The following is a 56,404-nucleotide window of genomic DNA, read 5'->3' as shown; positions in this document are numbered from 1 at the left end:
GCCGGGGACGTGGCCGGTCTTGGACAGCAGCAGCAGCGACAGGGGTCCGAGGATCACCGGCCGCAGCTCGATGCCGGCCGCCTTGGCGCGATCGAACTCGTCCAGCAGTGCCTCGGGGTGCAGCGAGAATTCGGTGTCGGGCTCGAGTTCCGGCTGCCGGTAGTGGTACGGCGTGTTCAGCAGCTTCACCAGCTCCAGCGGCGGCAGATCCGGCCGCCCGCGAGCCATCAGGAAGTAGAAGTCCAAGGGGTGCAGGCCTTCTCGTTCGGCCTCGAACCGCTTGGGGACCGCGCCGAAGAGCAGCGCATTGTCGAGAATGTGGTCATAGAAGGAGAAGGTGTTGCCGGGAACCTGCGTCAACCCGGTGGCGGCCAGCTCCAGATACTGGCTCTCCTGAATTTCGCGCCCGACGGCCAGCAGCTCGTCGCGCGACAGCGTGCCGTGCCAATAGGACTCCAAAGCACGCTTGAGTTGCCGGTGCTCGCCGATTCGCGGGTATCCCAGGATGCTGGATCCGAACCCATCGGTGACGTTGACCATGAACGGACACTCCTTCCGAGCTGCCGGTCCCGCTCGACCTGTTTGCAGCTTATGCCCGGTTGAGGTGGACGCCGCCACAAGCCCGGCGACGCGCACCTTGGGTAAAAGACGCACCCCCGCCTCCCCGCGAACTCAGCGGGCGGCCAAGAGCCGTCGACGTTGGGCACCCGTGCCGCCAGTCGAGTGACCTCGCAGATTTTGGACGTACCCGGCGAGTTACCCGAACCGCGCGAGATCAGTTGTCGCGTCGGGACGTGGTGCTCGCCGGGCTGAGTTCGCGATAGGCGGCAGGGAGACCTGTTAGGTACGAGGGGAGGAGGGGGAGCTGTACTGGTAGAAGCCGGCTCCGGCCTTCTTGCCGAGCAGACCCGCCTCGACCATGCGCATCAGCAGCGGCGGCGCGGAGTACAGCGGCTCCTTGAACTCTGTGTACATGGAGTCCGCGATGGACTTCACGGTGTCGAGGCCGACCAGGTCGGTGAGCGCCAGCGGGCCCATCGGGTGGGCACAGCCCAGCACCATCGCCTTGTCCACGTCTTCCTTGGTGGCGAAACCGGATTCGACCATGCGGATGGCGGAGAGCAGGTAGGGCACCAGCAGCGCGTTCACCACGAAGCCGGAGCGGTCGGCGGAGCGCACGACCTGCTTGCCCAGGATGTCGGCGGCGAACTGCTCGGCGCGCTTGGTAACGGTCTCGGTGGTCTTGAGCGTGGTGACCAGCTCGACGAGCGGCAGCACCGGCACCGGGTTGAAGAAGTGCATGCCGACCACCCGCTCCGGGTTGTTGGTCGCCACAGCGATCTTCATGATCGGAATGGAGGAGGTGTTGGAGGCCAGCACCGCGTTCGGATCGGTGACAACCTTGTCGAGTTCGGCGAAGATGGCGGTCTTCACGTCCTCGTTCTCCACAACGGCCTCGACGACCAGCTGACGATCGGCGAAGTCGCCGAGGTCGGAGGTGAAGCGCAGCCGCCAGGCGGCCTGCTCCCGCTCGCGCTCGGTGATCTTGCCGCTGGACACCCCACGGTCCAGCGACCGCAGAATGCGGGCCCGGCCGGCGGCGGCGAGTTCCCGGGTCTGCTCGAACACGAGCACGTCGACGTGCGCCCGCGCGCAGACCTCGGCGATGCCCGCGCCCATCTGTCCGGCGCCGATGATGCCGACGCGCTGAATCTTTTCGCTGCTCACGTCCCGCTCCGTTCCGCCTCCCCGCAACTTTTGCGGGCGGCTAAGTGCCGTTGCCAGTCAGACACCCGTGCCTACGTCAGGTTCAAAACCAATTTTGGTCGTCCCCGGGGAGTTACCCCGACCGTCACGAAATCGGTTGTCGCCTGCCGAACGCTTTCGAAGTCTCTGAAGTCAAGCTGGGTGAAGGCGTCGGACTGATCATGACCCTGCGCCTTCTTAAGGTCCTCGATATCGAACTACTCGATATCGAACTATAGGAAAAATGCCCTCCCCGCCGGGGCTGTCGACGGGAAGGGCGGGTGAACACCGCCGGGAGAGGCTTGCCATCTCTCCCGGCGGAGTTCGAGGTTCCCGGGGCGGCGGAGGTTGTGATGCGACTACCGCCCCGGGTACAGGTCCTCAGAACCTGTTGTGGCTCAGTGGAACTGGCCCTCTTCGGTGGAGCCCTTCAGCGCCGCGGTCGAGGTGTTGGGGTCGACCGTGGTGGCGATGGTGTCGAAGTAGCCGGCGCCGACCTCACGCTGGTGCTTGACGGCGGTGAAGCCACGCTCGGCGGCGGCCTTGAACTCGCGCTCCTGCAGGTCGACGAAGGCGGTCATGCCCTCGCGGGCATAGCCGTAGGCCAGGTCGAACATGCCGTAGTTCAGCGAGTGGAAGCCGGCCAGGGTGATGAACTGGAACTTGAAGCCCATGGCACCCAGCTCACGCTGGAACTTCGCGATGGTCGCGTCGTCCAGGTGCGCCTTCCAGTTGAAGGACGGCGAGCAGTTGTAGGCCAGCAGCTGGTCCGGGAACTCGCTGCGCACCGACTCGGCGAACTTGCGCGCGACCTCGAGGTCCGGCACGCCGGTCTCCATCCAGATGAGGTCGGCGTAGGGGGCGTAGGCCTTGGCACGCGCGATGCAGGGCTCGATGCCGTTCTTGGTACCGAAGAAGCCCTCGGCGGTGCGGGTGCCGTCCAGGAACTCACGGTCGCGCTCGTCCACATCGGAGGTGATGAGGGTGGCGGCCTCGGCGTCGGTACGGGCGATGATCACCGACGGCACGTCGGCGACGTCGGCGGCCAGACGCGCGGAGGTCAGGGTGCGGATGTGCTGCTGGGTGGGGATCAGCACCTTGCCGCCCAGGTGGCCGCACTTCTTCTCGGAGGCCAGCTGGTCCTCCCAGTGCACGCCGGCCGCGCCGGAGGCGATCATGGCCTTCTGCAGCTCGTAGGCGTTCAGCGCGCCACCGAAGCCGGCCTCGGCGTCGGCGACGATCGGGGCCAGCCAGTTGGCGACCGAGGTGTCACCCTCGACCTTGGCGATCTCGTCGGCGCGCAGCAGCGCGTTGTTGATGCGGCGGACCACGGCCGGAACCGAGTTGGCCGGGTACAGCGACTGGTCCGGGTAGGTGTGGCCGGAGAGGTTCGCGTCACCGGCGACCTGCCAACCGGACAGGTAGATGGCCTTCAGACCCGCGCGGACCTGCTGCACGGCCTGGTTACCGGTGAGGGCGCCCAGGGAGTTGATGTAGTCCTCGTTGTTGACGAGATCCCAGAGGATCTCGGCACCGCGGCGGGCGAGGGTGTGCTCCTCGACGACAGTGCCCTGCAGCTTCACAACCTGATCGGCGGTGTAGTTACGGGTGACGCCCTTCCAGCGGGGGTTGGTGTCCCAATCCTGCTGGAGTTCCGCAGCGGTCTTCGGGGTGCCGACCTTCGACATCTCTGACTCCACTTCTTCGTTCGGTCTCGGTAGCCCCGCGGATCGAACCAAGCGCCGGAAGGAGCGAGGATGTTCGACCACTGCTGGAGCGGCAATTTGCAGACTTGCTAGGCCCGCGAGGTGTACTTCCACACGATGGCACAGGAAAAAATGTGCGTCTACCTGTTGCAAGTGTGAATCCCCGCTAGCTTTGACCAGCATTTTGTTAACTCTGCAAAATTTGCTTGCGAATAGCAGCGGTGAAATCTACTTGCCAGTAGCGCTGACGTGCGGTTTTGCATAACGCCCGTACTGTTTGCGTGACGGGGGCCACCGGCGCATGACGCGCCGACGGTCGTCCAGATGTGAGCACCTTCACAGATCATCGCGATCTCGATGGCTGTGAGACGAGCCACCGGGGTGCCCATTTCGGACCATTCGGTCGACTGAAAATCTCAGTATCTAGCACCGCTAGACAAGATAGCTACGCATTGTTATCGTTGCTTCAGTTCCTAGCACCGCTAGATCACGCCGAAAGAGGCCCCCGATGCTCGTCCTGACCGGCCAGTTCCTCGCCGCCCTCGCCGTCCTCGCCAATGCCGTCGTCTACGGCACCGACTGGTGCGCCGCCCTCATCTCCCGGTCCGTCTACCGCCGCCTCGACGACGCTACCGTCACCGTCAGCGCCGGCTGGGGCCACTACTACGGCGACAAGCGCATGCCGATCTTCGGCGCGGGCGGCGTCGTCACCGCCGCTCTCACGCTGATCGTCGCCGCGGTCTCCGGCCACACCGGCGCGGCCGTCGCCGCCGCCATCGCGCTGGTCGCCCTGGTCGCCTGGCTGGCCTTCTACGTGAAGGTGGCCAAGCCGGTGAACACCGCGCAGAAGGCCGCCGCCCAGTCCGGCGTCATCCCCGCGGATGCCCGTGCGCTGCAGGACAAGTGGGACAGCATCATCAACCTTCGGGTGGCCCTGCAGTTCATCGCCCTGTCCGGCCTGCTCGCCGCCCTGGCCCTCTTCTGATCCACCCGCACTCGAAGGCCCCGCACCGAACTCGGTGCGGGGCCTCGTGTTTGCCCGGGCGACAGTCGCCGGGGCGATGTGCCGACGCGCACCCCTCGGCACATCGGCCCCTGGTACCCGTTGCGCCGCCGCCGAGATGGGATCAGCGGCTGGGAAGCGGCCGCCGGGCCCGGCTCGGCGGCATGTGGCATCGCTCGATCGGCCGCCTGAGCTCCTTCCTACCGGCGTCCTCCTCCGGGTCGCTCGCACGCTCGGAACCGTTGTCCCGCAAGGCCAGCAGGCACATGGCGTCGGTGACCGTGAGCCCGATCACGCCGGCGTGCAGGGCCGCGACCTCCCCGTCGAATTCCCCGCCCGGGCGCTGCAATCCGATGAGGATCATCTCCGCGAGCACCAGCCCGGCCAGGGCCTGATCCCGCGTCAACCGCCGGCAGGTCGGCAGATACGACAGCACCCACCGTCCTCGGTGCTCCTCGGGCGCGTCCACCCGGAACGCGACCTCGTGGGCCACATCGCTGGTGATGAGCCATTCGAGTTCAGTGATTGCCATCGATCCGATCCTCCGTTCGATTCGGACCCCGCCCCGACCCGGCACCGCCCGACACCTCCATTGGACCGTCCCGGAGCGGCCGGACCGCTACCCGATCGGCCCGGGATTTGTTCCCCGCCCGATCGGGCCGTGACCTGCGGCGGACGGCCGGAAGACCGCCTTTGTTTCCCCGCGGGCGGACGATTTCTTCGCTACCGTCGGAAGCGAATACAGCTGTCTGCCAACTGAATACGGCCCGGTCACCGATTGCCGAGCGCGGCCGGCCGGGCGAGGAGGTCTCCGATGACACCGGCCGCCATTTCCGCACCCGAGATCGCCCGGCTCGGCCGGTCGCTGCGGGCGGTCGGGCTGAGCGAGCACTGCCTGATCGAGCCGCTGGCCGTCGAGCTCATGCGGCGCGGACTGCGTCCTCGCATCGCCTGGCGCAAGGCCAATGGCCTCAACCAGCGGCAGGCCGCGGATCGCTTCAATCAGATTGCGCCCCTGGTGGATTCGGATGGTCACCGGGAACCGCGGATGAAGAACAGCCGGCTGTGCGAGATCGAGAAGTGGCCCGCCCGCACCGCGGAGGGCAACGGCTATCGGCCGCCGACCCTGCACACGCTGGAGCTGCTCGCGCTGGTCTACAACACGACCTGGGATCGGCTCATCGATATCGACGACCTCGGTCACCTGGCGCACGAGGAGCGGGCGGCGTATCAGTCCCTCCGGGAACGCCTCGGGCGCAACCGAACCGGGATCCGGCAACCCTATGTGACGTCCTTCGACGCCTCGACCTTCATCGGGCGGCGCGGGCCGATGGAGGAGCTGCGCCGCCGCGTCGACCTGCATTTCCTGGGTGATGCTCGGGCGCAACTGATCACCGGGGTCGCCGGGGTCGGCAAGACCGCCTTCGCGCGGCAGCTGGTGGCGAGATTCGCCGATCGCTTTCCCGACGGCATGGTGTGGCTGGAGATGCGCAGCCATGACCGGGACGCGGGATCGAACACCACCGCGCGCCTGCTCGCGGCCGGGCTGAGCCAGCTGGGTGCGCGACCGCGCCCGCACGCCGACCAGGGCGCGTTGCTGCGGCAGTGGCACCACGAGACGACCGGTCGCCGGCTGATCGTCGTGTTCGACGATGTGCTGGAGAGCAAGCAGATTCGGCCACTGCTGCCGAAGTCGGCGAGTTGCTTCGTGGTGATCACCAGCCGGCGGCCGCTCACCGGCATGGTGCGCGTGAATCAGCTGGAGCTGACGCCGTTGGGGCTCGACGAGGCCGAGGAAATGCTGGCCACCCTGGGCAATCTGGGCGCGGGCCACGATTCGGCGGCGGTGCGCCGGATCGTGGAGGTGGCGGGCGGGCTGCCGCTGCCGATCCGGCTGGTGGCGGGGCGGATCAGCCGGACTCCGGGTCTGCTCGACGATCTCCGCGACGAACTCGACACGCTCACCATGCTGCTGACCCTGCCGACGACGGCGCCGCGCGCCGGGCACTGCCCGGCCGAGCTGATCCTCGACAAGTTCTCCGCAGAGGACGAATCCACCCGGGACGCCTTCGCCCTGTCCTACGCGCACCTGCGTGACGAGGAAGCGCGGTGCGCGGTGCGGCTGCTCGGCTGGTTCCCGAGCTCGACCGTGTCCGCCGACGACTTCGCGGCCATGGCGCAGGCCGAGGACTCCGCCGCGAAACGCCTGCTGCAGCGGGTCTTCGAGGACGGCATGATCGATCAGCTCACCAGTCGCCCGGGCCATCAGCGCTATCGGATGCACAATCTGCTGCACCTCTACGCCCGGTGCCGTGCGGATGCCGAGAGCCGGCCCGGCGAGCGCGGCGCGGCCCTGGGCCGGCTGTTGCGGCACTATCTGGAGACGGCGAGCGGAATCGGAAAACCGCGTCCCTTCGACACCGTGCATCACCACCCGGGTCCGGACGAGCGCAATCCGAACATGGCCGTCATGCAGTCCCGGCTGTGGTTCGAGGAGCGGCTCGAGACCATGCTGGCGTGCGCCCGCACCGCCGAACGCACCTCGGACACCGCACGATTCGCGGATCTGCTGGCGAGCCAGCTCGCGACGCTCGGATACTTCGCCGAGAGCCGCAGCATGTTCGAGCTCGCGGGCGGGATCAATCACGCCATCGGGGATCGCGCCGCCGAATGCGACGCCCACTTCGGGCTCGGCCACCTGCTCCGGACCATGCGCGAATATGCCAGGGCAGCATCCTGTTTCGAGTACGCGCACAATCTGGCGGCCGATATCGGGGACAGCGCCCGGACCGCGCGCACCCTGCTGTGGCACGCCGCCGCGCTGCGCCACCAGAACAGCTGCGACGCGGCGCGCGCCGAGGTGCGCCAGGTTCTGCGCATCGCACACTCGCTCGACGATCTGCACCTGGAATGCGATGCCCTGCGCGAACTCGGTCATCTCCACCGGCTCACCGAGCAGTACGCGGCCGGCGATGAGAACTATCGAGAGGCGCACGCCATCGCCCTGCGGATCGGCGACCGCTATTGCGAGGGCTGGTCGGTGTGGGGCCTGGGCGGCATCGCCGGGGTGCGCGGCCGGCTGGACGATTCCTGGGCGCTGTTCGAGCAGGCGTATCGGATCAGCAAGGAGATACCGGATCCGCTGCTGCAGATCGACACCCTGCGCGGTTTCGGCCACATCCACCGGCACCGCGGCGAATTCGACGCCGCCCGGATCAAATACGAGGAGTCCCGCGCCCTGACCCGGGGCATCTCCGACGCCGACGGCGAGGCCGCCGCCTGGTGGGCGCTCGGGGAGCTCGAACGCTGCGCCGACAACCCCGCGCTGGCGCTGGTCTACCTCGAGAAGGCCCGCACCCTCTGTGAGGGCATCGACCCCGCCCGCCTGGTCAAGGTCCAGCAAACCCTGACCGCCCTCGGTAGCTGAGCCGGCGCGCGCTGCCGGTTACCGGCGTCCGGCCGGTCAGGCAATCCCTGATGATCGCTTGGTCAGCGAAGGTGCGCGGGCGGGATTACCCTGCTCGCGTGAGTCCCGAACGCTGCGATGGAATTCTGCTCGCGGCCGGTGCCGGTCGGCGATATGGCATGCCGAAAGTGCTGGCCGAGGACGGTCGCTGGCTGCACGGGGCGGTGGCGGCGCTGCGGGACGGCGGGTGCGCGCGAATCTTCGTGGTACTGGGGGCAACCGGGCCCGCGTACCGCGCGCCGGACCGCGAGTGGCAGGTATCGCAAACCTCGGGCATTGCCCTGCCCGCCGGCGTCCACCCGGTCTGGGCGGCGGACTGGGACCTCGGCCTGAGCGCCTCCACGCGGGCGGGTCTGGCCGCGGCCGCCGTACCGGGCCTCAGCACGCGGGAGACCTCGGAGCAGACCGGAATCCCCGGTGAATCCGCAGGTCCGGGCATGGACGACACCCTTGCCGCGCGGACTTTCGACACCGGGAACGCTGCCGCGGGGAATTCCTATTCGAGGAATTCCGGCACCGAGAGTTCCACGGCGACGCCGGCGAATCACAGCACCGAGCCCGCGGAATTGGTCGCGATCATGCCGGTGGATACGCCGGACGTCGGGCCCGCCGTGGTCGAACGGGTGATCGCGGCGGCGCGGGCGAGCGAGAGCCGGTTGGCGCGGGCGTTCTTCGGGACCACGCCGGGGCATCCGGTGGTGCTGGGGCGGGCGCACTGGGCGGGGGTGTGCGCGAGCGCAGAGGGAAATTCGGGGGCGGGCACTTATTTACGACAACGAGCGGATATGGTGTGCGTCACGTGCGATGACCTCGCAACGGGGATCGATCGGGATTATCCGGCGGACAGCGCACTGTGATCGGGAGCATGTGATGCGGGAAATCGTCGACGATCTTCTTCGAATTTGGCACAGCGGGCGCACCGGGGGGCTGGCCACTCTGGTTCGGACACAAGGCGCTACACCCGTGCCGATCGGGTCGGCCATGGTGGTGGACGCCGACGGGCGGGCCTTCGGATCGATCTCGGCGGGCTGCGCCGAGGCCGCCGCCTACGAGGCCGCCATCGACTCGGCGCACACCGGACGGCGCGGACTGCAGCGATTCGGGCCGGGCAGCGGGCTCGACGCCCAGATGGACTGCGTCGGCACCCTGGACGTGTTCACCGAACCCTTCTCGCGCAGGCACTTTCCCGAATTCCCGGATGTGGCCGCCGATATGGCGGCACAGCGGCAGGTCACCGTCTTCACCGTCGTCTGGCATTCGGACCCGGATGTGATCGGCCAGCACCTCATCACCGACCGCAAGCACGGCACCGAGCTGGTCTCGCTCCCCGACTCCGATGTCTTCGTGTCCTCGTTCGCCCGCCCGCCACATCTGATCCTGGTGGGGGCCAACACTTTCGCGAGCGCGCTGGCCACCCAGGCCCGGCTGCTCGGCTACCGGATCACCATCGTCGACGCCCGCCCCACCTTCGCCAATCCGACCGCCTACCCGGGCTGCGAGGTGGTGGTCGACTGGCCGCACCGCTACCTCAACACCCTCGCCTCGGCCGGTGAGATCGGCACCGACACCGCCATGGTGGTGCTCTCGCACGACCCGAAGTTCGAAATCCCTTTGCTCACCGTGGCTTTGCGACTACCCGAGCTGGGGTACCTGGCCGCCCTGGGCACCCCGGCATCGCACGCACATCGGCTGGAGGCCCTGCAGGCGGGCGGCTTCACCGACGAGATCCTGTCCCGCCTGCACTCCCCCGCCGGTCTCGACGTGGGCGCCCGCACCCCCGCCGAGACCGCCGTGTCGATCGCCGCCGAACTGCTGGCGGTTCGCAACGGCACCTCCGCCGAACCGCTGTCCGCCTCCCCCGGCGCGGGCCGCCGGCACGTGCAGCTGGTGCGCTGACCCGGCCCCGATGCGCTGGGCTACTTCAATTCGGGGTGCTCGGCGAAGACCTCTTTGAGCACCGACAGGTCGAACAGCTTGTCCGCCTTGATATCGATCTTGGCCTTGGCCAGTGCCGCGATGTTCTGTTCGATCAGTGCGTCGGTCATGGTGAACAGCCCGTTGGCCTTGGAGTCGGCCGATTCGACCAGCCCGTTCTGCGCCTGCGCCTCCATGGTCTGCTCGCGCAGCTCCAGACGCTGATCCTTGCCGTACACCTCGACGGCCAGCCGCGCCGCCTCACCCGGGTCGGCGACGGCATCCTTCCAGCCCTTGATCTCCGCCGTCAGGAACGCCTTGAGCTTGTCGCGCTCCTTGTCGATGGTCTGCTGGCTCACCGTCAGCGTCTCCGCGACCAGCGGCAGCCCGAAGTCGGCGAACAGGAAGTTGAAGTTCTGAAACCCCTTGGTGGCCAGTGTGATCGGCTCATTGGTGGCGTAGCTGACCCAGCCGTCCACCTCGCCGTTGGCCAGCGGCGTCGGATCGTATTGCGCGGGCACGATGGTGACGTCGGAGGGCGACATGCCATTGGCGGCGAGCAGCGCATTGAAGATGAGCTGATTGGTGTCCTGCACACCGATCTTGCGCCCCTTCATGGCCTGCGGATTGAGGATCGGGCTCTTGCCGGAGCTCACGATGCAGAAGGGATTCTTCTGATACGTGGTGCCGACGATCTTGGCGGACAGGCCCTCCAGAATCGCGGGCGCGGTGGTCTGCGGCGCGGACATGCCGATCCAGATTTTCCCGGTACCCAGACCCGCCTCCACCGAGGTGCTGGCGGCGCCACCCGCGATCAGATTCACCGACCCGAATCCGGCGTCCTTGTAATAGCCCTTGGAATCGGCGAAGTACTCACCGGCGAATTCGATGTTCTTCAACCAGGACAGCTGCACGGCCACCGTCCCGTACTTGGAGCCGTCGGCGACCGAGCCATTGCCGGAACCCGAGGAGACCTTACCGCACGCGGCCAGCAATCCGGCCCCGCCGACCGCCGCACCGGTCAATCCGGCGTAGCGGAGGAAGGATCGCCGACCCATGGACAACTGCGAGGCCGAATCCGGCCGGAGCACACCACTCATGCGGCGAATGTAAGCCGTTTCGATTTCCGATTTTTTGCTTTTCCGCAGGTATTTGTGTGCGCCGCGTTAACTCGTGTGCTCATTCCCGGCTCCGTTCCGGCGAGAACCGCGCCAGCACCAGGTTTTCCAGCACGCCCACCACCGCGTAGGCGAACACCGACACCACCGTGACCAGCGCGATCGACGCCCACAGCCGGTTGTACTGGAAGGTGGGGATGGCGCGGATCAGCCCCGCGCCCAAACCGGTTCCGCTGCCCAGCCATTCGCCGAGCAGCGCACCGATCAGCGCGCCCGGCACCGAAACCCGGGCGGCCGCGAACACCGCGGGCAGCGCGGCCGGGACCGCCACCATGCGCATAGCCGTCCAGTTCGAACCCCCGTAGGCCAGTACCAGTTCCGTGGCCTGCCGGGGCGCGGACCGCAAGCCGGTCATGATCATCACCAGGGCCGGGAAGAACACCACGATGGCGGCCATGACGGTGACGCCGAGCAGCCCGCGCCCGAACACCAGCACGATGATCGGGGTGATGGCCACCAGCGGTACCGATCGCAGCAGCATCGCCACCGGCATGAACGCCTGCGCCACCGCGGGCACACCGATGAACAACGCCGCCACCACCAGCGCCGCGCCCATCCCCGCGCCGAAACCGATCAACGCGTCCCGAAGGGTGATTCGCATTTCGTCGAAGATCACCTGGCGAGCGCCCGCCGAGGTCGGTCCGGTCACCAGGTACTTCCACACGTCCCCGGGGCTCTTGCCGACCAGCCCGACCTGCGGATACAGCTTCAGGAAGCCGTACCACAGCGCCACCAGCAGAATCAGCGAAACCAGCAGCGGCAGCAGGAATCTCCCGATCGGCCGCAGCAGGTTCAGCACCTGCGCGGCCCGGGCCGACGCCGGGTTCGCGACCTTGTCGGTCATCATGCCTCCGCTCGTGTCCACGGCACGGCCGCCCGCGCCACCAACGCCACGATCGCGTAGCCGAGCCCGGCCAGCGCGGCCGCGGCCAGCGCCATGCCCCAGGTACGCGGGACGTTGTAGGCGGTCTGTGCGGCCGTCAGGGCCACCCCGATGCCACTGTCCACACCGCCCAGGTACTCGCCGATGATCGCGCCCAGTACCGCGGAGGGCGCGGCAATCTTCAAGGCGGCCAGGGTATTCGGCAGGGCGGCGATCAGCTGCACCCGGGTCAGCCGCTGCCACCGGCCGCCGCCGTAGGCACGCACCAGATCCAGGCTGGTGCGGTCCGCGGACCGCAATCCGGATACGGTGCCGACCATGGTGGTGAAGAAGCAGTACATGGCGGCCAGGAACACCGTCGGCGTGCGCCCGCCGAACACCACCAGGATGATCGGCCCCAGCGCCAGCAGCGGCGTGCAGTAGCTCAGGATGGCCAGCTGGGTGACCAGCATTTCGATGGGCGGAATCAGGACCACCAGCACCGCCAACGCGATGGCCAGCGCATTACCCCACAGAAACCCTTGCAGCGCACCCCAGGCCGTGATCCGGAAGTTGGGTCCGTACAGCGCCCAGCCGTCGGTGTACATGGTGTGCAGCACGGTCCACGGGCTCGGAACGGTGCCGCCCGCGACGCGCAGTTCGGCGAGCAGCGTCCACAGCGCCAGCAGCGCGAGAATGCCCGCCAGACCGCCCACCCTGCTTATCCGCAGGCCCTCTCTCATTGCGCCCCAATTCATTCCGATGCCACCCCGCCCCGGCCGGTGCGCCCGAACAGCAGCTCCGACAGATAGTCGTGCAGCTTGTGGAATTCGGGCGTGCGCATCATCTCCGGTGTCCGGGGCCGCGGCAGGTCGATGTTCACGACCTCCACCACCCGGCCGGGTCGCGGGCTCATGACGGCCACCACGTCGGAGAGGAAGACCGCCTCGGCGATGCCGTGCGTGACCATCAGTGTGGTGGCGGGCTTTTGGGTCCAGATACGCAGCAGTTCCAGGTTCAGCCGCTGCCGGGTCATATCGTCGAGCGCACCGAAGGGTTCGTCCAGCAACAGTACCGTCGGCCGGACCACCAGCGCGCGGGCGATCGAAACCCGTTGCCGCATACCGCCGGACAGCTGCGCGGGCTTGGCCTTCTCGAAGCCCTCCAGGCCGACCAGCCGGATCAGATCGGCGACCAGCTCCCGGTCCGCGGGCAACCCCGCCACCTGCAGCGGCAGCTTGATATTGGATTCCACACTGCGCCACGGCAACAGCGCCGAATCCTGGAACGCGATCCCGAACTCGTGCCGCCTGCGCAGCTCGGCCGGGGTCTCACCATTGATCTTCGCGGTCCCCGCCGACGGCGACTCCAGATCCGCGAGAATCCGCAGGATGGTGGACTTCCCGCACCCGGAGGGCCCCAGCAGCGACAGGAACGCCCCCTGCGCGGTATGCAGATCAACCGTGTCCAGGGCCGGCACCACCCGCCGCCCGGAGCGGAAGGTCTTGCTCAGCCCGCTGATATGAATGCCCGTCCCGGCGGTGGCTTCCGAACTCATAGCGCCAACGGTAAGTGCCCGCAATTGCACACAGATTGCGAATGAGCAGACCATATGACCTATTTGTTACGCAGCGAGCCGCGCAATCTGCCGGGGGGTCGGGGCCGAGCCCTCGCGAGTACCGAGGAGTTCGGGGCTGAGCCTCCGAAAATCTCGTGGGGGGTCGGGGCTGAGCCGTCGCGAGTATCGAGGGGTCCGGGGCTGAGCCCCCGAAAATCTCGAGGGGGTTCGGGGGCGAAGCCCCTGAGAGTCCCGAGAGTTGGGTTTCACCACCAGGTCGGGGGTTCGAACCAGTCGCGTGCCTCCCGGCGGAACAGCAGCACGATCACGGCCAGCGAAACCAGCGGACCCAGCGGACCCGGCGGCCGCCCCTCGGTGATCGACGGCACCGTCCACAGCATGTTCATGACCGCCACCAGAATCGCCCCGATGCGCACCGACTGTCCCTCAGAGTTGAACGTCAGCGCGACCAGACCGAGCAGGAACGCCGGGATGAACGGCACCGCGGTTCCGATCGCGGCCTTGGCTCCCAGCAGCCATCCCGAGGAGGCTACGCAGATCGCGCCCAGCCCCGCGATGCCCAGGGCGAGCACCTGCGCCGCGCGCACCGCCCGGGGCATTCGATAACTGTCGTCCACACCCGACCCCCGATCGGGTTGAGTTCCCAGGTCCGACACTCCCCCAACCTAACCCCGGACAACCCCCGGTCCCCCGCCACCACGCCGCCGCCGGGTTCGGTTCACAGCTACCTCACATACGGCGTGTCCCCGGAGTGTCACGGCCGGGCGACGACGGATTCGAGTTCCCGCACCCGCACGGTGGGCAGCAGCCGGTCCCGCAGCACCCGGTCGATCTCCCCCGCGACCGGAATGACCACGGCGGCAGCGGAAGTGGCGACCGCGTCGGCGAGCAGCTCCGGCCAGTCCGGTGTCGTGCCGGCGGCCAGCGCGGCGATGATGGCCGCCACCGCAGCGTCGCCCGCCCCGGTGGGGTTGCCCGCCAGCGGTTTCGGCAGGGCCGCCGTCCAGGCCCGGGTCGGGGTGACCGCGACCATGCCCGCGCCGCCCCGGGTCACCACCACCGTGCCCACCCCGTCGGCGATGAGCGGATCGACGGCCGCGAGGATCTCCGGAATGGTGCCCGCCGGACGGCCGGTGAGGCGTTCCAGCTCCTCGACATTGGGGGTGAGCACGACGCCGGGCACGCGCGCGGCCAATTCCAGCGGCTGGCCGTCGAAGTCGCAGATGGTGGGCACGCCCCGGGCGATGGCGGTGCGCGCCAGCTCGGCGGGCAGACCCGGACTCACCCCGCCGGGCAGCGAACCCGAGATGACCAGGCCGCTCATCGCCGAGAGCAGGCCCGCCACCCGCACCCGCAGCTGATCCACCGCATGCGGTTCGGTGACCCGCGGCCCTGGCTCCCACAGCGCGGTGGCGGTGCCGTCATCGGATTCGCTGATCACCACCGTGCGGCGGACCCACGGCAGCGCGTGCACGAAGTCCACGGGCATCTCGAGTTCCGCGGCGGCCGCGAAGGAATGGTCCGAGAAGCCGGTGGCGCGGGCGTATTTGCCGAGCTGGTTCAGCACCCGCGTGACATTGATGCCGCGCCCGCCCAGCCGCTGATCCACCGACCGCACCCGCTGCGCCCGGCCCCGCTCGAAATGCTCCACCCGGTAGGTCATGTCGTAGGCCGGGTTCAGGGTCACGGTGAGGATCACCCCACCATCTCGGCACGTCACGGCACCGGATGCAACCCCTGTGCGGCAAAGTGGCACCGAATGTCGTTGCCATTCGGAGATATTCGAGGGGCAGGATGTCGGCCGTGCATCCGCTCCCACCGAAACACCTGCTGCTGCAGGCCTGCCGCGGCCTGCCTCCCGACGATCATCCGGTGCTGCGCTGCGCCGGCTTACTCGCGGACCTGCACGAGCGGCGGCTCACGAGAGCGGGCGGCACCGATCGGATCGACCACGACCGGGCGCGACTGGTGCACGATATCGACTGCTGGGTGGCGGCCGAACTCCCCAAGGCCGCCCGCGACGCCCACCTGCACACCGAGACCGTGGGGACGGTGGTGGACCGGCTCGCGCAATTCTCCGCGCTCGCGTACCTGACCCTGGCCATGTCCCCCGACGACGCCGTGCACGATGCCGCCCAGCGGCTCACCGAACTGGCCATCGCCTACGAACACCTGGCGGGTGAGCTGGCCGCGGGCCGCCGCCGGCTGCCGAACCTGACCGGCACACACGACTACGAATCTTGACTGCGGCACGAATCTTGACTGCGGCACGAATCTTGACTGCGGCACGAATCTTGACTGCGGCACGAATCTTGACCGCGGCCGGCGGTGCCCGGCGAGGGGGCGGAGCACCACCGGCCACAAAGGTGGACCATGCGCAATCCACCGTCGAAGTCTTCCGGCCGGCACGAGCTCACAGGGAATCCGCGTGGGAGATGCGGTGGCAGTTCCTGTGTCCCGTCACCTGACAACCGTCCGGTCGAGCGTCGACATATGAATCATGTCGCGCGAAACTCGGAGCGTGCCCTGTTCCAGCTGTGAATCGCCTGTGAGGAGGCCCAACTCTCGGGGGCCCTCAGGGGCTTCGCCCCCGAACCTCCGGGGGCAATTTCGGGGAACTCCGGCCCCCGCGTCCCCATCTACGCCCCCGCACCCCCATCTATCCGGCGCCGGGTAGCAGGGCGCTATTTGGTGCCGGGTAGCAAGGCGCGGATGGTGTCGATGGTGTCGGCTTGGTGGGGTTCTTTGTCGGGGCGGTAGCGGACTACGCGCGCGAAGCGGAGAGCTACGCCGCCGGGGTAGCGGGGACTGGTCTGGACGCCGTCGAGAGCTATTTCGACGACCAGTTCGGGGTAGAGGTAGACGGTGTTGCCGTCGCGTTTGCGTTCGTGGCGCGGGAATTCGGCCGTCTGCCAATGGAGTAGGGCATCGGTGAGGCCCTTGAAGGTTTTGCCGACCATGATCGGGTCGCCGCCCTCGGGGTCGCGGGCGCCCAGGTGGAGGTTGGAGAGGTAGCCGGTGCGGCGGCCGTAGCCCCATTCGGCGCCGAGCACGATGAGGTCGAGGGTGTGGGTGGGTTTGATCTTCTGCCAGGAGCGGCCGCGGCGGCCGGCGGCGTAGGGGGCGTCCAGGGATTTGATCATGATGCCCTCGTGGCCCGCGGCCAGCGCGCCGTCGAAGTATTCGGCGGCGGCTTCCGGGTCGGGGGCGATGAGGGCCGGAATGGTCAGGCCGCCGGCCACTGCGGTGAGGGCCTCGCGGCGCGTACGCAGCGGGGCGTCCAGCAGGTCGGCGCCGTCGAGATGGAGGCAGTCGAAGAAGTAGGGGTGCAGCAGCAGTTCCTGGGAGGTGGTGGCGCCGAAGCGGCTCATGGTCTCCTGGAAGGGCCGCGGGCGTCCGGAGTCGTTGAGCGCCAAGGTTTCTCCGTCGAGGACGACGCTGGCGCAGTCCAGCTGCCGCACCACCTCGACCAGTTCGGGCACGCTCGCGGTGATGTCGCGCAGGGTGCGGGTGAACACCCACACTCGCTCACCATCGCGATGCACCTGGATGCGGGCGCCGTCCATCTTGTGCTCGACGCTGGCCCGCCCCTCGAATTCGGCCATGGCCTCCTCGAGGGTCGCGCCGGGCGAGGCCAGCATGGGCTGGATCGGCCGCCCGACCTCGAGCCGGAACTCGGCCAGGGCCTCGGCGCCGCCGGTACGCGCCGCGACGGCGGTGACCGGCAGCCGCCCGGACAGCATGTGGGCCCGGCGTACCGCCTCGATCGGCACATCGAAGGCGACGGCCACCGCCTCGGCGACGATCGCGGTCAGCGCGCCCTGCCGCATCTCCCCGGTCAGCAGTCGCAGCAGGAACTCGTGCTCGTCCCGGGTCGCGGCCCCGAACAGGGTGCCCAGCAATTTCTGTCGTCGCGCCGCCGACCCGCTGCCCCCGACCTCGGCCAGCTCACCGAAGGATGTGTCGACCTCGTCCACGGACAGGGTGGGCACAGCGGCCGGCTCGACCGCGAGCGTGGTCAGCGTCCGCCACCCCGTTCCGATCCGTCCCTGCGGCAGCTCGCCGGACAACCAGGCCACGACCTGCGCCAACTCTTGCGGTGCGGCATGCTTCAGCAGGTCGGCAAAGATCTTGATCTTGTTCTTTCGCGACGACGTCGCCCGCACACCCTGTGACGCCTCAACCACATCGGACAAGAGCACTTGTCGACGGTAACCCGAGCGACCGACAACGATGTGACACACAGCTCAGCAGCTCTGCTAACTCTGACGTTGGCAACGATGCGAAGACACCAATAAACTCGAGCGCATGGCCAAGACTTACGTCGGTGCGCGGCTGCGACAGCTGCGTACCGAGCGCGGTTTGAGTCAGGTCTCGCTGGCCAAGAAGCTCGAGATCTCCGCGAGCTATCTGAATCAGATCGAACACGACGTGCGCCCGCTCACCGTACCGGTCCTGCTGCGCATCAGTGAAGTCTTCGGCGTCGACGCCGGCTTCTTCTCCTCCCAGGACGACACCCGGCTCATCGCCGAACTCCAGGAGGTCGTGATGGACCAGGAGCTCGGGGTGGAGGCCGACGCCCAGGAGATCGCCGAAATGGTGTCCGCGCACCCGGGTTTGGCGCGCGCCATGGTGAACATGCATCGCCGCTACCGGAATACGACGGCGCAGCTGGCCGCCGCCACCGAGGACCGTTTCTCCGACGGCAGCGGCTCGGGCGCCATCTCCAAACCGCACGAGGAAGTGCGCGACTACTTCTATCAGCGGCAGAACTACATTCACGAATTGGATACCGCCGCCGAGGAACTCACCCATCGTATGCGTTTCCACGGCGGTGATCTCAAGCGCGAGATCCCGCGCCGCCTCAGCGATGCGCACGGTGTGCAGATCGTGGAGCGCATCGATCTGGGCGACGGCGTGCTGCACCGATTCGATTCCGAGCAGCGCCGCCTGGAAATCGCGCCGCATCTCTCGGGTGGGCAGCGGGTGTTCAAGCTGGCCGCCGAATTGGCCTACCTGGAATGCGGCGAGCTCATCGAAAAGCTGGTGGCGGAGGGCAATTTCTCCAGCCACGAGTCGATCGTGCTGGCGAAACTGGGCCTGGCCAACTATTTCGCGGCCGCCACCGTGCTGCCCTACGCCCATTTCCACGAGGTGGCAGAGGACTTCCGCTACGACATCGAGCGGCTGTCGGCGTTCTTCACCCAGAGCTACGAGACCATCTGCCACCGCCTGTCCACCCTGCAGCGTCCCAAACTGCGCGGCGTGCCCTTCTCGTTCGTGCGCGTGGATCGGGCCGGCAATATGTCGAAACGGCAGTCCGCCACGGGTTTCCACTTCTCCTCCAGCGGCGGCACCTGCCCGCTGTGGAATGTCTACGAGACCTTCGCGTATCCCGCGAAGATCATGACTCAGATCGCCCAGATGCCCGACGGCCGTAAATATCTGTGGGTGGCCCGGACCGTGGAGCGGCGCGCCACCCGATATGGCGAGCCCAGCAAAACGTTCGCTATCGGACTCGGCTGTGAATTGCGGCATGCGGGCCGCACCGTTTATGCCGACGGCCTGGATCTGAACGAGCCCAAGGCGACTCCGATCGGCGCGGGTTGTCGAGTATGCGAACGCGCCAACTGCCCGCAGCGCGCATTCCCGCCACTCGGCAAATCTCTCGATATCAGCGAGCACCGAAGTTCTATCTCGCCGTACATCATTCAATGACCGATTCGACGACCTATCCGGACGGTAAGCGGCCGTGAAATCCGGTACGAACATGATCATGTGAAAATCAGAAAGCTTGTCGCCACGGCCGGTCTCGCCATTGCCGCCATGGCGATCACGGGGGGCACTTCCTACGCCGCGCCGACGCCTGATCCGGCTGCGGTGCAGTCGATCAAGCACCCCTCTCAGGACCAGAATGACCTGGGTTACTCCATTGTTCGGTCGGATGCGGACAAGACGGTAACCACGACGCTCATCGGCGGCACTTTCCGGCTCACCGATGCGTCGGTGGACGTGCTCGATGCCTCCGGGGTGGTCGTCTCGCGGATGCCGCTGGCGATGACCACTGCGGGTACGGATCTGGTGGTTTCGATGCATCCGAGCATCGAGGACAACGGGACCAAGCTGGTTGCGCATCCGGAGGCCGGCGAGGTCGCGCAGCCGGCTGCCGCGGACATCGGCCGGTGGATGCCGACCTCGCCCAAGCAGCGCGCGACCGAAACCGGTAGTGCCGTGGGCGCGTTGGGTGGTGCGCTCGGCGGCATCGTCGTCGGCGTCATCATCGCGGTGGCCACCGGGGGCTTCGGCATCATCGCCCTGCCGTTCGCGGCCATGATCGGTGCGTTGATCGGTGGTGGCACCGGTAGCGCAGCGGGCGCCGGCACCACCAACGACGACCGCCAGGACGGCTGGACGTGGCAGCAGGACTGCCAAACCGATTACTACACCCACGAGCAGTACTGCTACTGACCCGATCTCACCATCGGGCCCGAGCCTGTGTCAGCCTTCGCTGACCCCGGCTCGGGCCGCTTCATATCCGTTGACCTGCAATAACGTTTCCTGCACACCGCCCGAACCACGATACGGTGAGCGGAAATTCACGTTGCGGCAATATAGGAAATCGGACATTCATCGAGAGTCATTCCGGCGCAACACTTCCCGTTTACCTTTCGTTCCACGAATACAGCCGCTGTATACGCGGCGGTATTCGCAAGCGGCGCATGCGGCGTCGCCGAACACCGTGAAGTGAAGGATCCGCCCATGCACGACTCTCCCCGCCGGGACAGGGCCGCCCGCCTGATGAAGGCGATCACCATTCCGACCGCGCTGGCGCTGTCCGCCGTTCTGGTCGCCGGCTGTGGTTCGCGCGACAGCGACACCGCGTCGGGCTCCAATGCCAAGTCCTGCGTGGACACGTCGAAGGACACCATCAAGATCGGTTCACTGCACTCGCTGACCGGCACCATGGCCATCAGCGAGGTCACCGTCGCGAATGCCACCAAGCTGGCGGTGGACCAGATCAATGCCGCGGGCGGCGTTCTGGGCAAGAAGCTGGATGTGGTGCTCGAGGACGGCGCCTCGGATCCCAAGACCTTCGCGGAGAAGGCCGAGAAGCTGATCAGCTCCGACTGTGTGGCCGCGGTGTTCGGCGGCTGGACCTCAGCGTCACGCAAGGCCATGAAACCCAAGTTCGAATCGCTGAATTCGCTGCTGTACTACCCGGTTCAGTACGAGGGCCTGGAGGATTCGAAGAACATCTTCTACACCGGCGCCACCACCAACCAGCAGATCATTCCGGCGCTGGACTACCTGAAGCAGAAGGGCATCACCTCCCTCTACCTGGTGGGCTCCGACTACGTCTTCCCGCAGACCGCCAACCGCGAGATCAAGGCGTACGCCAAGGCCAATGGCATCGAGATCAAGGGCGAGGACTACGCCCCGCTGGGCTCCACGGATTTCTCCACCATCGTCAACAAGGTCCGCAATGCGAAGGCGGGCGCGGTTTTCAACACCCTCAACGGCGACTCGAATGTGGCCTTCTTCCGCGAGTACGCCAATGCGGGCCTGAAAGCCGCTGACATGCCGGTGGTCTCGGTGTCCATTGCCGAGGAGGAGGTCGGCGGCGTCGGCGTGCAGAACGTCGCGGGCCAGCTGACCGCCTGGAACTACTACCAGACCGTGGACACCCCGCAGAACAAGGCGTTCGTCGCCGCGTACAAGGCGGCCTACGGCGCGAACAAGCCCACCTCCGACCCGATGGAGGCCGCCTACACCTCGGTCTATCTGTGGAAGGCGACCGTCGAGAAGGCGAAGTCGTTCGCGGTGGCCGACATTCAGAAGGCCGCCGACGGCGTCAGCTTCGACGCGCCGGAGGGCACCGTCACCATCGACGGCTCCAACCACCACATCACCAAGACCGCGCGCATCGGCGAGATCCACCCCGACGGGCTCATCTACACCGTCTGGGATTCCGGCAAGCCGATCCAGCCGGACCCGTACCTGAAGAACTACGACTGGGCCAAGGGCCTGAAGTAATTCGGCGGCCGCCGATGAGGGGCGGCTGGTGCGGCACCTGTGCCACACCAGCCGTACGGCGACCAACCGAGAGCCAATCGATATGAAACAAACAGACAATCGATCCCTGCCTGGAGCGAAGCGGAGGGCACATTGAACACAGCGGCTGTCGGACAGCTCTTCACGGGGCTGAGTCTGGGCTCGATCCTGCTGCTCGCAGCGCTGGGTCTGTCGCTGACCTTCGGTCAGATGGGCGTCATCAATATGGCGCACGGTGAATTCATCATGGCCGGGTGTTACACGACCTACGTTGTGGAACAACTGATCTCGGCGACGGGCGTGGCGCTGATCGTGTCACTGTTCGTCGGCTTCCTGGTCGGCGGCCTGCTGGGCGCGGCCCTGGAAATGGGGCTCATCCGCTGGATGTACGACCGACCCCTGGACACCCTGCTGGTCACCTTCGGTGTCGGATTGATCCTGCAACAGGCGGTGCGGGACATCTTCGGCGCGCCCGCCAAGAACGTGGTCGCGCCGGATTGGCTGACCGGTGGCCTCACCATCGCGGGCACCGTGGTGCCCAAGACCCGCATCTTCATCATGGTGCTGGCCGTGGTGGCGGTGATCGCACTGGCCACCGTGCTCGAGACGACGCCGCTCGGCCGCCGCATCCGGGCGGTGGTGCAGAACCGCAGCCTGGCCGAAACCTCCGGCGTCTCTTCACGTCTCACCGATGTGAGCACCTTCTTCATCGGTTCCGGGCTGGCGGCGGTGGCCGGTGTGGCCCTGACCCTGATCGGCTCCACCAGCCCCACCATCGGGCAGTCGTATCTGGTGGACGCCTTCCTGGTGGTCGTGATCGGCGGCCTCGGGCAGATCAAGGGCACCGTGATCGCGGCCTTCGCCATGGGTCTGCTGAATTCGTTCGTCGAATACTCGACCACCGCGACGGTTGCCAAGGTGATCGTCTTCGTTGTGGTCGTGATCTTCCTGCAGGTGCGCCCGCAGGGCCTGTTCACCGTCCGGACGAGGAGTCTGGCATGACCACCATCCAGCGGCTGGGTGCCAACTCTTCCCTGAAAGCCCTGGGCGGCTTCGTCATCGCCGCCATCGTCCTGTTCGGTCTCGCACCGGCGATGCTCACCGACTTCCGGTTGAGCCTGCTCGCCAAGTTCCTGTGCTTCGCCATCGTCGCGGTCGGCATCGGCCTGGCGTGGGGCCGCGGCGGCATGCTGACCCTCGGGCAGGGCGTGTTCTTCGGCATCGGCGCATACATCATGGCCATGCACATGCAGATGGCCGATGCCGCCAAGGCGCACGAGGATGTGCCGGAGTTCATGACCATCGCGGGTGTGGACCAATTGCCCTCGTACTGGCGGCCTTTCGAGTCGGCGCCGGTGGCGCTCCTGGCGATCGCGGTGCTGCCCGCCGCCATTGCCGCGGTGCTCGGCTTCGGGGTGTTCAAGCGCCGGGTCAAGGGCGCGTACTTCGCCATCCTGAGCCAGGCGCTGGCCGCGGCACTGGCGATCCTGCTCACCGGACAGCAGACCATCGGCGGCTTCACCGGATTGAGCGACTTCCGCTCGTTCTTCGGCTTCCGCCTGGACGATCCGGTGAACCGGCGCATGCTGTTCTTCATCGCGGCGGGCACGCTGCTGATCGTGGTGGCCATCGCACGCCAGCTCATGCGCAGCCGGTACGGGGAACTGCTCGTCGCCGTGCGTGATCAGGAGGAACGGGTTCGCTTCCTCGGCTACGACCCGGCCAATATCAAGATCGTCGCCTATGTGGTGGCCGCGTTCTTCGCGGGCATCGCGGGCGCATTGTTCACCCCGATCGTCGGCATCATCTCCCCCGCCGACATCGGTGTCGTCCCGTCCATCGCCTTCCTCATCGGCGTCGCCATCGGCGGCCGCACCACCCTGCTCGGGCCGGTGCTGGGCGCGATCGGCGTGGCCTGGGCGCAGACCACGTTCTCCGAGCACTTCCCGTCGGCGTGGACCTACTTCCAGGGTGCGCTGTTCATCGTGGTGGTCGGCTTCATTCCGGCCGGGCTGGCCGGATTCGGGCCCATGGCCAAGCAGCTGCTGGAGCGGCTGCGGCCCACGACGGCCCCCGACGCCGCACCGGAACCGGCCGCCGAGCCCGAGATCGAGGCCGAGGCCGAGGCCGAGCCGAAGGCCGAGGCGGCCGAGGCCGAGCAGAGGGTGGAAGCGCGATGACCGTACCCGAACCGAAAATCGGCGGCAACGCCGGAATGGACAGCGAATACCTCGAAGTCCGCGGCCTGTCCGTGAGTTTCGACGGCTTCAAGGCCGTCTCCGACGTGGATCTGACCGTCCTGCAGGGCGATCTGCGCTTCCTCATCGGACCCAACGGCGCGGGTAAGACCACCCTCATCGACGCCATCACCGGCCTGGTGCCCGCGACCGGTTCGGCGCAGAAGACCGGCGCCGAGCTGATCGGCCGCAAGGTGCATCAGATCGCCCGGCTCGGGGTGGGCCGCACCTTCCAGACGGCGAGTGTGTTCGAACAGCTCACCGTGCTGCAGAACCTCGATATCGCCGCGGGCGCGGGACGTTCCGTGCTCACCCTGCTGCGCCGGCGCAAGTCGGTGCTGCCCGCCATCGAGGAGGCGCTCGAGACCACGGGGCTCGCCGCGCTGCGCGACAAACCTGCCGGGGTGCTCGCGCACGGTCAGAAACAGTGGCTGGAGATCGGGATGCTGCTGGTGCAGAACGCCTCGGTGCTGCTGCTGGACGAACCGGTGGCGGGCATGAGCGCCGAGGAACGCGAGGAGACCGGAAACCTGCTGCGCCGCATCGGCGGTGAGCGGGTGGTCATCGTCGTCGAGCACGATATGGATTTCATGCGCGCATTCGCCAGCTCGGTGACGGTGCTCGCGGGCGGCCGCGTCCTCAGCGAGGGCACCGTGAAGCAGGTGCAGGCCGATCCGAAGGTGCAGGAGGTCTACCTCGGCACCGCCGCGGCCGGCGAGCTGCCGCCCGCTGAGACCAGCACTACTGAATCCATTGGCGCGGAGCAGGAATCGGACGAGGCGAAGGAGGCCGCGGATGCTGGAACTCGTTGACCTACACACCGGCTACGGCCGCACCGAGGTGATTCACGGTGTGTCCCTGACGGTTCCAGACAATGGCGTGGCGGCCATCATGGGCCACAACGGGGCCGGGAAGACCTCGCTGCTGCGTGCCGCGGTCGGCCTGCTGCCCGCCAAGTCCGGGCGGATCCGCTTCGGCGGCGAGGACATCACCAAGATGTCGCCGTCCCGGCGGGTCAAGCGCGGCCTCGCGTACGTTCCACAGGGGCAGCAGAGTTTTCCACAGCTGTCCACAATGGAGAACCTCCAGGTGGTGGCCGACGGCCGCAAACGCGGCAAGGTACTCATCGACGAAGCACTGGACCTGTTCCCGGCGCTGCGGGAGCTGTTGTCCCGCAAGGCCGGACTGCTCTCCGGCGGCCAGCGCCAGCAGCTGGCCATCGCCCGCGCCCTCATCACCGAACCGGCGCTGCTGATCCTCGACGAGCCGACCGAGGGCATCCAGCCCTCGGTGGTCGCCGAGATCGAACGCACCATCATCGAACTCGCCGGCCGGGGCGGACTCAGCGTGCTGCTGGTCGAACAGCACATCGGCTTCGCGCTGCAGGCCGCCCAGCAGTTCTATGTCCTGCGCTCGGGCCGCGTCACCTCCTCCGGGGCGGGCGGCGCGAGCGCGGAATCCGCCGTGCGCCAGGCCATGGCGATCTGATCGGACACTCCGTGAACGCGCGCAGGGGGCGTATTCCGTTGTCCGAGCGGGTCTATCGATCCCTCCAGCGCGATCTCGCGGCCGGGATGCTGGTACCGACCGAGCGTCTCGGCGAGGAACGCCTCGCCGAGACCTACGGCGTCTCCCGCACCCCGGTCCGCGAGGCGCTGGCCCGGCTCCTCGCCGACGGCCTGCTGGAACGCCACACCGACGGCCTCTACCCGTACCGCCCCCGGGTCGACGAACTCGGGGACCTCTACGAACTCCGAATAGTCCTGGAAGCCAGAGGAATCCAACGGCTGCAGGCCACCGCGGCGGCACTCCCCGAGCCACTGGCCGTGGCTTTTCTCCCGGAGCCCCCGGAGGCGACCGTGCCTTCGGAGCCCCCGGAGGCGACCGTGCTTCCGGAGCCCCCGGAGGCGACCGTGCCTCCGGAGCCCCCGGTAGCGACCGTGCCTCCGGAGCCCCCGGTAGCGACCATGTCTCCGGTCGTTGTGGCCCACCCCCGACCGTCCGGGTCACCCACCGACACGGGCGAACTCGGTGCGTACACCTATGCGACCGAGCCGGTTCCCGCCGCACCGACCGCTCCAGTCGATGCGATCACCGCCCGGGCTCCCGGACCCGCGAGTCGGCCCGCGGTCACACTGCACGACATGGGCGCAGTCGAGCGGGAGCTCGACATCTGGCGGCGCGTGCGCGAGCATCCGCCCGAACCCGGGGCCGAACTCATCGCCGCCGACGAACGATTCCACACCACACTCCTGCTGGCCGCCGGCAATTCCGCACTGGCCGACGCACTCTCGACGGTGCACGCCCGGGTGCGGCCGGTGCGAGCCCTGGACATGCCCACGCCCGGGCGGATCGCCGCGATGGCCGAGGACCACATCGCCCTTGCCGAGCACCTGCTCGCGGGAGATCTGGACACCGCCCTGCGCACCCTGCTGGCCCACCTCACCAGCTCCCGAGCGCATGTCCTCACCCGCGCGCGCCGCGCACTGGAGCTCACCAAACTCGCCCAGGCGGTCCGCGAGTGACCCGATCCGCGCCGCGCCGGGCCGTCGGTCTGGCGAGTGGCTCAGACAGGGTGTTGACTGGGGGAATGGTGTCGACGAGGCCACGCATCGCTCCTGGTCGTCTGCGGGAGCTCGGTCCGGTGAACTGGGTTGTCTGGCAGGCGCTTTCCCGTGCCGCGGGCACGGAGGACGCGCATCTGTTCAGTACGCTGGGCCGCACCGGCGGCCTGTTCCGGGGATGGCTGCACTTCTCCGGCCGCCTCATGCCGGGCGGCAAGCTGCGCCGGTACGAGTCCGAACTGGTCATCCTGCGCGTCGCCCACCTGCGTCAATGCGAGTACGAGACGGACCATCACATCCGGCTGGGCCGCCGCGCGGGCGTCACCGCCGAAATCCTGGACCGCCTCCGCGAGGGCCCGGCCGCCACCGGGTGGTCCGCCAAGGAGCGGGCGCTGCTCACCGCCGTGGATCAGCTGGTCACCACCCGCGACCTCGACGACGCCACCTGGCAATCCCTCGCCGACCACTACGACGAGCGCCGCCTCATCGAAATCGTCCTGCTCACCAACCAATACGAGGGCCTGGCCAGCACCATCACCGCCCTCCGTATCCAAACCGACCACTAGCCGCGCGTCCGGCCGCGGCCGCGGGCATGGGTCAGCGGCGCAGGCGGTAGACCGGCTGGGTGGCGGCTTCGGGAACGGTCTCGGCGTGCGGGATGGGATGCGCGTAGGCGGGTTCGGCGGGGCGGGCGGGCTGGATGCGAGCGTGCAGGTGCATGTCGTGCCAGCCGTCGTCGTGCAGGCCCGCGCTGCGATTGATGCCCTCGAGCACGAAGCCGGATTTGTGTGCCACCCGGCAGGATTGGGGGTTATGAACGGAATGCCGTAATTCCAGGCGGTGGAATCCGGCCACCTCGAAGGCCCAGCCGACCAACGCCTCCACCGTGCGCGGGGCGATGCCGCGGCCGCGCGCCGCGGGGACCACCCAGTACGCCAGCTCGGCCTCACCGTGCCCGAGTTCCATGTGATGCAGCGAGGCCCGGCCCATCAGCCGGCCGCTGCGGCCATCGGCGACAGCCCAACTGGCCACGGTGCCACCGCTCCACGTACGCGCCCAGGAGTCCACCCACTCCCCGGCCTCCTCCACGGTGTCCGCGGTGCGCACATGCCAGCGCCGAATGGCCGGATCCTGGAAGGCCGCATACACCTCGGGCCCGTCCCGGCGCAGCCACGGCCGCAGCACCAGCCCGTCTCCCATCGGGAGCACCGGCTGCGCTGCCCGACTGAAGGTTTCGACGGCGACGATTGCCGGGGTTGATCGCGGCATGGGTGGAATTCTGCCCGCGATCGCCCGGTCCGCGCGGCGAAATTGAGACCATCGTCCCGATCGGTCTCTCTTGCGCGTATCGTCCGAACCGACCGGCCGCGCTCAGGGCCTGCGGTTTTCGATCAGCGCGGCCAATCCGTCCAGGACCCGGGCCAGCCCGAACTCGTAGGCGTGGTCCGCGCTGTAGGCGCTGTCGTGGGCCTGCCCCGCGACCGCTCCGATCCGGGCCGCCAGGGGATAGCGGCGAGCGTCGAAGACCCGCGCCAGCAGCGGGGCCGCCCGCTCCCACCACTCGCGATCGGAGTGCCCGCTCTCGGTCGCGGCCCGCGCGGTGTCGATGGCGAGCTGCGCGGTCGAGGTCACGAAGCCCAGCACATAGGTGAGTGCGGCGTCCATCTCCAGATCACCGAGGCCGAGCCCGTCGAACGCGCACAGCTCGTGATCGTATTTCGCGGCCACGCCGGGACCCAGCGGCGGCCGCGTGGTCGGCAGGTAGGCCACCCACGGATGCTCGGCCAGCAGGGCGCGATTCTCGGCGGCGATCGTGGAAACCCGTTCCCGCCAGGGCATTCCGGTGAGATCGTGACGCGGCATGCGCTGGTAGACGGTGTCGAGCATGAGGTCCAGCAGTTCGGCCTTACCCGGCACGTAGGTGTAGGTGGCCATGGGCGTGATGCCCAGCTTGGCCGCCACCGACCGCATGGTGAGCGCGCCCAGCCCCTCGCCGTCGGCGATCTCCAGCGCGGCCGCGATGACGGCGTCGAGGGTGGTGCGCTGCTTGGGCCCGCGCGCCGAACCGCCGGATCCGGGCTCGCGCCACAGCAGTTCCAGCGTGCGCACCGGGTCCCCCGCGCTGCTGCGTTCCCCGCTTCGTCCGGCCATTCGCGCCACCTCCGCCGCTGATCGTATCGATGTGACAGTCGTCACTTTGCAGCCCGTCGAGGTTTTCTGTACAAAGTACAGCGTACTTAGTACAGAGTTGATCGGCACCACGTAGGAGGCCTCATGACCACCATCACCGCATCCGCGATCTCCCTGAACGTGCCCGACCCGATCGCCTCGGCGACCTTCCTCATCGACCACTTCGGCTTCGCCGAGAAGATGTCGGCCGACGGCTTCGTCAACGTGACCCGGCCGGACGCCGGATTCGACGTCATCTACCTGCGCACCGGCCTCGGCAGCTTCAAGCCGGACCGCATCGCGGGCAGCGCGGGCGAGGGCCTGCTGGTGGTGTTCGTCGTGGACGACATCGACGCCGAATACGCCCGCGTCCAAGGCGAAGGCGTGCCGATCGTGACCCACATCGAGACCGAGCCGTGGGGCGAGCGCTACTTCCAGGCCCTCGACCCCAATGGGATCGTCATCCAACTGGTCCAGTGGGTCTGACCGAACCCGCTGAAAGATTCCTCCGTCGAACGTGTCGATTCCGGCCGGGCCCGTTCGAGGAGTAGTCGAGGGCCGAACGGCGGCCCGGCACTTCGACGAGAGGAATTTCGATGCGAAAAGTGGTGGCTTTCGAGCACATGACCCTCGACGGCTTCGCGGCCTCGCGCACCGAGCTCGGACTGGAATGGACATTAGGCGCCTACAGTCCGGACCTCGCCGCCTTCCACGACGAGCACATCCGGGCTGATATCGGTACGACGATCTACGGCCGCAAGACCTTCGAGGGCATGCGCGATCACTGGTCGAGCGTTCCGGACAACCCGGAGGCCACGGCACACGATCTCGAACACGCCGAATGGGTCACGAATATCGACAAGATCGTCTTCTCGACCACGCTCGAGTCGGCCGGCTGGCCGAACACCCGGATCATCGACAGCGACGGGGCGGCGCGCATCGCGGAACTGCAGGCGGAAGACGGCGGCGCGCTGGTCATCTACGGCAGCCCGACCCTGGTGCACTGGTTTGCCGACGCCGGGCTCATCGACGAATACCGCGTCGTCATCCATCCGGTGACAATCGGCTCCGGCACCCCTATGTTCCGGGACAAGACCGAACTGAATCTGAACCTGCTGGAATCGAAGTCGTTCGACGGTGGCGCCCTCTATGTCCGCTATGCAGTCGCCCAGCGAGAGGATTGAGCAATGCGATACCTGGCACTGATTCGCCTGGATCCCGCCCGGATGCCCGAGGAGGGGCCCGGCGATGACCTGATCGCCAAGGTCAACGAGATCATCGAGGAGATGACCAAGGCGGGCGTGCTGCTCGACACGGCGGGCCTACGCCCGGTCGAGGAGGGCACCCGGATCCGGCAGGCCGGCGGCGTGCAGACCGTCGTGGACGGGCCGTACACCGAATCCAAGGAGATCATCGGCGGATACATGGTGCTGCAGACCCGTTCGCCGGAGGAGGCGACCGAGTGGGCGTCCCGGTTCCTGCGGGTGCACGGGCCGGAGTGGGACATCGAGGTCGAGGTGCGACAGCTGGACGGCCAGAACTGAATCCGCAGCAGGAGCGGGCGCGCCGGGCCGTGGAGGCGGCCTGGCGCATCGAATGGCCGCGTCTGGTGGCGGGCCTGACCCGCCTGGTCGGTGATATCGCCACTGCCGAGGAGCTCGCGCAGGACGCCCATGTGGCGGCGCTGGAACAGTGGCCTCGCGACGGCGTCCCGCCGAATCCGGGCGGCTGGCTCATGCTGACGGCGAAACACCGTGCGGTGGACCGCATTCGGCGCGACGTGAACTTCGCGCGGAAACTGGAGCTGCTCGGCCGTGAGACGCTCACGGCCGAGCAGCCGCCCGGCGAACCGGAACCGGCCATCGCGGATGACCTGCTGCGCATGATCTTCACCGCCTGCCATCCGGCGCTCTCGCCCCCAGCGCGGGCGGCGCTCACCCTGCGCATGGTGGGCGGCCTGACCACGGCCGAGATCGCGCGGGCCCATCTGGTCCCGGAATCGACCGTGGCGCAACGCATAGTGCGCGCCAAGCGCACCATCGCGGCCAAACGGATTCCCTACGAGGTGCCCGCGGGCGCGGAGCTGGCCGCGCGCCTGGACTCCGTGCTCGAGGTCATCTACCTGATCTTCAACGAGGGCTACGCCGCCACCTCCGGCGAGCGCTGGGTCCGGGCCGAATTGTGCGAGGACGCACTGCGTCTGGCACGCATCCTCACCGGGCTGCTACCCGAGGAGCCGGAGGCGTACGGGCTGGCGGCCCTGCTCGAACTGCAGGCTTCCCGCACCACCGCCCGCAGTGACGCGGACAACGCGCTGGTGCTGCTGCCGGATCAGGACCGGTCGCGGTGGAATCGGCTCTCGATCGAACGCGGCCTGACCGCTCTGGGCCGCGCGCACACGCTGAATCGGATGCGGGACCTTCCGCCCGGGCGCTACGCACTCCAGGCCGCCATCGCCTCCGTGCACGCCGTCGCCCCCACCGCCGCCGAGACCGACTGGCGGCGCATCGCCGGACTGTACGCGGTGCTGGCGCAACGGTTTCCGTCGCCGATCGTGGAGTTGAACCGTGCGGTCGCGGTGGCCATGGTGCACGGACCGGCCGCCGGGCTGGAGCTCATCGACGCGATCGTCGAGTCCGGCGCTCTCGACGACTATCACCTGCTGCACGCGGTGCGCGGCGATCTGCTGTCCCGGCTGGGCCGGGATGCCGAGGCGCGGATGGCCTTTCGACGCGCGGCCGAACTGACAGCCAACGAGACCGAGCGCGAACTGCTGCTCGGCCGGGCGCGCTGACGCCGTCCTCACTCCGATCAGCCATTTCACCGCGTGTCGCTCACCCCTCCCGCGAAATGGCAGGGCGTACGGTCGGTTCCTGACTGAAGACATATGGGTCTGTTTTTTCGTGAACGACACGGAAGGACCAGGCGTTGCCCATTCTCGACAAGCGTCCGCTCCGAGCCACCGTCCTCGGACTGCTCGTGGCGGCTCTCGCCCCGCTCACCGCCGCCGTCGCCACCGCCGACGCGCGCACCGAAATCGCCGACCCCATTGCCCAATCCGCGCTCCCGGCCGCTCTGCCGGTGGACCCGGCGTCCCTGCTGCAGCTGGTCGGCACGGCCCAGCGATTCGCCAAACCGGCTCTGCAGACACTGGCGCGTTTCATCGTGCCCGCGGACCAGTGGGGGTCGTTCAATCAGATCATCACGCACGAGAGCGACTGGCAGGTCTTCGCCATCAATCCGACGTCCGGCGCCTACGGGCTGGCCCAGGCCCTCCCCGCGCACAAGATGTTCAGCGAGGGCCCGGACTGGATGTTCAACCCGATCACCCAGCTGCGCTGGGCCTACCGCTACATGGTCACGCGCTACGGCAGCCCGAATGCCGCCTGGGACTTCTGGCAGGCCCACAACTGGTACTGAGCCTGCCGGTCCCCGAACTCGATCAGCCGTGTACGTGTCTCGATCAGCTCAGCGCGGCCCGGAAGACCTCGGCGACCGGGGTCGACGGGCGGCCCAGCAGCCGCTGCAGATCACCGGAGTCGACGGCCAGGATGCCGTCGGCGATACCGGCGTCAGCATCGGCCAGGGCGGCGGCATAGCCGGCGTCCAGACCCGCGCCCTCCAGTGCCGCGGCGTAGTCGGCCTGCGGCAGGTCCTGGTAGCGGACCGGCTTACCGGCCACCTCCGAAATCACCTGCGCCAGTTCGGCATACGAGAGCGTCTCGTCGCCGCCGAGTTCGTAGACCTTGCCCTCATGGCCGTCGGTGGTGAGGACGCGGGCGGCCGCCTCGGCGTAATCGGCGCGGGCCGCGCCGGATACCTTGCCCTCGCCCGCCGCGCCGTAGAGCACACCTGTCTCGATGGCGTGCGCCAGGCCGCCGGTGTAGTTCTCCCAGTACCAGCCGTTGCGCAGCAGCACGGTCGGAATGCTCGCCCCGGCCAGCGCGGCCTCGGTGCCGATGTGCTCCTGGGCCAGGATCAGCGGATTGCGGCCGGCCTGCGGAATGCTGCTGTAGGCCAGCAGTTTCACGCCCGCCCGCTCGGCCGCGCGCAGCACGTTGGTGTGCTGGGCGACGCGCTTACCGAACTCGTTGCCGGAGACCAGCAGCACGCGGTCGACGCCCTGGAAGGCGCGCTCGAGCGCGTCCGGATCGTCATAGCTCGCCACCCGCACGTCGACGCCCCGCGCGGCCAGATCAGCCACCTTGGCGGGATCGCGGACCACCGCCACCACCGGCTGCGATCCGTCCTTCAACAGCGCCTCGACGACCAGGCGACCCAGCTGTCCACTTGCTCCGGTGACTGCGACGGTCATGACTACCTCCAGGTTTCAGGGAATGAACTGCCGTTCTACTGGCACTAACTAATAGTAAGCACATACTATTCCAGAACCGCTACCCGAATCACAGGTAACCTGAATCTCATGAACGCTCGGCCTTCCGACCGGTCCTATCCGGACGACCCCACCCTGGAAGCCGACGTCTTCGCCCGCAACTGCTCCTCGCGCCCGGTCCTGCAAGACGTCGCCAGCCGCTGGGGCGTGCTCGCCCTGGCCGCACTGCGCGAGGGCCCCTACCGGTTCTCGGCGTTGCGCCGCCGCGTGGACGGCATCTCCGAGCGCATGCTCTCCCAAACCCTGCAGACCCTGGAACGCGACGGCATGGTCAATCGCGAAGTCCAGCAATCCATCCCGCCGGTCGTCGAATACACCCTCACCGACCTCGGCGCGCAGGTGGCCGACCAGCTCGTCGGCCTCATCGACATCCTCGAAACCAATATCGCGAAGATCGAAGCGGCCCAGACCGCCTACCACCGCACGTAAGGAGCCGCATGTCCGCCGACATCGATCTGAACTATCTCGAACGCTGCGTGGAGCTGGCCGCCGAGGCCCTGGACGCGGGCGATGAGCCGTTCGGGTCACTGCTGGTCGGCGCCGACGGCACGGTGCTGGCCGAGGACCGCAACCGCGTCTCGGGCGGCGACGCCACCCGCCACCCCGAATTCGAGCTGGCCCGCTGGGCCGCCGAGCACCTCGCCCCCGAGGACCGGGCGACGGCCACGGTCTACACCTCCGGCGAACACTGCGCCATGTGCTCGGCCGCCCACGCCTGGGTCGGCCTGGGCCGCATCGTCTACGCGGCCTCGACCGCCCAACTCACGGAGTGGCTCAACGAGTTCGGCGTCCCCGCGGGGCCCATCCGCCCCCTTGCCATCCAAGAGGTGGCCCCGGGCATCCCCGTCTCCGGCCCCTTCCCGGAGCTGACCGACCGCGTCTACGCCCTCCACCGCCGCCTGCACTTGGCGGACTGACCGCTGGAAAAACGAAAGCGGCCCGGTGCCAGCGGAAATCGCTGGCACCGGGCCGCTTCAGGGTTTCGGCGACAAAACCCTGAGATTCGCGAGACTGGCCTCCGCTTCGGGGTTCGAGGGTAGGCCCCCGAAATCCCTCGGGCCTCGGAGGCGAAGCCCCCGAGGGTCTTCGAGAGCTAGAAGTTGATCATGTGGCCGGCGAGGCCGTGGATCGCTTCCTGGAGGGCTTCCGACAGGGTCGGGTGGGTGTGCACATTGCGGGCCAGTTCGTTGACCGTGAGATCCCACTTCTGGGCCAGGGTCAGTTCCGGCAGCAGTTCGGAGACGTCGGGGCCGATGAGGTGGCCGCCGATGAGCTCGCCGTACTTGGCGTCGGAGATGAGCTTGACGAAGCCCTGCGCGTCGCCGAGGCCGTGCGCCTTGCCATTGGCGGTGAACGGGAAGGTCGCGACCTTGACGTCGTAGCCCTCGTCGCGGGCCTGCTGCTCGGTGAGGCCGAAGGAGGCGACCTGCGGCTGGCAGAAGGTGGCGCGCGGCATCATGCGGTAGTCGCCGAGCGACATGGTCTCCGCGCCCGCGATGGTCTCGGCCGCGACCACGCCCTGCGCCTCGGCGACGTGCGCGAGCTGCAGCAGGGCGGTGACGTCACCGATGGCGTAGATGCCGGGGACGTTGGTGCGCATGTACTCGTCGATCGCGATGGCGCCGCGGTCGGTGAGCTGCACGCCGGTGTTCTCCAGGCCGTAGCCCTGCACGCGCGGCGCGAAGCCGACGGCCTGCAGCACCTTGTCCACGGTGACGGTCTCGATCGCGCCGGACTTGTTGTCCTTGATCGACACGGTGACCTTGGACCCGTCGTCCTCGATGGACTGCACGCCCGCACTGGTGGTGATGGTGATGCCGAGCTTCTTGTACGCCTTGGTGATCTCCTTGGAGACGTCGGCGTCTTCGTTCGGCAGTGCGCGGTCGAGGAATTCGACGATGCGCACGTCCACACCGTAGTTCTTGAGGACGTATGCGAACTCCATGCCGATGGCGCCCGCACCCACGATGAGGATGGAACCCGGCAGGTCACGGGTGAGGATCTGCTCCTCGTAGGTGACCACGTTCGCGGACAGCGAGGTGCCCGGCAGCAGCTTGGTCTCGGTGCCCGCGGCGATGATCGCGTTGTCGAACGTGATGTCCTCGGTGCCGCCCTTGGTGAGCGCGACCGAGAGCGACTTCGGGCCGGTGAAGGTGCCCTTCCCGTCGAACTCGTCGATCTTGTTCTTCTTCATCAGGAAGTGGACGCCCTTGACCCGGCCGTCCGCGACCTTGCGGCTGCGGTCGAACGCCGCGCCGAAGTCGAAGGTCGCGTTACCCGAGATGCCGAAGGTCTTCGCTTCCTTGGTGAAGATATGAGCCAGCTCCGCATTGCGCAGCAGTGCCTTGGACGGAATGCAGCCCACGTTCAGGCACACGCCACCCCAGTATTTCTGCTCGACGATCGCTGTTCGCAGGCCGAGTTGAGCGGCACGGATCGCGGCGACGTAACCGCCGGGACCAGCGCCGAGAACGACGACATCGTAGTGGGAAGTCACGGCTTCGAGACTAGACCTGTCGCCTGGGCCTCACTCAGCCATCCCCCGCCCGCGTGAGACGGGGAACACGTGAGACAGGTCACGCCTGTCCGGTCTGGAAGCGACCGATCAGTCCGCCAGACCTGCTCTAATCACGCCAGACCTGCTGGGCCACGCGCGCGAAATTGCCGCCGAACACGGACGCGCGGTCGGATTCGGAGAAGCCGCGGGCGGCCAGCACCTCATCCAGACCCGGCACTCCGGACGTGCCGAGCAGGTCGTCCGGCGGCACCCACTGCAATTGGCCGTAGCGCAGATACTCCTCGGAGAAGCTCTCGGGATTCTTGGCCAGCTCGCGGTTGAAATCGTCGGCGTCGAAGGAGTAGTCGGACCCGACCCCGATGTGCTCGATGCCGACCAGTTCCGCCCCGTAGGCGATGTGGTCTGCCATGGCCTCGATGCGCCCGGCCCGGTCGGCGGGCTCGTTGCGGCCCAGGAAGATGCCGACCCCGTTGATGCCGATCACACCGCCGGTGGCCGCGCACGCCTTGGCCTGATCGTCGCCGATATTGCGCGGATGCGCCCACAGCGTCGCGAAATTCGAGTGGCTGTAGATCATGGGAACCGTCGTGGTCTCGGCGATGTCCAGGCCGGTGCGGCGCGAGCAGTGCGAGCCGTCGGCGAACACCCCGACCTCGTTCAGCTTGCGAATCAGGTCCCGTCCATAACGGGTGAGCCCGGTGCCGTCGGTGTCGAGACATCCGCCGCCGGCGGCATTCGCGTGGTTGTAGGTGGGCAGCAGCGACCGCAGGCCCAGTTCGTAGAACAGCTCGACATTGTCGAGATCGCCCTCCAGCGGCCCGGAGTCCTCGAGGTCGAAGGCCAGCGCGAGGGTGGCGTCGGTGTCCTCGGTGGGGACCTGCGGCCACGCGTCCTCGATGCTGTGCACCAGACGGAATCGCACGTCGGTCAAGGCATCCCGGCGGAACTGGGTGACCAGCTCGAGCGACTCGCGAGTGGATTGCGGCGCATAGCCGATATTCACCGAGAGATACGAGCCCAGCGGGTATCGCGTCAGGTCGGCGAGGTCCGCGGTCGGCAGCAGTGGCAGGCAGCAGTGCTGTTCCCACAGCCGGGGCTCATGCGACACGCCGAGGCCTCCTGGATCCGATCGGTATCGAGACAGCAATCCTACTGACCGGACGGCACGGTACCCGTTGTTCCGCGCAGCGGAGTGCCCGGCAATACGTTCGCGACCGGCGAACGCGCGCCTCGGCAACAATGTGGGTATGACCGGTGTTGGAGAGGGCGTGACGGATCCCTACCTGTGGCTCGAAGAGGTCGAGAGCGAGCGCGCCCTGACCTGGGCGGAAGAACGTAATGCGGTGTCCAGGGAGCGGTTCGCGTCCTCGGAGCGCTTCAGTGACCTCGAGGCGCGCGTGCTCGCCATGCTCGACACCGACACCCGCATCGCCTATCCGGGCCGGCGCGGCCCCTGGCTCTACAACTACTGGCGCGACCGTGAGCATCCGAAGGGCCTGTGGCGGCGCACCACCTTCGCCGAGTACGCCAAGGATGATCCGGAGTGGGAGATCCTCATCGACCTCGACGCGCTGGCGGCGGCCGAGGGCGAGAACTGGGTCTGGGGCGGTGCGGCGGTGAAGCGGCCGGAGCAGCGGCGCGCGCTCATCAGCCTCTCGCGCGGCGGCGCGGACGCCAAGGTGGTCCGCGAATTCGATATCGAGGCAAAGGCTTTCATCGCGCCCGAGGACGGCGGCTACCACCTACCCGAGGCCAAGTCGGACTTCGCCTGGATCGATCACGACACCCTGTACGTGGGCACCGATTTCGGCCCCGGCTCGCTGACCGATTCGGGCTATCCGCGGGTGGTGAAGCGCTGGCGGCGCGGAACCCCGCTGGAGGCGGCGGAATTCGTGTACGAGGGCGAGGTCACCGATGTGGCCGTCTCCTCGGGCTACGACCGCACCCCAGGCTACGAGCGGCACTTCCTGAGCCGCGCCACCGACTTCTTCAACGAAGAGGTCTACCTACTGGAGTCCGACGGCACGCTGCGGTTCATCGACGTGCCCACCGACGCCACCGAGACCTGGTACAAGCGGTGGCTGCTGGTGCGGCTGAAGTCGCCATGGGAGGTGAACGGCGCCACCTATCCGGCCGGCGCGCTGCTGGCGGCCGACTTCGAGGCATTCCTCTCCGGCGCACGCGATTTCGAGGTCCTGTTCACCCCCGACGCGCACACCGCGCTGCACGGCTACGGCTGGACCGAGAACCACCTGCTGCTGGTCACGTTGGAGGACGTGCAGACCAAGCTGTACGTGCTCACCCCCGGGCCCGACGGCTGGGCCCGCGAGCCGCTGGCCGATACTCCGGCCATGGCCAGCACCAGCATCATGAACCTGGACCGCCTCGAGGGCGGCGACGAATTCATGCTCTCCACCAGTGGCTTCACCCGCCCGACCACACTGATGTCGGGGGAGGTGGGCGGCAGCGTGGAGGTGCTGAAGCAGGAGCCGAGTTTCTTCGACGCCGACGGCATCGTGACCGAGCAGTTCTTCGCGCAGTCCGACGACGGCACCCGGATCCCGTATTTCGTGATCCGCCACCGCGATCGCCAGGGCTCCCCGGGCCCGACCGTGATGTCCGGTTACGGCGGGTTCGAGGTCTCCCGCACCCCCAGCTACAGCGGCATGGTGGGCATGGGCTGGCTGGAGCTCGGCGGCACCTACGTCATGACCAATATCCGCGGTGGCGGCGAATACGGTCCGGAATGGCACACCTCGGTGCTGAAGGCCAACCGGCACAAGGCCTTCGAGGATTTCGCGGCCGTGGCACGGGATCTGGTGGCGCGCGGCATCACCACGCCCGGGCAGCTGGGCGCGGTGGGCGGCAGTAATGGCGGCCTGCTCATGGGCGTCATGCTGACCCGGTACCCGGAGCTGTTCGGGGCCATCGTGTGCCAGGTGCCGCTGCTGGACATGAAGCGCTACCACCTGCTGCTGGCGGGCGCGTCCTGGATCGCCGAGTACGGCGACCCGGACAAGCCGGAGGAGTGGGAGTACCTCGAGAAGTACTCGCCGTACCAGAACACCGGCCCGGACCGGCAGTATCCGCCGATCCTGCTCACCACCTCCACCCGCGACGACCGCGTGCACCCCGGTCATGCGCGAAAGATGGCCGCGCGCTTGGCATCCGAGGGCCACGATGTCTGGTACTACGAGAACATCGAGGGCGGCCACGGCGGCGCGGCGGACAACAAACAGTCCGCCTTCCAGGCGGCGATAATCTACGAGTTCTTCACCCAGCAGCTGATGGACTGACGCCCGGGAGCCGACATGGACCAACTGGACGAGCTGATCGAGACCACCGCCGCCGCCACCGGGCTCGATCCGGACGACGTCCGGTCCTTCAGCGCCACCGCCGAGCGGCGCGAATATCCGGCCGGCTCAACCCTGTTCCACGAGGCCACGCCGCGGGAGTGGGCAGGCATCGTGGTCGAGGGCGAGATCCAGATCATCTCCGGCCTCACCGGCCACGAGGTCCAACTCGCGCGCCTGGGTCCCGGCAGCCTGGTCTCCGAGGTCGCGCTGGTGGACGACTCCCTGCACACCGCCACCGGCCGCACCCGCGACGGCGCGGTGGTGCTCGCGGTCCCGCACGCCACCCTGCGGGAGCTGGCCGAGCTGCACCCGGATCGCTACTACCGCATCGTCGCCCGCGTCGCCCAGCTCATCGCGCACCGCATGCGCAGCGTCTCCGAACGCCTGGCGGCGGCGATCGCGGCCCAGCAGCCGCTGGGCGGCATTCGCACCGAACACGATTCGCTCGGCACCCGGGAACTGCCCGCCGAGGCGTACTACGGCGTGCAGACCCTGCGCGCGATGGAGAACTTCCCGATCTCGGGCGTGAAGCTGCGCCGGTTCGGGCACCTGGTGTCCGCACTGGCCTACGTGAAAAAAGCCGCGGCACTGGCGAACGCGGAGCTGGGGGCGATCACGCAGGAGAAGGCGACGGCCATCATCGGGGCCTGCGACGAGCTGCTGGAGTCCGGCGGCTCCACCGCTCAGCGCCTGTGCGAGGACTTCATGGTCGACATGGTGCAGGGCGGCGCGGGCACCTCGACCAATATGAACGCCAACGAGGTCATCGCCAACCGCGGCCTCGAGCTGATGGGGCATCGCAAGGGCGAGTACCGCTACCTGCACCCCAACGACGACGTGAACTGCTCCCAGTCCACCAATGACGTCTACCCCACCGCGGTGAAGCTCGGCGTGTACCTGTCACTGCAGGACGCCGCCGCGGCGCTGGCGGAACTGCGGAATGCCCTGCGGGCCAAGGCGGTCGAATTCGGCGACGTCATCAAGATGGGCCGCACCCAGCTGCAGGACGCCGTCCCCATGACCCTCGGCCAGGAGTTCGGCGCGTACGCGGTCATGATCGGCGAGGCCATCACCCATCTGCAGCGTATCGGGCAGGACCTGCTCGCGGTGAACATGGGCGGCACCGCCATCGGCACCGGCATCACCAGCCCGCCCGGCTACGCGGACCTGGTCACCCGGAATCTCGCCGAGATCACCGGGCTACCCATCCGCCAGGCCGAGAACCTGGTCGAAGCAACCCAGGACTCGGGCGATTTCGTGGCGGTGTCGGGCACCCTCAAGCGCGCGGCGGTCCAGCTGTCCAAGATCTGCAACGACCTGCGGCTGCTCTCCAGCGGCCCGCGCGCCGGCCTGGGCGAGATCAATCTGCCCGCGGTGCAGCCGGGTTCGTCGATCATGCCCGGCAAGGTCAACCCGGTCATCCCGGAGGTGGTGAACCAGGTCTGCTTCCAGCTCATCGGCTACGACATGACCGTCACCATGGCCGCCGAGGCCAGCCAGCTGGAATTGAACATGGCCGAACCGATCATGGCCTACGACCTGCTGATGGGCCTGATGATGCTGCGCAACGCGGCCATCACCCTGACCAGCCGCTGCATCGCCGGCATCACCGCCAACCGGGACCACTGCCGGGATCTGGTGGCGCACAGCATCGGCCTGGTGACCGCGCTGGTACCCAAGCTCGGCTACGAGCAGTCGGCGGCGATCGCCAAGGAGGCGTTGCGGACCGGCGGCAGCGTCTACGACCTGGTGCTGGAGCGCAGCGCCCTGAGCAAAGACGAGCTCGACGAGCTGCTGAGCCCGGAGAAGATGACCGCGCCGCGGTCGCGCACCCTCTGAATCGGCCCGCGAATCAGCGGTCCCGGAGCCACTTTTCGACATGGTCGAGGGTGGACTCGGGATCGCTGATCCAGCCGTTGTGCCCGAGCGGGTCCGGATTGTGCCAGGTGGTGATGTCGGCCTCGGACAGCTTGGCGAGCAGCTGCCGCGCCGACCCGCGCGGGGTCAGCTCGTCGCCGGTCATGGTGATCGACAGGACCGGCAATTTCAACCGCCCGATGCGCTCCTCGTAGTCGATATCGGCTCCGGCGGGCTGGAATCGGCCGGTGCGGGCCAAGCGCGCCCAGTCGGCGATGAGCGCCTTCGACTGCCGTCCGAAGCCGCCCGCGGTGATGGTGTCGCCGGGCCAGAACCCGGCCAGATTGGCGGTCAGTGACAGCGCCGCGCTGCCCAGCGCGGCCATGCCCGTGTAGCCGCGGAAATGCGGCGTGCCCGAGGCGATGAGGATCAATCCGCCCAGCCGCCCGCGGATCCGGGAGGCGTACATGACGCCGAGCTGGCCACCCATGCTGTGCCCCAGCAAGTACGGCGTGCTGCCGGGGAACCGCTCGCGGACCACCTCGAACATGGCGGGGAAGTCGACGGCCACGAGTTCCTGATAGCCGTGGGTGCTCGGGACGCCGGGTTTCGGCCTGCTCTCGCCGTTTCCGCGGATCTCCAGCAGCGCCACATCGAAACCCCGGTCCGCCAATGGCTTCCCGAACAGTGAGTAGTACTCCCCCGGAACACCCAGGCCCGGCGCGATCACCACCACCGGCCGGGGGCTGTCGGCCGTAATCGGATGCCGGTGCGGGCCTTTCGCCGGTATCAAGCGCACCGGTACCGTGGTCCCGTCGGGCATCTGGATGGGCACGGTCTCCATGATCGGCACGCTACCCGCAAAGGTCGCGCCCGTCCGCGAGGCAGCGGACGGGCGCGAAATCGAGTCGGTTGACGGAGGTTCGGGCCGGGTCAGGCGCTGACGGCGCCCATGATGATGCGGCGTAGCACCCGGATCACGTCGTCGAGCGGCTGGCGCGGTTCCGAACCGCTCCAGGCGTCCACCACGTAGTTCACGGCGCCGATGATGGCGAGCACTCGCATTTCGTAGTCACCGGGCGGGATTTCACCGTGCAGGGCGGCATCCTCGGCGGCGCTGGCCAGCAGCGCGCCCCAGGCGCGCCGCAGTTCCAGGCGGAACTTCTCCACCTTGGGTCCCGCCCCGACGACTTCGACGAGCGCGACCCTGGCCTTGCGCGGATCGCGCCCGATGGACTCGATATAGGCGCGTACGGCGGCGTCGATGATGTCGATGGCGCTGGCGTCGGAGTGCTCGGCGATGGTGGCCGCCACGGCTTCCCGGGATTCGCGATCGATCTGCTCGTAGAGCTCGAGCAGGAGCGATTCGCGTCCGGTGAACTCCTCGTAGAACTGTCTCGAGGAGAGACCGGCGTCCTTGCAGATGGCTCCGACAGAACTATTGGCGTATCCATCGCGCGCGAACACCGTGAGCCCGGACTCCAGAAAACGCGCACGACGCTGCCGCTGCCGGTCTTCTACGGGCTGCCCGGCGTACATTCTTCCCGCGTTCGTTTCCTGTGACATTGCGCCAGACAATACCGAAGGGCCCGATCCCCTCGTCATGGATCGGGCCCTTCGTTTGAACCTTCGACTTACCGCGCGATAGCCGAAAGATGGCTCAGTGACTTCGGGCCGGGCGGCGCACCCGGAACGGTGGGTATAGGCAGGGGAACCGTCCCGGGTTCGGGACGCGGGTCCGGGGGGAGAGACTCGCGGCCCGATGTCGCATTGACCCGAAAGTCACTGATCGTTTGCCGTTCAACACGATACAGAGCAGCCGTACTGGACGGAATACTTTTCTAGGATCTTTTTAGTATTAATTTGTCGGATCCTCTAGATGCCCGGCCGGACCAGCGCGGGAGCACCCGGTGCGAGCGGAGTACCCGGTGCGCCACCCACCGACACCGGGCACGAAACCCGTCGACACGGACATAAAAAGGGCCCGATCCCCCCGTCGGAGATCGAGCCCTTCCACATCACCCCGGCTTCCGCGCAGTAGCCGAAAGATGGCGCTCGCGTGGCTACTTGGCGGAAACGCTCGAAGAGCCGGTTGCCAGCAGCTTGAAAATGGTCTGAACGAGAACATCCGAAAGGAAGTTCGCCATGGTGGTGCTCCGATCCGCCGGGGTGCCAGCGCCTTCACTGACTGTTTGCCCTCGGCACGATACCGATCCGGCGCCCACGCAGGGAAGATTTCCCATGAACTTTCTAGAATTTTTTTGAGAAAGCCCTAGATTAGGCCGGAACCTCCGGCTCGCCCAGAGTGAGCATGAGCCGGTTGGCCCACGAGAACGAGGCGGCGGACAGCACCAGATCGTGCAGCTCGGCGGAGTCGAAACCCAGCTCTCGCAGCCGCTTCAGATGATCGGCGGACGCGCGCGGCGGATTGGCGGCCAGCGCGTCCACGAAATCGATCACGGCGTCCCATCTTTCGTCGATCCGCACCTCATTGCCCTCGTCCAGCAAACGCTGCACATCCGCGACACGCTTGGACAGCGCAGAAGTGAAACGTGAATGAACGGATGCGCAGTACTCACACCCGTTGTGCCGGGAGGTAACGGTCGCCGCGAGTTCGCGCTCGGCGCGGATCAATCCCCCTCGACCGTAGAAGATCGCTCGGTCATTCGCGCTGCGCTGCGCCAGCACCTCGGCATTGCGCGCGAGTAGCCGGAAGTAGGGGCCGACGCCCCGGTCACCCTCGAGCAGGGGGCGCTGCAACTCATCGGCATCGGCCAGCACGATGGGTTCCACCCACGGCACCCAGTCCAGCTGCTCCTGGGTGAATCCCCTTGGCCGCCGCGATGTCTCCACACCGCGCACCTCGCGCCCGGACTCACTCATCATCCGCTCCGATCAATCGCAGCCCGGCCAGCAGCCGGACCTGGAAGTGCACGAACCCGATGAGCTGCGCCACCGTCACGATGTCGCGTTCGGACAGGCCGGCCACGGCCAGCGCGTCGATGTCCGCGCGGGCGATGGACGCCGGCGCGGACGTCACCCGGGCGGCGTGTCGCAGGATGGCCGCCAGCACCGGATCGCCCTCCGCCGGGGTGGTTCCCAGCGCCGCGTAGTGCGCCGCCAGCTCCGGCGCGCCGGCCAGCTCGGCGACGGCGACCGCCGCCGCGATCAGCCGCTCCCGTCCGACGCTCGCGGTGGCCGGGCCGTCGAGCAGCGCCTCGAAGACCCCCTGCGAATGTTGGATTACCTCCGGGCGTGTCGCGCGCACGGCGCGCACCGATTCGGCCCGCGCACCCAGCACGGCATCGATGACATCGGCGCGGCGGCCCCCTGCACCGCCGCGCGAGCCGGCCGGGTCGGCGGCATCGGAAACACTCTCTCCGGCCACTTCCGTTGCGGCAGGCGGCGTGTCGTCGTAGGCGGGGGGTGCCTCGGTCACCGGGTGGTCCTTTCGTCGGGTCGCCAACCCAGTTGCGGCGCGACCTTGGTGGCGATGAGTTCGATGGAGCGCAGGGTGGCGGCGTGACCCGGGTCGACCGGATGCGCCTGCACGATGAAGTCGGTGGCATGCCGCAGCGCCGCGTCCTCCGACAGTTGCGCCACCACCTCGTCCGGGGTGCCGACGTAGATGTCGCGCAGCACCTCGCCGACGGATTCCGCCACTTCGGGTCCGCCGTTGCGGCCGAGCCGATTCAGGAACCGGGCCGCGCCGCGCTCGGCGAGGGCGACCGCCTCGTCGTGGTCGTCGGCCACGAAAACGCCCCGGGACGCGCCGATTCGCGGTTCGACGCCCGCGGGCAGCGCGTCGAGGTAGGCGTCGACCAGCGGTTGCTGGATCTGCCAGAGGGTGGCGGCCGGCGCGGCCGGATCACGCGGCTGGGCCTTCGACAGCAGCAGTCCGTCACCGGCCCGCCCGGCCCGGGCCGAGCCCCCGGCCGAGAAGGTGGCCTGCCACAGGCGGCGACGCAACCCGGCGGCGGGCGGGTTCAACCCGCGGTCACCGACCAGCGGCACACCGTCCAGGGCCGCGGTCACCCGCGCCAGCTTGCTGGCGTACACCAGCTGCCGATCCGCGCCGGCCAGGTCGAACAGGTCGAAGGCGTGCCGCGACCCGCCCGCGCCGAAGCCCAGCTCGAGCCGCCCGCCCGACAGCTCGTCCAGTACCGCCGCGTCCTCGGCGACCCGGATCGGATCCTCCAGGGCCAGGGTCACGATCGCGGTCCCGAAGCGGATGCGCGGGAAGCGGGCGGCCGCGTGGGCGAGAAACACGAACGGGGACGGCAGCCCGCCCTCGGCCGGATCCAGGTGATGCTGCGCCACCCAGGCGGTGTCGTAGCCGAGCCGTTCGGCCAGCCCGATCTGCTCGAGGGCCTGCCGGTACACCCTGCCCGCGTCCTCCGCCGGATCGGAGCGGACCAGGCGGGTGAAGAAGCCGAGCCGTTGCGGGGTCATGTGGTCACCTTTCCGAGGTAGGCGTCGCGCACCGCCGGATCGCCGACGAGTTCCGCAGCCGGGCCGTGCAGCACGATCCGCCCGCTGCGCAGCACATTGGCGGTGTGCGCGATGCTCAGTGCCAGCTCCGCCTGCTGCTCGACGATCAGGATGGCCAGGCCCAGCTCCCGATTGAGCCGGGCGATCTCCTCCAGTACCCGATCCACGAACAGTGGCGACAATCCCATGGTGGGCTCGTCCATGCAGATGAGGCGCGGTTTGCTCATGAGCGCGCGGGCGAAGGCCAGCATCTGTTGCTCGCCGCCGGAGAGCGTGCCCGCCCGCTGGGCGCGCCGCTCGGCCAGGCGCGGGAAGTGGTCGAACAGCTCGGCGGCGCGGGCGGCCAGTACCGCGCGGCGCTCCCTGCGGATGTAGCCGCCGACGAAGAGGTTCTCCTCGACGGTCATGGCCGGGAAGACGCGCCGGGCCTCCGGGACCGAGGCCAGCCCCGCCCGGATGCGCGCCGACGGGGGCGTCGTACTCACGTCCGTGCCGTCGACGCGCACCGTGCCGGAGGACGGTTTCAGCAGGCCGAGCGCGGTTTTCATGGTGGTCGACTTGCCCGAGGCATTGCCGCCCAACAGCGAGACGATCTCGCCGGGCCGCACCCGCAGGGAGACCTCGTCGAGTGCCCGGGACGAGCCGTAGTGCACCACCACTCGGTCGAATTCGAGGATCGGCGTGGCGTTCTCGTCGAACTCAGACATCCGCGCCGACCTTGCCGCCGGCCCGGCTGCGCCCGAGGTAGGCCTCGATGACGCGCGGATCCGCCAGCACCTCGGCGGGCGTGCCCTGGGCGATGATGCGCCCCTCGTCGAGCACGAGTACCCGGTCGGACAGTTCGTGGACCAGGTCCATCTTGTGTTCGACCAGCAGCACCGTCTGGCCCTGGGCCTTCAATTCGGCCAGCTGTCTGCCGATTTCGGCGGTCTCGGTCTGGTTCATACCGGCGGCGGGCTCGTCGAGCAGCAGCAGGCCGGGTTCCGCGGCGAGCGCCCGCGCGATCTCGGTGCGGCGGCGATTGGCGTAGGACAGGGTGTAGGTCGGATGGTCGGCGCGCGGCGCCAGGCGTTCGGGGAACCGTGCGAGCTGGGCGTCGATGCGTGCGGCCGACGCCCGCCGCTCGGCCCGCGCCGCCGGTGTCGGCACCAGCGCCACCCCCAGCTCGGCGAGCAGCGAAATCCATTTCAGCACCGGCACATTCGCCAGCATGCACAGTGGCCGTGCGGCGCGCAGCGTGGGCTGCAGGCCCACATCGACGTTCTCGCGGACGGTCATATTGCCGAACACGCGGCCGTTCTGGAAGGTCCGTGCGATCCCCGCCGCGGCAGCCGCCTCCGGGCGACCCGGGCGAATCCTGGTGCCGTGCACCAGGACTGCCCCGGCATCCGGCTTCAGCACACCGGAGATCAGATTGACCGTCGTCGACTTCCCGGACCCGTTGGGCCCGATGATCGAGACGAATTCACCGGGCGCGACGGAGAATTCGACCCCGTCCACGGCCCGCACACCGCCGAACGAGCGTCGCAGACCGGTGACCGTGAGCACGTCAGGCGTTGATCGGGACACGATTCCTCCTCACCAGAATTCCCTGCGGCCGGAACCGCACCACCAGCAGCAATACCAAGCCGTACAACACGATTCGCCACGATGGCGCCAGCCGCAGCAGCTCCGGCACCCCGATCAGCACCACCGCGCCCAGCACTGCGCCGTACGGCGAGGCGGTGCCGCCCAGCACCAGGATGGTCACCACCAGCAGCGACATGGGCAGGTTGAAGACCGTCGGGTCGATGTAGGAGTACTGGTGGGCCAGTAGCGCGCCGCCGATGCCGGAGAAGAACGCCGCCACCGCGAAGGCCAGCGCCTTGTAGTCGCGCACCGGCACCCCCGCCGAGCGGGCGGCCACTTCGTCGGCTCCGATGGCCCGGATGGCGATCCCCAGCCGGGACCGCTGCACGCCGACGATGACCGCCAGCACGATGGCCAGCACCACCAGCTCCAGCCGGAAAATCTGGGTGTGCGTGGTGAATTCGTATCCGAACAGGCTGGGCGCGGGGATCCCGAAGATGCCGTAGCTGCCGCGCGTCACCGACTCCCAGTTGCGGATGATCGCCACCGTCACGATGCCGATGCCCAGCGTCGCGATGGCCACATAGTGCCCGCCCAGCCGCCACAGCGGCGCGGCCAGCACCGACGAGGCCACGGCCGCGACGAGGCCCGCGGCCACGATGGCGGGCAGGAAGGCCCAGCCGTGCGACACCGTCAGCACCGCGGAGGTGTACGCGCCGATGGCGATGGGACCCGCCTGCCCGATGGCCAGCTGTCCCGCCGACCCGGCCACCAGCGTCATGGAGACCGCGATGATGGCGTAGGCCAGGATCTGGGTGCCCACCGAGATGCCGTAGTCGTCCACGATCAGCGGAATCGCCACGCCCGCAACGGCGAACGCGATCAGCGCATGCCACCAGCGCACCCGTGGTTCCCGCCCCGACCCGAGGAAGGTGCCGGTCATGGGCTCGTATTCGATAGCCGGCGGCCGGGCGAGCAGGCCGCCGGGCCGCAGCACCAGGAAGATCACCAGCAGGCCGAAGGTGATCAGATCCCGGTAGCCGTCACCGAACCAGTAGATGCCGAACGCCTCCACCAGCCCGAGCACGAAACCGCCGAGGACCGCGCCCGGAATCGACCCCAGCCCGCCGATGGTGGCGGCCACGAATCCGGTCATGCCGACGATGCCGCCGCTGGTCGGCGAGATGTTCGAGTTGTAGAGGCCGACGAAGATGCCCGCCAGCCCGCCCAGTCCGGAGGCGATGGCGAAGGCCAGCGACTGCACCCGGCCCACGCCGATGCCCATCTGTGCGGCGGCGTCCGGGTCCTGCGCGGTGGCGCGAATGGCCAGGCCGTGGCGGCTGTAGCGCAGGAAGGCCCACAGTCCCGCCATCACCGTGAGGGTGAGGGCGAACATGACCACATCGGAGGTGCCGAACCGCACCCCGCCGACCCGGAAGTTGTTGGTGGGCAATACCTGGGGGAAGGGCCGGGTGTCGGGCCCGAACACCAGGGCGACCACGTTCTCGATGATCAGCCCGACCGCCACCGTCGCCAGCAGCGCGGCAATGGCCGGGGCTCGCCGCAGCGGCCGCACCGCCAGGATGTCGATGGCGACACCGACCAGCGCCGTCGCCGCCACCACGATGACCAGTGCGGCCCACCAGGGCACGCTGTGCTGGGCGATCAGCCACCAGCCCAGCACCGAACCGAACGCGAAGATCGAGCCGTGTGCGAAGTTGATGACATTGCTGACCCCGAAGATGAGGGTGATGCCCACGGCGATGAGCGCGTACGCATTACCGTGCACCAGACCCGCGATGAGCGTGTCGAACATCTATTTGGCGCTTCCGACCGGCACGAATTTGCCGCTGCGCAGCTCCAGCTCGATCGGCTTCACGCCGCTGGGCCGCCGCGTCTGCTGATCGAATGCGAAGGTGCCCAGGCCGATTCCGTCGAAGTCCTTGATCTCGCGCAGGCCCTTCAGCACGCCCTCTCGGGTGGCGCCGCCGGTCTTGGCGGCCTTCACCAGCACGTTCAGCGCGTCGTAGGCGTAGACGTTGAAATCGCCTGGATCGGTGTCGAACTTGGCGCGGAACTTGGTGACGAAGCTCTGGATCTTCGGGCTCGGATCCGACGGCGTGAAGACACCGTTGACGATGTCGCCCTCGGCCGCCGCGCCCGCCAGATCGATGAACTGCGGGGTGTTCTGGCCGGCGAAGAGTTGCCCGGTGAACCCGACATCACGCAGCTGCTTGACCACGAGCGCGCCGTCCGGGCCGTAGCCGAGGTGCACGAAGGCGTCCGGGTTGGCGTCGCGGCCCTTGATCAGCACCGGCCGGAAGTCCTGCGAATCCGGCAGGATGGCCGAGGAGTAGGCGATCTCGATGCCCTTCTCCTTGGCGAACTGCTCGAAGAATTTGAAAGCCTGCTTGCCCCAGTCCGTTTCGAGGTAGACGACGGAGACCCTCTTCGCCTTCGACCGCACCCACTCGGCATTGCGCTCCATGTACACATCCAGCGTGATGGAGGGGCTCCACGAGTAGTCGCCTGCCTTGGTGAAATCCACCGAGGAGTTCGTGAACCCGTACTGCACCAGCTTGCCGCGGTTGTACACCGGCGAGGCCGCGATGGAGGCGGGCGAGGAGAAGTCGCCGAGCTCGGCGATGATGGACTTGTCGCCCACGAACTTGGTGGCGATCGGCACCGTCTGCTTCGGATCCGACTGCGAATCCTCCCATTTCAGCGCGACCTTCTTGCCGTCGATCCCACCCGCCGCATTGATCTCGTCCAGGGCCAGGTCGAAGCCCTGCTGCCAGAGCCGCCCGTACTCGGCCGACCCGCCCGTCTTCGGGCCCGACACCCCGAAATACACGGTGTCCGACTTGCTGTCCGACGACCCGTTCCCGCACGCCGACAGGAGCCCCGCCACCACGGTCGCCGCCGCCACACCGACCAACACCCGGAATCCACGCGACCCGGACCAGTTCCTGCTCATTACTACCTCTGTACTCGCGCACCGACGCCTCGTCGGGGCATAGGGACTCGGCCGCGACCGCCGAAGGCGTACGGTGCGGGAAAGAGAATCGCCCGCATGGAATTCGGGCGCTGGGCCTCAGCCGTTGGCCGGGCGGCATCCAGACATGGACCTGTGCTCCTTCGACTAGCGCTTGCGGGCCCGCGTGGACCCCGCCTGGTCGTCACCCGGGGCACCCCACCGCCGCGCGAGGGTTGCCGATCAGCGAGCCGGGGCTCGAACATGCTGATACTCGTGACCGTGGGCACAAAGGTAGCCGCGGCCACCGCACGCCGACACCATTCGAATCACCCTGATGCCAACGACCCATCCACCGACGAGAGGAAAGCCCTTGCCACCCCTGCAAATTGCCGTCTGCGGCCCCAGCACCTGTACCGGCACCGAGTCCACCGCCGCCCGCGAGGTGGGCCGCCTGCTCGCCGCGGCGGGTGCGACCGTGCTGTGCGGCGGCGGCCCGGGTGTGATGACCGCCGTCGCCGAGGGCGCCTCCAGCGCAGGCGGACTCGTCCTCGGCATCCGCCCCGACAGCGACCGTGACGCGGCCTGCCCGGGCCTGTCCGCGGCGATCTATACGAATATGGGCGAGGCCCGCAATGCCATCCTGGTGGCCTCGGCCGACGCGGTCATCGTCGTCGGCGGCTCGTGGGGCACCCTGTCCGAGCTGGCGCTGGCGCACCACCGCGGCATTCCCGTCGTATCACTGCACGGCTGGCAGGTACGCGACGCCGACGGCCACGCGGTCGACGCCTCGACCCCCGCCCTCGACCCCGCCCACGCCGTGGCCCTCGCGCTCGCCCCGCCGATCTATCCGTGAACGCGTGAACCGCGCCCGGCCGGTGCGCCGAGAACGGTTGCGAATCAACCGGTTACGCGGCTAGGTGGGCGGCCAGCCAGACCGGGAACGCGGTCAGATCGTCGAGCACCACATCCGCGCCCGCGGCCGACAGCTCCTCGGCCGCATAGGGCCCGGTGGTCACCGCCACCGACACCGCCTCGGCCACCTTGGCCGCCCGCACATCGCCGAGATGATCCCCCACATAGATCGAGGCCCCACGCTCCCGCAGCACCTCGCCCTTCTCCTCCGCCCAGGCCCCGCCGACCAATTCGTCGACCGCCAGCCCGAGATGATCGAGATGCAACTGCGCGTGCGGCCCGTTCTTCGCCGTGATCACCAGCACCCGCCCACCGGCCCGATGCACCGCCGCCAGCGCATCGACCACCCCCGGCAGATGCTCCGACGCGTGCACCGCCAGATCCGGATACAACTCCCGGTACATCGCGACGATCCCAGGCACCTCGTGCTCCGGAAACCACTGCGCCGCCTCATGGGCCAGCGGCGGCCCGAGCCGTGACACCACCAATTCCGAATCGATCGCCACCCCGGTCCTCGCAGCCACCGCGTCCCACACCGCCGCAATCCCCGGCCGCGAATCGATCAGCGTCATATCCAGGTCGAACCCGACCACCAGCCCACCGGCGACTGCACCCGAACGATCAACACGCACCCCCAGACCCTACGACCAACCCCACCGCACCCGAGCACGGCCACACCCGACCACAGTCGCGCCCGCTCAGGACCGTGCGCGACGCGATACCCACCGGCCGCGCCAAACCCGAACGGTGAAGCCCGGCCGCTGAGGCGGTCCGCACCACCCGTGCTCCCCGGCGCTACGGCATTTCGGGGATCCGGCAGGCTGTGTCGTGACAACCCGCGCCGCAGGCTCGGCCGGGACGGAAATTCGCGGGCATTCCCGCTGCGGCCCGGATTAGGCTCGGGCGCATGCCAAGCGATCAGGGAACGCTTTTCTGTGGGATGGAGCTGGCGGCGCGGATCGAGCGGGTCGAAGCGGAGCTCATTGCGAAGGGCAGTGCGGCGGCCGCGGACCGGCTGGGAGTCGATGCGGGGTTCGTTCTACCGGTGGCGGGCGGGGTGGCGGCCTTCGCCGAGGAGGGGTCGCCGCTGAACAAGGTGGCCGGGCTCGGATTCGCGGGGCGGCCCGAGGCGTCGGAACTCGACGAGATCGAGCGGTCGTTCGCGGCACGGAAGACGCCGGTGCAGGCCGAGTTCTCGCAGCTCGGCGATCCGGGTGTCGGTGAACTCCTCACCGGGCGCGGGTATCGACTGGTGTCGTTCGAGAACGTGCTCGGGCTGGAGCTCGGCGGCGAACGTGCCGCGGTGGTCGCCGACGGTGTCGACGTGAAACCCAGTGGCGAGGACGAGTTCGACGCCTGGCTGGAGGTGGTCGCGGAGGGTTTCGCGCATCCCGATACCCAGGGTGTGGCGTCGCACGAGGAATTTCCGGCCGACGTCATCGCCCGGGCCATGCGGGATCTCACCGGTGCCGCGGGGGTGCGGCGATATCTGGCCCGGCGTGACGGGCGGGTGGCGGGCGGGGCGAGCCTGCGCATGTCCCAGGGCGTCGCCCAACTGACCGGCGCGGCAACCGATCCCGCGCATCGGCGGCACGGGGTGCAGTCATCGCTGCTGTCGGTGCGCCTCGCCGAGGCGACCGCGGCGGGCTGCGATATCGCGGTGGTGACCACCCAGCCCGGCTCGAAGTCCCAGCAGAATGTGCAACGGCTGGGCTTCGGGCTGCTCTACACGCGGGCGATCCTCGTCAAGCCCTGATCAGCCCGGTCATGTCCTGATCAGCCCGGCAGCCGGTGTGCGGCAATCGGTTTCAGGTGTTCGCGCAGCAGGTCGCCATCGTCGCCGAAGAGCTGGGCGTCGGTGTCGACGGCGGTCTGCACGCCCTGGCTCACCTGTTCCCGTCCGGCGGAGGTCAATTCGATGCGCAGGACCCGGGCGTCGGCCGGATCGGCGCGGCGGAGGAGCAGGCCGCGCTCCTCCAGCCCCCGAATCACCTTGGACGCCATCATCCGATCCGAGCCGGACATGTCGGCCACCTGCTGCTGGGTCGGCAGCTCGCCTTCCCGGCTCAGCCAGCCCGCCGAGGCCAGCAGGTTGAACTGGGTGGGGGTGAGGCCGAGCGGGCGCAGATTGCGCTCCAGCGTCGCCCGCCACTCCAGCGCCGCGTGATGCAACCAGAAGCCCGGACTCATCAGCGGGCCCCGCGGCACGCCACGCGCCTGCCGCGAAGTTCCCGGCGCCCGCCCCGATGATTCAGCCACGCCGTAGCGCCTCCTGTTCCAGTGCCGCGAAGGTCAGCGGCATGTCCGCACGCATGGCCTTCTCCCAGACGAGTTTGAACAAGGGCCCGAACAACCCGTGCACCTCGACATTCTCGGCCACCCGCACGGTGCCGTCGCCGAGGGCCTCATAGGTGCGGTGGCCGCGCAGCTTGCCGAACGGAATACCCGCCTCACTGGTCCACGACTGTCCCGGCTCCACGGCGACGATGGTGAACGGTCCCGCCGGCGCCCCCTTCGGCTTGACCCACCCGGTGGTCCCGGCCGCGAACTCGCCGTCGATGCGGGACTTCTCCTCGTGCGGGTCCCATTCGGACCAGCGGGCCACATCGGTGGCGACCGCCCAGATCTTGTCGATGTCGCCGGTGATCACGGCCTCTTCGGTGAACGAGTACATCATGACTGCCATCTCCCCTCGGGAAATTCTGTTGTTGCGACAACAGTAACCGTAGTCGCGACAACAATCAACCCACACCGGTGATTCGATGGCCGCCAGCGGTGCCCGATGACGGACGGCATCGATATGCCGCCGCCACCGGGCACCGGTCGCCCTTACGGCGCGAGCGCGTAGCCCAGCGGGCGCGTGGTGAACGTGCCCCGGCCCTGTGTGCGACTGCGCAAACGGGTTGCGTAGCCGAATAATTCGGCCAGCGGCACCGTGGCCGTCACCACCACGACGCCGGGGCGGGCGACCGAACCGGTCACCCGGCCGCGCCGGGCCGCGAGGTCACCGAGCACCGCGCCGACATGATCCTCCAGCACGGTCACGGTCAGCTCCACCAGCGGCTCCAGCAATGCCATGGCGCTGGCGCGCAGGGCTTCCCGCAGCCCCAGACGGCCCGCGGTGCGGAACGCCAGCTCCGACGAATCCTTCGAATGCGTCGCGCCATCGGTGAGCGTGACCCGGACCCCGGTGACCGGATGACCCGCGAGCGGACCCTCCGCCAGGGCGTCCCGGCAGCCGGCCGCCACCGCACGGACGAACTCCGCCGGCACCCGGCCGCCGACCACCGTCGACTCGAACTCGAATCCCGTTGCCACGGGCTCGGATTCGCGCAGCGGCTGCACATCGAGCACGATGTGTGCCCACTGCCCGGCCCCGCCGTCCTGCTTGGCGTGCCGGTAGGTCAGGCCCCGGACGCCGCGCACCACGGTCTCCCGGTACGCCACCTGCGGCCTGCCCACGGTCACGCTGAGCCCGCGGTCGCGGCGCAGCTTCTCCACCACGACCTCGAGGTGCAGTTCGCCCAGTCCGGCCAGCAGGGTCTGCCCGGTCTCCGGGTCGGTCCGCACCGTCAGGGACGGGTCCTCCTCGGCCAGCCGGGCCAGGGCCGCCGCCAGCTTCTCGGTGTCCGCGCTGGTCCGCGCCTCGACCGCCACCGACATCACCGGCTCGGTGGGAGCCGGAGGTTCCAGCAGCGCCGGGGCGTCCGGCGCGCACAGGGTCGCGCCGACCCGCACCGCCTTCGGGCCGACCAACGCGACGATGTCGCCCGCCACCGCGGCCTCGACCTCCGCGTGCCGGTCCGCCTGCACCCGCAGGATGCGCGCGACCCGCTCGCGTCGACCGCCGCCCACGTCCAGCACGGTGTCGCCCTTCCGCAGGATGCCCGAGTAGACGCGCACGAAGGTGAGCCGCCCGGTCGGCGTGGCATGCACCTTGAAGGCCAGTGCCACACACGGTTCCGCCGGATCCGCGGCGCGGACGTCCTCACCGGCCCCGACCGCGGGCCGGTCCAGTGGAGACGGCAGATATGCGACCACCGCGTCGAGCAGCGGCTCGATGCCGATATCGCGATAGGCCGCGCCGCACAGCACCGGCACCACCTCACCGGAAAGGGTGAGCTCCCGCAGCGCGGCGGCCAGGGTCTCGGCGGACAGGCCGGAACGTTCGACGAACTCCTCCAGCGCCGCCGAATTCCGCTCCGCCACCGCCTCTTCCAGCTCGCGTCGGCGTTGCGCAACCTCGTCCGCGAGGCGATCCGGAACCGGGCCCGCCATCAGACCGTCCTCCCACGTGAGGGCACGCAGGTGAACCAGATCCACCACGCCGGCGAACACGTCGCCGGTGTACACCGGCAGCTGGACGAGCACCGGAACCGGATGCAGCCGTTCGCGAATCGAGGCGACCGCGGCCGTCAGGTCGGCTCCGGCGCGATCCATCTTGTTGACGAACGCGATCCGGGGCACGCCGTAGCGGTCGGCGCGCCGCCATACCGATTCGCTCTGCGGCTCGACACCCGCCACGGCGTCGAAAACCGCTACCGCGCCGTCCAATACCCGCAGGGACCGCTCGACCTCATCGGAGAAGTCGACGTGGCCCGGGGTGTCGATGACGGTGAGCCGGTGCCCGGCCCACTCGCAGCTCACGGCCGCCGCGAAGATGGTGATGCCCCGATCCCGTTCCTGCGGATCGAAATCGGTGACGGTGGTGCCGTCGTGTACCTCGCCGCGCCTGTGGGTGATCCCGGTGAGAAACAGCATCCGCTCGGTCACCGTGGTCTTCCCGGCATCCACATGCGCGAGAATTCCGAGATTCCGAACGACTGCCAAAGTTTGTCGAGAAATATTGGTACGCACGGTCATACGTCCTTCGTGCTGATCCGGAACAGAACAGCGCGATTCCCCCGGACAGGGCAGACGCCCCGGGGGTACTCAGTACCGGCCGCGCAGCCGGCACCGAGCCGGCGAAGACACCAGGATCACCTCGAATCGCGGACGGGCCACGACGACCTCGCGATGAACGCGCATGATCGGCCCCTTCCTGCTCTCCAGTCCGGCGGAACCTCCCGCTCCGCCGTGCGACCGTAACAGTGCAACGTTGTCGGTGTCGCGTGAATTTCCCAGGGGCCCAGTCGAGCTCGTCCGCTGCTACATCGACAGGTGCCCGACATGGATCACCGCCAGATTCGCGACGACCAGGGCCGGGAAGGCGATCGCGGCCGTTCGATGCCCCAGCTGCCAGAGCCCGGCGGCCGCGCCGCCGAACACCACGACCTTGGTCGCCACCGCCACCACGGGGATCGCGAAACTCGCCTGCGGCGCGGCGAACATGCCCCACAGCACCATGGCCGTCAGGGCGACTCCGCCACCCAGTAGCACCTTGGCGATCCGGTTGCGACCGGTGCGCACACCCCAGTAGGCCAGGGCGCCCACGGCGACGAGTTCCAGCACGAAGGCGAGGGTCAGGTTGACGGCTGTCCAGGCGGTGGTGATCATGACTACTCCGAGATCGATGCTCTCAATTGAGACCAATGATCTCCCGCCGAAAGCGTCGGGTCAAGAGCAGTGCTCTCGCTTTGTGATCGGGGGCGGAAATGCCAAGGGCCCCCGGCACTGTGCCGGGGGCCCTTGAACGGCGAGGAGAACGAAGTACGGCTGATCACCAGCTCGCCCAGAACCCAACTCACCCAGGCATCTTCGCAACCTTCAATGCCCCGGCCAGCGAATTACTCGCCGACCAAGGAGTACCCAGAAAACGCGGAAGGCCCCGACCAAATGGTCGGGGCCTTCGCGAAGGATGTTCCGGCGGTGTCCTACTCTCCCACACCCTGTCGAGTGCAGTACCATCGGCGCAG

At 68.2% G+C, this 56,404-nt stretch carries 55 protein-coding genes, 1 pseudogene and 1 riboswitch (1 of these 57 cut by a window edge); of the genes and pseudogenes, 26 read left to right on the top strand and 30 right to left on the bottom strand.

All coding sequences use genetic code 11. The annotated features are described in order from the left end of the window. From metE to aceA, 3 genes are all read right to left on the bottom strand, one after another. Nucleotides 1–540 carry the beginning of a 5-methyltetrahydropteroyltriglutamate--homocysteine S-methyltransferase gene (metE, locus tag ABZ909_RS30825; protein ID WP_357006493.1) on the bottom strand. It extends 1,776 nt beyond the left edge of the window, so 540 of the gene's 2,316 nt are visible here — the first part of the coding sequence; it begins with the start codon at nt 538–540; its stop codon lies beyond the left edge, outside the window. 300 nt (nt 541–840) lie between these two features. Beyond that, the gene (locus ABZ909_RS30820) at nt 841–1,728 is read right to left on the bottom strand and encodes a 3-hydroxybutyryl-CoA dehydrogenase (RefSeq protein WP_357006490.1); all 888 of its coding nucleotides are present in this window, start codon (nt 1,726–1,728) and stop codon (nt 841–843) included. A gap of 416 nt (nt 1,729–2,144) precedes the next feature. Beyond that, a complete protein-coding gene (gene aceA / locus ABZ909_RS30815) occupies nt 2,145–3,434 on the bottom strand; it encodes an isocitrate lyase (RefSeq protein WP_357006487.1) in 1,290 nt (429 codons plus the stop codon). Between the two features lie 526 nt (nt 3,435–3,960). Between aceA and ABZ909_RS30810 the strand changes: the two genes are divergently transcribed. Further along, nucleotides 3,961–4,437: a DUF1772 domain-containing protein gene (locus ABZ909_RS30810; RefSeq protein ID WP_357006484.1), complete on the top strand. Its 477-nt coding sequence runs from the start codon at nt 3,961–3,963 to the stop codon at nt 4,435–4,437. A gap of 142 nt (nt 4,438–4,579) precedes the next feature. Here ABZ909_RS30810 and ABZ909_RS30805 read toward each other — a convergent pair whose 3' ends face one another. Then, nucleotides 4,580–4,987, bottom strand: coding sequence for a hypothetical protein (locus tag ABZ909_RS30805; RefSeq protein WP_357006481.1), 408 nt, complete (start codon nt 4,985–4,987; stop codon nt 4,580–4,582). 282 nt (nt 4,988–5,269) lie between these two features. On the opposite strand from ABZ909_RS30805, the gene ABZ909_RS30800 reads away from it, so the two are divergent. The 3 genes from ABZ909_RS30800 (at nt 5,270) to ABZ909_RS30790 (ending at nt 9,817) form a co-directional block, all read left to right on the top strand. Further along, the gene (locus ABZ909_RS30800) at nt 5,270–7,882 is read left to right on the top strand and encodes a tetratricopeptide repeat protein (protein WP_357006479.1); all 2,613 of its coding nucleotides are present in this window, start codon (nt 5,270–5,272) and stop codon (nt 7,880–7,882) included. A gap of 98 nt (nt 7,883–7,980) precedes the next feature. Beyond that, nucleotides 7,981–8,778, top strand: a complete 798-nt coding sequence (locus ABZ909_RS30795; protein WP_357006476.1) for an NTP transferase domain-containing protein — start codon at nt 7,981–7,983, stop codon at nt 8,776–8,778. Nucleotides 8,779–8,791: 13 nt separating this feature from the next. After that, entirely contained in the window at nt 8,792–9,817 is a 1,026-nt protein-coding gene (locus tag ABZ909_RS30790) for an XdhC family protein (protein WP_357006473.1), read from the top strand. Nucleotides 9,818–9,837: 20 nt separating this feature from the next. Here the strand turns inward: ABZ909_RS30790 and ABZ909_RS30785 are convergent, their stop codons facing one another. From ABZ909_RS30785 to ABZ909_RS30760, 6 genes are all read right to left on the bottom strand, one after another. Beyond that, entirely contained in the window at nt 9,838–10,935 is a 1,098-nt protein-coding gene (locus ABZ909_RS30785; protein WP_357006471.1) for an ABC transporter substrate-binding protein, read from the bottom strand. 79 nt (nt 10,936–11,014) lie between these two features. Continuing rightward, nucleotides 11,015–11,860 carry an ABC transporter permease subunit gene (locus ABZ909_RS30780; protein WP_357006468.1) on the bottom strand — a complete coding sequence of 282 codons (846 nt, stop codon included), beginning with the start codon at nt 11,858–11,860 and terminating at the stop codon, nt 11,015–11,017. Further along, a complete protein-coding gene (locus ABZ909_RS30775) occupies nt 11,857–12,618 on the bottom strand; it encodes an ABC transporter permease subunit (RefSeq protein ID WP_357006465.1) in 762 nt (253 codons plus the stop codon). Before ABZ909_RS30775 ends, ABZ909_RS30780 begins: the two co-directional genes overlap by 4 nt. A gap of 11 nt (nt 12,619–12,629) precedes the next feature. Beyond that, on the bottom strand, nt 12,630–13,433 hold the full coding sequence (locus tag ABZ909_RS30770; protein ID WP_357006462.1) for an ABC transporter ATP-binding protein: 804 nt from the start codon (nt 13,431–13,433) through the stop codon (nt 12,630–12,632). A gap of 266 nt (nt 13,434–13,699) precedes the next feature. Beyond that, entirely contained in the window at nt 13,700–14,053 is a 354-nt protein-coding gene (locus ABZ909_RS30765) for a hypothetical protein (protein WP_357006459.1), read from the bottom strand. A 155-nt stretch (nt 14,054–14,208) separates the two neighbouring features. Then, nucleotides 14,209–15,174: a hexose kinase gene (locus tag ABZ909_RS30760; RefSeq protein ID WP_357006456.1), complete on the bottom strand. Its 966-nt coding sequence runs from the start codon at nt 15,172–15,174 to the stop codon at nt 14,209–14,211. Between the two features lie 83 nt (nt 15,175–15,257). Here ABZ909_RS30760 and ABZ909_RS30755 point away from each other — a divergent pair, with 83 nt between their 5' ends. Continuing rightward, nucleotides 15,258–15,698 carry a DUF4254 domain-containing protein gene (locus ABZ909_RS30755; RefSeq protein WP_357006453.1) on the top strand — a complete coding sequence of 147 codons (441 nt, stop codon included), beginning with the start codon at nt 15,258–15,260 and terminating at the stop codon, nt 15,696–15,698. Between the two features lie 440 nt (nt 15,699–16,138). On the opposite strand, the gene ABZ909_RS30750 is transcribed toward ABZ909_RS30755, so the two are convergent. Then, nucleotides 16,139–17,656, bottom strand: coding sequence for an ATP-dependent DNA ligase (locus ABZ909_RS30750; protein WP_357006450.1), 1,518 nt, complete (start codon nt 17,654–17,656; stop codon nt 16,139–16,141). A gap of 106 nt (nt 17,657–17,762) precedes the next feature. Between ABZ909_RS30750 and ramB the strand changes: the two genes are divergently transcribed. From ramB to ABZ909_RS30700, 10 genes and pseudogenes are all read left to right on the top strand, one after another. Continuing rightward, nucleotides 17,763–19,172: an acetate metabolism transcriptional regulator RamB gene (gene ramB / locus ABZ909_RS30745; protein WP_357006447.1), complete on the top strand. Its 1,410-nt coding sequence runs from the start codon at nt 17,763–17,765 to the stop codon at nt 19,170–19,172. Nucleotides 19,173–19,232: 60 nt separating this feature from the next. Next, entirely contained in the window at nt 19,233–19,922 is a 690-nt protein-coding gene (locus ABZ909_RS30740; protein ID WP_357006444.1) for a hypothetical protein, read from the top strand. Nucleotides 19,923–20,213: 291 nt separating this feature from the next. Then, nucleotides 20,214–21,488 (top strand): urea ABC transporter substrate-binding protein, encoded by a 1,275-nt coding sequence (gene urtA / locus ABZ909_RS30735; protein ID WP_357006441.1) that lies wholly within the window; start codon nt 20,214–20,216, stop codon nt 21,486–21,488. Between the two features lie 132 nt (nt 21,489–21,620). Continuing rightward, a complete protein-coding gene (gene urtB / locus ABZ909_RS30730; RefSeq protein ID WP_357006438.1) occupies nt 21,621–22,508 on the top strand; it encodes an urea ABC transporter permease subunit UrtB in 888 nt (295 codons plus the stop codon). Then, complete coding sequence (gene urtC, locus ABZ909_RS30725) at nt 22,505–23,686, top strand: urea ABC transporter permease subunit UrtC (RefSeq protein ID WP_357006435.1); 1,182 nt, start codon at nt 22,505–22,507, stop codon at nt 23,684–23,686. The genes urtB and urtC overlap by 4 nt, the downstream gene beginning before the upstream one ends. Beyond that, nucleotides 23,683–24,555 carry an urea ABC transporter ATP-binding protein UrtD gene (gene urtD / locus ABZ909_RS30720; RefSeq protein ID WP_357006432.1) on the top strand — a complete coding sequence of 291 codons (873 nt, stop codon included), beginning with the start codon at nt 23,683–23,685 and terminating at the stop codon, nt 24,553–24,555. Before urtC ends, urtD begins: the two co-directional genes overlap by 4 nt. Then, nucleotides 24,539–25,231 carry an urea ABC transporter ATP-binding subunit UrtE gene (gene urtE / locus ABZ909_RS30715; protein ID WP_357006429.1) on the top strand — a complete coding sequence of 231 codons (693 nt, stop codon included), beginning with the start codon at nt 24,539–24,541 and terminating at the stop codon, nt 25,229–25,231. Before urtD ends, urtE begins: the two co-directional genes overlap by 17 nt. Nucleotides 25,232–25,242: 11 nt before the next feature. Then, nucleotides 25,243–25,533 (top strand): annotated as a pseudogene (locus tag ABZ909_RS30710) (GntR family transcriptional regulator); the annotation flags it as partial. Nucleotides 25,534–25,710: 177 nt separating this feature from the next. After that, on the top strand, nt 25,711–26,268 hold the full coding sequence (locus tag ABZ909_RS30705; RefSeq protein WP_357006744.1) for an FCD domain-containing protein: 558 nt from the start codon (nt 25,711–25,713) through the stop codon (nt 26,266–26,268). A gap of 65 nt (nt 26,269–26,333) precedes the next feature. Further along, nucleotides 26,334–26,873, top strand: coding sequence for a carboxymuconolactone decarboxylase family protein (locus ABZ909_RS30700; RefSeq protein WP_357006426.1), 540 nt, complete (start codon nt 26,334–26,336; stop codon nt 26,871–26,873). A gap of 31 nt (nt 26,874–26,904) precedes the next feature. Here the strand turns inward: ABZ909_RS30700 and ABZ909_RS30695 are convergent, their stop codons facing one another. Next, on the bottom strand, nt 26,905–27,576 hold the full coding sequence (locus ABZ909_RS30695) for a GNAT family N-acetyltransferase (RefSeq protein WP_357006423.1): 672 nt from the start codon (nt 27,574–27,576) through the stop codon (nt 26,905–26,907). Nucleotides 27,577–27,678: 102 nt separating this feature from the next. After that, nucleotides 27,679–28,458 (bottom strand): TetR/AcrR family transcriptional regulator C-terminal domain-containing protein, encoded by a 780-nt coding sequence (locus ABZ909_RS30690; protein WP_357006420.1) that lies wholly within the window; start codon nt 28,456–28,458, stop codon nt 27,679–27,681. Between the two features lie 123 nt (nt 28,459–28,581). Here ABZ909_RS30690 and ABZ909_RS30685 point away from each other — a divergent pair, with 123 nt between their 5' ends. The 5 genes from ABZ909_RS30685 (at nt 28,582) to ABZ909_RS30665 (ending at nt 31,896) form a co-directional block, all read left to right on the top strand. Continuing rightward, on the top strand, nt 28,582–28,962 hold the full coding sequence (locus ABZ909_RS30685) for a VOC family protein (RefSeq protein WP_357006417.1): 381 nt from the start codon (nt 28,582–28,584) through the stop codon (nt 28,960–28,962). Between the two features lie 110 nt (nt 28,963–29,072). After that, nucleotides 29,073–29,660, top strand: a complete 588-nt coding sequence (locus ABZ909_RS30680; protein ID WP_357006414.1) for a dihydrofolate reductase family protein — start codon at nt 29,073–29,075, stop codon at nt 29,658–29,660. A 3-nt stretch (nt 29,661–29,663) separates the two neighbouring features. Continuing rightward, nucleotides 29,664–30,020 (top strand): YciI family protein, encoded by a 357-nt coding sequence (locus ABZ909_RS30675; RefSeq protein WP_357006411.1) that lies wholly within the window; start codon nt 29,664–29,666, stop codon nt 30,018–30,020. Nucleotides 30,021–30,049: 29 nt separating this feature from the next. Then, on the top strand, nt 30,050–31,270 hold the full coding sequence (locus ABZ909_RS30670) for an RNA polymerase sigma factor (protein ID WP_357006408.1): 1,221 nt from the start codon (nt 30,050–30,052) through the stop codon (nt 31,268–31,270). 134 nt (nt 31,271–31,404) lie between these two features. Next, complete coding sequence (locus ABZ909_RS30665; protein WP_357006405.1) at nt 31,405–31,896, top strand: transglycosylase SLT domain-containing protein; 492 nt, start codon at nt 31,405–31,407, stop codon at nt 31,894–31,896. A 43-nt stretch (nt 31,897–31,939) separates the two neighbouring features. Here the strand turns inward: ABZ909_RS30665 and ABZ909_RS30660 are convergent, their stop codons facing one another. Continuing rightward, nucleotides 31,940–32,791, bottom strand: coding sequence for an SDR family oxidoreductase (locus ABZ909_RS30660; protein ID WP_357006402.1), 852 nt, complete (start codon nt 32,789–32,791; stop codon nt 31,940–31,942). 108 nt (nt 32,792–32,899) lie between these two features. Here ABZ909_RS30660 and ABZ909_RS30655 point away from each other — a divergent pair, with 108 nt between their 5' ends. Beyond that, the gene (locus tag ABZ909_RS30655; protein WP_357006399.1) at nt 32,900–33,298 is read left to right on the top strand and encodes a helix-turn-helix domain-containing protein; all 399 of its coding nucleotides are present in this window, start codon (nt 32,900–32,902) and stop codon (nt 33,296–33,298) included. Between the two features lie 8 nt (nt 33,299–33,306). Continuing rightward, complete coding sequence (locus tag ABZ909_RS30650; RefSeq protein ID WP_357006396.1) at nt 33,307–33,786, top strand: nucleoside deaminase; 480 nt, start codon at nt 33,307–33,309, stop codon at nt 33,784–33,786. Nucleotides 33,787–33,962: 176 nt separating this feature from the next. Here the strand turns inward: ABZ909_RS30650 and lpdA are convergent, their stop codons facing one another. Then, nucleotides 33,963–35,366 carry a dihydrolipoyl dehydrogenase gene (gene lpdA, locus ABZ909_RS30645; protein ID WP_357006394.1) on the bottom strand — a complete coding sequence of 468 codons (1,404 nt, stop codon included), beginning with the start codon at nt 35,364–35,366 and terminating at the stop codon, nt 33,963–33,965. 127 nt (nt 35,367–35,493) lie between these two features. Continuing rightward, on the bottom strand, nt 35,494–36,495 hold the full coding sequence (locus ABZ909_RS30640; protein WP_357006391.1) for a membrane dipeptidase: 1,002 nt from the start codon (nt 36,493–36,495) through the stop codon (nt 35,494–35,496). A 139-nt stretch (nt 36,496–36,634) separates the two neighbouring features. On the opposite strand from ABZ909_RS30640, the gene ABZ909_RS30635 reads away from it, so the two are divergent. Together ABZ909_RS30635 and ABZ909_RS30630 are read left to right on the top strand one after the other, a co-directional pair. Beyond that, a complete protein-coding gene (locus ABZ909_RS30635; RefSeq protein WP_357006388.1) occupies nt 36,635–38,683 on the top strand; it encodes a prolyl oligopeptidase family serine peptidase in 2,049 nt (682 codons plus the stop codon). A 15-nt stretch (nt 38,684–38,698) separates the two neighbouring features. After that, nucleotides 38,699–40,582 carry an aspartate ammonia-lyase gene (locus ABZ909_RS30630; protein WP_357006385.1) on the top strand — a complete coding sequence of 628 codons (1,884 nt, stop codon included), beginning with the start codon at nt 38,699–38,701 and terminating at the stop codon, nt 40,580–40,582. Nucleotides 40,583–40,595: 13 nt separating this feature from the next. Here ABZ909_RS30630 and ABZ909_RS30625 read toward each other — a convergent pair whose 3' ends face one another. From ABZ909_RS30625 to ABZ909_RS30585, 9 genes are all read right to left on the bottom strand, one after another. Further along, nucleotides 40,596–41,444: an alpha/beta fold hydrolase gene (locus ABZ909_RS30625; protein WP_357006382.1), complete on the bottom strand. Its 849-nt coding sequence runs from the start codon at nt 41,442–41,444 to the stop codon at nt 40,596–40,598. Between the two features lie 89 nt (nt 41,445–41,533). Further along, a complete protein-coding gene (locus ABZ909_RS30620) occupies nt 41,534–42,166 on the bottom strand; it encodes a TetR/AcrR family transcriptional regulator (RefSeq protein ID WP_245550798.1) in 633 nt (210 codons plus the stop codon). Between the two features lie 711 nt (nt 42,167–42,877). Continuing rightward, complete coding sequence (locus ABZ909_RS30615; RefSeq protein WP_357006375.1) at nt 42,878–43,483, bottom strand: peroxidase-related enzyme; 606 nt, start codon at nt 43,481–43,483, stop codon at nt 42,878–42,880. After that, the gene (locus ABZ909_RS30610; protein ID WP_357006372.1) at nt 43,476–44,039 is read right to left on the bottom strand and encodes a hypothetical protein; all 564 of its coding nucleotides are present in this window, start codon (nt 44,037–44,039) and stop codon (nt 43,476–43,478) included. The genes ABZ909_RS30615 and ABZ909_RS30610 overlap by 8 nt, the downstream gene beginning before the upstream one ends. Further along, nucleotides 44,036–45,052, bottom strand: a complete 1,017-nt coding sequence (locus tag ABZ909_RS30605; protein WP_357006369.1) for a putative FMN-dependent luciferase-like monooxygenase — start codon at nt 45,050–45,052, stop codon at nt 44,036–44,038. Before ABZ909_RS30605 ends, ABZ909_RS30610 begins: the two co-directional genes overlap by 4 nt. Next, complete coding sequence (locus ABZ909_RS30600; protein WP_357006366.1) at nt 45,049–45,798, bottom strand: ABC transporter ATP-binding protein; 750 nt, start codon at nt 45,796–45,798, stop codon at nt 45,049–45,051. The genes ABZ909_RS30605 and ABZ909_RS30600 overlap by 4 nt, the downstream gene beginning before the upstream one ends. Next, the gene (locus ABZ909_RS30595; protein ID WP_357006363.1) at nt 45,791–46,660 is read right to left on the bottom strand and encodes an ABC transporter ATP-binding protein; all 870 of its coding nucleotides are present in this window, start codon (nt 46,658–46,660) and stop codon (nt 45,791–45,793) included. Before ABZ909_RS30595 ends, ABZ909_RS30600 begins: the two co-directional genes overlap by 8 nt. After that, on the bottom strand, nt 46,641–48,476 hold the full coding sequence (locus tag ABZ909_RS30590) for an ABC transporter permease (protein WP_357006360.1): 1,836 nt from the start codon (nt 48,474–48,476) through the stop codon (nt 46,641–46,643). The genes ABZ909_RS30595 and ABZ909_RS30590 overlap by 20 nt, the downstream gene beginning before the upstream one ends. Next, nucleotides 48,477–49,637, bottom strand: a complete 1,161-nt coding sequence (locus ABZ909_RS30585) for an ABC transporter substrate-binding protein (protein ID WP_357006357.1) — start codon at nt 49,635–49,637, stop codon at nt 48,477–48,479. It abuts the gene before it with no gap. 163 nt (nt 49,638–49,800) lie between these two features. Next, nucleotides 49,801–49,916, bottom strand: a riboswitch (SAM riboswitch). 91 nt (nt 49,917–50,007) lie between these two features. Between ABZ909_RS30585 and ABZ909_RS30580 the strand changes: the two genes are divergently transcribed. Beyond that, the gene (locus ABZ909_RS30580) at nt 50,008–50,490 is read left to right on the top strand and encodes a TIGR00725 family protein (RefSeq protein WP_357006354.1); all 483 of its coding nucleotides are present in this window, start codon (nt 50,008–50,010) and stop codon (nt 50,488–50,490) included. A 52-nt stretch (nt 50,491–50,542) separates the two neighbouring features. On the opposite strand, the gene ABZ909_RS30575 is transcribed toward ABZ909_RS30580, so the two are convergent. Beyond that, nucleotides 50,543–51,181 (bottom strand): HAD family hydrolase, encoded by a 639-nt coding sequence (locus ABZ909_RS30575; protein WP_357006351.1) that lies wholly within the window; start codon nt 51,179–51,181, stop codon nt 50,543–50,545. A gap of 275 nt (nt 51,182–51,456) precedes the next feature. On the opposite strand from ABZ909_RS30575, the gene ABZ909_RS30570 reads away from it, so the two are divergent. Continuing rightward, a complete protein-coding gene (locus tag ABZ909_RS30570; protein ID WP_357006349.1) occupies nt 51,457–52,305 on the top strand; it encodes a GNAT family N-acetyltransferase in 849 nt (282 codons plus the stop codon). Nucleotides 52,306–52,325: 20 nt separating this feature from the next. Here the strand turns inward: ABZ909_RS30570 and ABZ909_RS30565 are convergent, their stop codons facing one another. From ABZ909_RS30565 to ABZ909_RS30550, 4 genes are all read right to left on the bottom strand, one after another. Further along, nucleotides 52,326–52,808, bottom strand: coding sequence for a MarR family transcriptional regulator (locus ABZ909_RS30565; protein WP_357006347.1), 483 nt, complete (start codon nt 52,806–52,808; stop codon nt 52,326–52,328). Then, complete coding sequence (locus ABZ909_RS30560) at nt 52,801–53,226, bottom strand: SRPBCC family protein (protein WP_357006344.1); 426 nt, start codon at nt 53,224–53,226, stop codon at nt 52,801–52,803. The genes ABZ909_RS30565 and ABZ909_RS30560 overlap by 8 nt, the downstream gene beginning before the upstream one ends. A gap of 152 nt (nt 53,227–53,378) precedes the next feature. Continuing rightward, nucleotides 53,379–55,412: an elongation factor G gene (fusA, locus tag ABZ909_RS30555; protein WP_357006341.1), complete on the bottom strand. Its 2,034-nt coding sequence runs from the start codon at nt 55,410–55,412 to the stop codon at nt 53,379–53,381. A gap of 285 nt (nt 55,413–55,697) precedes the next feature. Further along, entirely contained in the window at nt 55,698–56,045 is a 348-nt protein-coding gene (locus ABZ909_RS30550) for a YrdB family protein (protein ID WP_357006338.1), read from the bottom strand. Nucleotides 56,046–56,404 lie beyond the last annotated feature (359 nt).

The sequence above is a fragment of the Nocardia sp. NPDC046763 genome (assembly GCF_040645495.1).
Lineage (GTDB): Bacteria > Actinomycetota > Actinomycetes > Mycobacteriales > Mycobacteriaceae > Nocardia.
The sequence above is the reverse complement of the archived record's forward strand: the minus strand, read 5'-3'. Positions and strand labels throughout refer to the sequence as shown.

Excerpts from the sequence above, each read along its gene's own strand:
- ABZ909_RS30560 (WP_357006344.1), bottom strand. The coding sequence starts at position 53,226 with ATGATGTACTCGTTCACCGAAGAGGCCGTGATCACCGGCGACATCGAC.
- ABZ909_RS30705 (WP_357006744.1), top strand. The coding sequence starts at position 25,711 with ATGTCTCCGGTCGTTGTGGCCCACCCCCGACCGTCCGGGTCACCCACC.
- ramB (WP_357006447.1), top strand. The coding sequence starts at position 17,763 with ATGGCCAAGACTTACGTCGGTGCGCGGCTGCGACAGCTGCGTACCGAG.
- ABZ909_RS30660 (WP_357006402.1), bottom strand. The coding sequence starts at position 32,791 with ATGACCGTCGCAGTCACCGGAGCAAGTGGACAGCTGGGTCGCCTGGTC.
- urtE (WP_357006429.1), top strand. The coding sequence starts at position 24,539 with ATGCTGGAACTCGTTGACCTACACACCGGCTACGGCCGCACCGAGGTG.
- ABZ909_RS30690 (WP_357006420.1), bottom strand. The coding sequence starts at position 28,458 with ATGGCCGGACGAAGCGGGGAACGCAGCAGCGCGGGGGACCCGGTGCGC.
- ABZ909_RS30675 (WP_357006411.1), top strand. The coding sequence starts at position 29,664 with ATGCGATACCTGGCACTGATTCGCCTGGATCCCGCCCGGATGCCCGAG.
- ABZ909_RS30635 (WP_357006388.1), top strand. The coding sequence starts at position 36,635 with ATGACCGGTGTTGGAGAGGGCGTGACGGATCCCTACCTGTGGCTCGAA.
- ABZ909_RS30810 (WP_357006484.1), top strand. The coding sequence starts at position 3,961 with ATGCTCGTCCTGACCGGCCAGTTCCTCGCCGCCCTCGCCGTCCTCGCC.
- urtC (WP_357006435.1), top strand. The coding sequence starts at position 22,505 with ATGACCACCATCCAGCGGCTGGGTGCCAACTCTTCCCTGAAAGCCCTG.
- urtD (WP_357006432.1), top strand. The coding sequence starts at position 23,683 with ATGACCGTACCCGAACCGAAAATCGGCGGCAACGCCGGAATGGACAGC.
- ABZ909_RS30570 (WP_357006349.1), top strand. The coding sequence starts at position 51,457 with ATGCCAAGCGATCAGGGAACGCTTTTCTGTGGGATGGAGCTGGCGGCG.
- ABZ909_RS30590 (WP_357006360.1), bottom strand. The coding sequence starts at position 48,476 with ATGTTCGACACGCTCATCGCGGGTCTGGTGCACGGTAATGCGTACGCG.
- aceA (WP_357006487.1), bottom strand. The coding sequence starts at position 3,434 with ATGTCGAAGGTCGGCACCCCGAAGACCGCTGCGGAACTCCAGCAGGAT.
- ABZ909_RS30680 (WP_357006414.1), top strand. The coding sequence starts at position 29,073 with ATGCGAAAAGTGGTGGCTTTCGAGCACATGACCCTCGACGGCTTCGCG.
- ABZ909_RS30695 (WP_357006423.1), bottom strand. The coding sequence starts at position 27,576 with ATGCCGCGATCAACCCCGGCAATCGTCGCCGTCGAAACCTTCAGTCGG.
- ABZ909_RS30630 (WP_357006385.1), top strand. The coding sequence starts at position 38,699 with ATGGACCAACTGGACGAGCTGATCGAGACCACCGCCGCCGCCACCGGG.
- ABZ909_RS30800 (WP_357006479.1), top strand. The coding sequence starts at position 5,270 with ATGACACCGGCCGCCATTTCCGCACCCGAGATCGCCCGGCTCGGCCGG.
- ABZ909_RS30780 (WP_357006468.1), bottom strand. The coding sequence starts at position 11,860 with ATGATGACCGACAAGGTCGCGAACCCGGCGTCGGCCCGGGCCGCGCAG.
- ABZ909_RS30650 (WP_357006396.1), top strand. The coding sequence starts at position 33,307 with ATGTCCGCCGACATCGATCTGAACTATCTCGAACGCTGCGTGGAGCTG.
- ABZ909_RS30805 (WP_357006481.1), bottom strand. The coding sequence starts at position 4,987 with ATGGCAATCACTGAACTCGAATGGCTCATCACCAGCGATGTGGCCCAC.
- ABZ909_RS30790 (WP_357006473.1), top strand. The coding sequence starts at position 8,792 with ATGCGGGAAATCGTCGACGATCTTCTTCGAATTTGGCACAGCGGGCGC.
- ABZ909_RS30685 (WP_357006417.1), top strand. The coding sequence starts at position 28,582 with ATGACCACCATCACCGCATCCGCGATCTCCCTGAACGTGCCCGACCCG.
- ABZ909_RS30585 (WP_357006357.1), bottom strand. The coding sequence starts at position 49,637 with ATGAGCAGGAACTGGTCCGGGTCGCGTGGATTCCGGGTGTTGGTCGGT.
- urtA (WP_357006441.1), top strand. The coding sequence starts at position 20,214 with ATGCACGACTCTCCCCGCCGGGACAGGGCCGCCCGCCTGATGAAGGCG.
- fusA (WP_357006341.1), bottom strand. The coding sequence starts at position 55,412 with ATGACCGTGCGTACCAATATTTCTCGACAAACTTTGGCAGTCGTTCGG.
- ABZ909_RS30775 (WP_357006465.1), bottom strand. The coding sequence starts at position 12,618 with ATGAGAGAGGGCCTGCGGATAAGCAGGGTGGGCGGTCTGGCGGGCATT.
- ABZ909_RS30550 (WP_357006338.1), bottom strand. The coding sequence starts at position 56,045 with ATGATCACCACCGCCTGGACAGCCGTCAACCTGACCCTCGCCTTCGTG.
- ABZ909_RS30615 (WP_357006375.1), bottom strand. The coding sequence starts at position 43,483 with ATGAGTGAGTCCGGGCGCGAGGTGCGCGGTGTGGAGACATCGCGGCGG.
- ABZ909_RS30655 (WP_357006399.1), top strand. The coding sequence starts at position 32,900 with ATGAACGCTCGGCCTTCCGACCGGTCCTATCCGGACGACCCCACCCTG.
- ABZ909_RS30700 (WP_357006426.1), top strand. The coding sequence starts at position 26,334 with ATGGTGTCGACGAGGCCACGCATCGCTCCTGGTCGTCTGCGGGAGCTC.
- ABZ909_RS30785 (WP_357006471.1), bottom strand. The coding sequence starts at position 10,935 with ATGAGTGGTGTGCTCCGGCCGGATTCGGCCTCGCAGTTGTCCATGGGT.
- ABZ909_RS30620 (WP_245550798.1), bottom strand. The coding sequence starts at position 42,166 with ATGTCACAGGAAACGAACGCGGGAAGAATGTACGCCGGGCAGCCCGTA.
- ABZ909_RS30770 (WP_357006462.1), bottom strand. The coding sequence starts at position 13,433 with ATGAGTTCGGAAGCCACCGCCGGGACGGGCATTCATATCAGCGGGCTG.
- ABZ909_RS30765 (WP_357006459.1), bottom strand. The coding sequence starts at position 14,053 with ATGCCCCGGGCGGTGCGCGCGGCGCAGGTGCTCGCCCTGGGCATCGCG.
- ABZ909_RS30605 (WP_357006369.1), bottom strand. The coding sequence starts at position 45,052 with ATGACCCCGCAACGGCTCGGCTTCTTCACCCGCCTGGTCCGCTCCGAT.
- ABZ909_RS30600 (WP_357006366.1), bottom strand. The coding sequence starts at position 45,798 with ATGTCTGAGTTCGACGAGAACGCCACGCCGATCCTCGAATTCGACCGA.
- ABZ909_RS30625 (WP_357006382.1), bottom strand. The coding sequence starts at position 41,444 with ATGGAGACCGTGCCCATCCAGATGCCCGACGGGACCACGGTACCGGTG.